We start from the raw sequence: 44062 nt of genomic DNA, 5'->3' as shown, positions 1-44062 counted from the left end.
TCGACCGCGGCGTCGAGCACGGTGCGCATGACCGGCGTGATGTCGACGCCGATGCCGTCACCCTCGATGAAGGGGATGATCGGTCGGTCCGGCACGTCGAGTACGTTGTCGGCGCGGGCGGTGATGCGGGTGCCGTCGGCGGTGGTGATGAAGTGGCTCATGGGAAACTCCTTGGGGCAAAAGTCGGTCCCGGACCGTCCGGGTTGATCCAGGGAGTAGACGGCCTTCTTCCAAAGAAGAATATGGATAAAATCATTCAGATTGTTCGACTTTGTCGAACAGGGGATCACAAGAATGAACGGCGGATAAATTGCCCATTCAGGCAAAGGCCACCAGCAGCGGGCCATGACCGCTCCAGACACATCAGGGAGTTTGGACATGGGGATGAAGACAGTCGCAATGGCAATGGCGTTCGCCGCGACCGTGTGCGGCGCGCTGCCGTCGGCGGCGATGGCGCATGGCGATTGGCGGCATGACAATGGCCGCCATCGCGGCTGGCACAAACATGGCCGCTATTATGATGACGGCCCCCGCTACCGGCGCGAGGCCCATTATGATCGCCGCGGCTATCGGGGCGGCTGCCGCACCAGCGGCACCACGGGCGCGATCATCGGTGCGGGCGCAGGCGCGCTGCTGGGTCGGTCGGTCGACCGTTATGGCGATCGCTTGCCGGGCACGATCATCGGCGCGGGCGCAGGCGCGCTGATCGGCAAGGAAATCGACAGCAAGCGCCGCTGCTGAAAAAAAGACCGACAGGGGCGCCCATGCACCCGCGAGGGGCGTCCCGCGGCCGATTTCATCTGTTTTCGCCCGCCATCCAGGTGAGCAGCAGACGGCCAAGCTGATCATATAGCGTGGGCGACAGTTCGATCAGCACCCGGCGGCCATCCGTCGAATCCTGCCGGCGCAGCAGCAGACCGCGATCGACCAGCATGCCGATCTGGCGCAGCGCCGTCGTGGTGGGCGCGCCCGAAGCGATGCAGAGGCTGGATATGCTCACCGGCCTGTCCTCGACCGCATTGGCAAACAGGTCCAGATACATGTCCCAGATCGGTTCGCCGAACAGGTCGGCGCCGAACATCTGGTCGCGGCGGCGGCGCTGCGCCAGCAGCCTGCGGGCGAATCGCCCCAATGCCGATAACGGGACGGGCTGGTCGGGTCCGAATCCCGCTGGAGGAAAGCTGCGGTTGAAAGCCATGCTCATGGCCGCCCTTCCCCCCTGACCTGCCGGTTTCCCGTGCCGAGTAACTGCACAATCCCTCTCCCCATCTTCTGGACGTAAAATATGTCCAGATTGGAGGGTTTATGCCTCCCCCCTTAGGGAGGGGATCATTCGATGACGTCGGGCAAAGCAATATGCCCGTCATGAACGGCGCGCATCACCAGCTGAATGCGCCGGGCAACGCCATAGCGAGCGCGGGCCGCATCCAGATATTCGGTAACCGTGTCTTCCTTCAGCCCAAGGATCCGCGCGATTTCCCAATCACTCTTGCCGCGTCCGACCAGTACTATGCAGTCGAGCTGGCGGGGCGTGAGCGTGACGCGGGGCGACGGCGTCGCGCCATTTTCCGCGAGCGCGAGCGACCGTCCGGCCTGGAAGGCGAAGGAACCCACCAGTTGCACCATGGCCCGGTGATGTTGCGGCAGAACAAGCCCCGTGCGCACGACGAAGGTGCAGGAACCGCTGGCTTGCCCCGGCATGTGCGCCGGGACGGTGAAGCCGTCGCCCAGCCCTTCACCGGCGGCGGCCTTCAGCACGTCACGCTGGCCGTTGGTCATCTGAATCAGACGGGGCACATCGGACCAGGCGAAGGCCGTGTTGGTCGTCTGACTGGCAAGGACGACCGGGTCCCAGCTGTAGAGTTCCTTTTCCAGAAAGGTGCCGACCCAGTTTTCGGGGTAATTTTCCAGCCGCACCATGTTGGGGTCGGCGATGCGGTGATCGACATGATGAACGAGCGCATGATAGGCAAAGCCCATTTCGCGGCTGATCTGCTCCAGCAACAGGTCGAGGTCATGGGACGAGCCTGCCCTGGATATGGCGTCGACAAAGGCCTGCGCCTCGCTCAGCGATGACAGCGTCCGGCGCGTCACCCCTCCGTCCATCGCTCTTCCCGTCCCCGCGGCTCGGTGAATTCTCCAACAATATCTTAACGATGATGCGGAGCGGCAGCAACAGGGAGCGCGGCAGATAATGCCGCGAAATCCAGCGGAGCCGCGCAGACCGGCTCCGCCAGGTTCCTTTTCAATCAATCATGCTCACGGCCGCCAGTGCCCATGTAGAGTTCGCCGCCGGTTTCGCGAAAGATTTCGCTCATTTCCTGCATGCCCTTTTCCGCGTCCTCCGCAGCGATAAAGGCGTCGGCGGGCTGATTCTGCTTGGCGGCAAAGTCCCTGACTTCCTGCGTGATCTTCATCGAACAGAATTTGGGGCCGCACATGGAGCAGAAATGCGCGGTCTTCGCCCCCTCGGCGGGGAGCGTCTGGTCGTGATATTTCTCCGCCGTGTCAGGGTCGAGCGACAGGTTGAACTGGTCACGCCAGCGGAATTCGAAACGGGCGCGGCTCAGCGCATCGTCGCGGACCTTGGCGGCGGGGTGGCCCTTGGCGAGATCGGCTGCGTGGGCGGCCAGCTTGTAGGTGACGACGCCGACCTTCACATCGTCCCGGTCGGGCAGGCCCAGATGCTCCTTGGGCGTGACATAGCAAAGCATCGCCGTGCCGTACCAGCCGATCATCGCCGCGCCGATGCCGCTGGTGATATGGTCGTAACCCGGCGCGATGTCGGTCGTGAGCGGCCCAAGCGTGTAGAAGGGCGCCTCGCCGCACGCTTCCAGCTGCTTGTCCATATTCTGCTTGATCTTGTGCATCGGTACATGGCCCGGCCCCTCGATCATCACCTGCACATCCTGTTCCCAGGCGCACTTGGTGAGTTCGCCCAGCGTGTAGAGTTCGGCGAACTGCGCTTCGTCATTGGCATCCGCGATCGATCCGGGGCGCAGGCCGTCGCCCAGCGAATAGGCGATGTCATAGGCCTTCATGATCTCGGTGATCTCGTCGAAATGCTCGTAGAGGAACGATTCCTTGTGATGCGCGAGGCACCATTTCGCCATGATCGACCCGCCGCGCGAGACGATGCCGGTGACGCGCTTCGCCGTCATCGGGATGTAGGGCAGGCGCACGCCCGCATGGATGGTGAAATAGTCGACGCCCTGCTCGGCCTGCTCGATCAGCGTGTCGCGGAAGATGTCCCAAGTCAGTTCCTCGGCAATGCCGCCGACCTTTTCCAGCGCCTGATAGATGGGCACGGTGCCGATCGGGACCGGCGAGTTGCGCATGATCCATTCGCGCGTGTCATGGATGTTGCGGCCGGTCGACAGATCCATCACCGTGTCGGCACCCCAGCGGATCGACCAGACCAGCTTGTCCACTTCGCTCGCCACGTCGGACGCGACGGCACTGTTGCCGATATTGGCGTTGATCTTCACGAGGAAGTTGCGGCCGATCGCCATCGGCTCCGATTCCGGGTGATTGATGTTCGACGGGATGATGGCGCGGCCGCGGGCGACCTCCTCGCGGACGAACTCCGGCGTCACATAATCGGGGATCGATGCGCCCCAGTCCTGACCGTCGCGGACATATTCCGCCAGCCGCGCGCGGCCCAGATTCTCGCGCTCGGCGACATATTCCATTTCCGGCGTGATGATGCCGCGCCGGGCATAGTGCATCTGGGAGACGTTGGCGCCGGCCCTGGCGCGCAGGGGACGCTTGACCGTGCTGGGGAAGGGCTGGACGCCGCCCGACCGATCCGGCCCCTTCAGGCCGTTATCCTCAGGCTGGATGGCGCGGGCATCATATTCCTCCACATCGCCCCGGCCGATGATCCAGTCGCGGCGCAACTGCGGCAGGCCCGCCATGATGTCGATGCGGGCATCCGGATCGGTATAGGGGCCGGAGGTGTCGTAGACGCGGACCGGCGGCTCGCCGCTGCCGGGTTCCAGGTCGATCTCGCGCATGGCGACCTTCAGGGGACCGACATGGATCTTGCGTGAGCCGCGAATGGGCCCGGTGGTGACGCGCATTTCGGTGCGGGCGGGGACATCTGCCATGATTATGCCTTTCAGACGGAAATAGTGGCGCGGCCGGTGAGGCCGGCGAGGAACAGGAGGGTGCCCAGTCCGATCGAGACGATCGCCCAGACGCGGGTGAAGTTGAGCGACCAGCGGCCGATTTTGAGCAAAGGAGCGGGAACGGCGAGAAGCAATGCACCTTCGATCAGGGCGACATAGCCGATGGCGGAAACGACGATGGACAGCGGATCGCGCCAGATGCTGTGGATCAGCACCAATGCCGCGCCAGTGGCGAAGACCGGCAAGCCCAGCGCCATGACCAGTCCGGGCGAGCGCTCCAGATCGTCCATCATCTGCCGCCAGCGCCGGGGCGCGCTGAGGCCGCCTATGCCGACGAAGATCATGTAGAGGCCGATGGCTTCAGCCAGCCGCAGGGTCAGGACGGAAAACGTGTCCATATGTGCCGTCCTTCTCTTCTCGCTCAAGGGCGGAGGACGGGCGCGGATTGCCTTCACACAAGCCGTTCCCTCCCTACGCCGGTCTTATCCGGATCAGGTTCAGCGGGTCGCGGCCACGTCAGCCGCCTCTCAACCGTCTGTGGACGGTCCCCCGGGGATGGCGCTGGGATAGCCGATTATGCGCCTCAGCGAAACCCGTTTCCGGTGCTGGACAGAGGCGGGGGTTTTCCGCTTCAGTATCAGCCATGAAGCATCACGATCTGACGACGAAGGAAGGCCGCAAGGCGCACCGGCATGAGATGCGCATGATCGCGGTGCGCCCTCGCCGCTGGGGACTATGGCTGCTGACGGCGGGATTCCTGCTGATCCTGACGCCCTCCGCGCTGAATGTGCATAGCCTGTTCGGGCTGTGGCCGCCGGTGCTGGGGGCGCTGTGCGCGATTCTGGGCGCGCCGCTGCTGGTCGCGAGCGTGGTGCTGAAGCGGCGCTATATCCGGCAGCGGATCGAGGGCCAGGCGATGCTGGGACGGATCAGGGGGTAAGAGAGGAAGTCGGGGTCTGGCTGCGCCATTTTACGCCGAAGTTCACACTGTACGCGCGCACATGCCCGCGCGCGCGTACATGGGAGGCGATTGAATGGACGTTTCAAAGAGGAATGCGGGATAAACCTGTCGGCGCGAAATAGGACAGGCGGAATCTGCCCCCGTAAAAGAAATAGGATGTTTTTTGAGAAGCCTGTCGCCATTTGGTCACGCCTGCAAAGAAGCGGACCGAAAAGGAACAAAACTGCCTTCCAAATCATGAGCCGATACGCGGGGAAGTTGCCGTTTCGCTACCCACCCACGCCGGCCCTTCAGGGTTGAATCGCCTCGAACATCAGCTTCATGCCCGTCCTTGGCCGGATGGTCAGGCGGCTGATCGGCTCCGGCTTGAATCCTTGCGGCACCGACAGGCGATAGCGGCGGACGACGCTGGCGATGACGGTCATCACCTCCTGCTGGGCGAAGCCTGCGCCCACGCAGACGCGGGGGCCGCGGCCGAAGGGGAACCAGGCCTGCTTCACCATGTCCGCGTTGGCGGGGTCATCGAAGCGGTCGGGATCGAAGCTGTGCGGGCAGGCCCAATTGTCCTTGTTGCGCTGGGTCAGCCAGGGGGCGACGACCAGCATCGCGCCTTCCTCCAGCTGCTTGTCGCGCATCGGCATCGGGCAGGTGACTTCGCGGGGAAAGAAGGCGACGGGCGGATAGAGGCGCAGCGTTTCGCGGAAGATGTTGCGGATCGCCCCCATGTCCTTGAGCATCGGTGCGGCGAGCGCGGCGTTCCCGGCGATCTGCGTCACCTCGGCACGGGCGGCGGTCTGGATATGGGCGCATTCGGCCAGCATGTAGAGCGCCCAGGTCATGGTGCTGGCCGACGTTTCATGGCCCGCGAGGAAGACCGTCGACACCTGATCCATCACCTGTTGCAGGGTGAAGGGCTCGCCGCTTTCGGGATGCTTCGCCTCGATCAGCGACTGGAGGATGTCGCGATGGGGGGCCTCGCCCCGCTGGTGGAAGCCCTCATGGCGAGCTTCTACAATGGGGCGGAAGACGTCGTGGATCGCCTTGGCGGGTTTGAGCGAACGCCTTTCGAACCAGCGGGCGGGGAAGCCGTAGAGGCGCAGCATGGAGGCGCTGTGGGCGAAACGCTGAAATTTGCCGAAAGCATTGTGGATGATGTTGGAGCGATGCTCGTCCAGCGCCTCGGAAAAAAGCGTGCGGAAGATGATGTCGGCCGCCACATGGGTCATCATCGGGTCGATGTCGACCGGCTTGCTGCGATCGGCGGCGTCGAGGCGGGCGAGCAGATCATCCGCCGCCGCCACCATCAGCGGCATGGAACGATGCAGCGCGGTATGGGCAAAAGCGGGATTCACCATGGCGCGCTGGCTTTCCCAGTCCTCGCCATTGGCTGAAAAGACGCTGTTGCCGATCAGCGGCGAGAGGTTGCGGACCAGCTCGCGATGCTTGGGATAGGCCGTGCCGCCACGCAATATCTGGTCCACCAGCGGCAGTTCATTGGCGATATACATGGTCTGGCCGGGCATGCGGATTTCGCCCAGCTTCATCGTATAGCTCTTTTCGAACAGCACATGGATCCAGCTGTGCCAGCCGCGCAGGAAGCGCTTCATCAGGCCGCGCTTGGTGCCTGGCGGTTCCGGATAGGGCGGGGTGAAGGGCTGCGTCACGCAATCATCCTGAATTCGGCCAAGGCTTCGTCGATCGTGCGGCGGCCTGCGGTGAGGCTGACATAGTCCACCGGCGAGACGCGGTCGCCCACGCGCAGATAGTCGAAATGCGCCTCATATTTGTTCGACCAGCCGCTATTGTAATTTTCCGGATCGTAAAAGAGGTGAAAGCGCGGCGAGAGCAGATCGACGCGGGCGGCGCATTGATCCGAAACAAGACGGATCGGGTGGACGTCATGATAGGCCGCCCCATCCGCAGGGGCGGAAAAGTCGACAAGACGAAAGGGCTTGTCGTCCAGCGCCTTGAGGTCGGCATGATACCAGCTCGCGTCTTTGCGGAGCGCGATGACGGGGACGACCTGCCCCAGCGTCAGGACGGTGAAATTGTCGGGCAGCGGCGCTCCCCCGCGCAACGCGAACAGGCGGCGCAGCACGCTCATCGCGTAGATGGTGCCGTTGCTGTGCGAGGCGAAGATCACCTCGTCATAAGGGCCGTCCATTTCTTCGGCAATGCGGGCGGCGAACTGGTCGAGCCGGGCGTCCATCTCCGCCCCCGGCCCCCGTGCCGCGACACTGTGATTATAATACATGAAGCGCAGCAGCCACGGCACGATCAGCTTGTTGAGCAGGCGGCCCGAGAAAAGCACGCTCGCCCCGATGCCGATCAGCGCGGCAATCCAGAAAGGGAACGTCAGCGACAGCAGCAGCGCCGGAACCAGCGCCAGCACCAGCGGGATCAGCACGGCCAGCAGCGGGGGATACAGGATGGTGATGACCGGCCCCGGCCGGAGCCTGCGCATCCGCAGGAACTGCATGTGCCGCGCATGGGCGGCGTAGGTGGCGATGGAGCGCCATGCCAGGGACAGCGGATTGCGGATCCACACCTTCCCGACCAGATCCTCCCAACGGAGGAATTCATAGTCGGCTTCGACGCCAGCGCTGTGGTTGATGACGGTCCAGCGTGCCGAGGAAGCCGGGCCGGATCGACGCGCGCTTACTTCCATCTGTTCACCCGCAAGGCGCGCATATTTTTCCACCTGCTCGCGGTAGAGCTGATGGTAGAAACGCACCCCGCGCGGATCGAAACCGCCAAGGTAGAAGACTTTACGCTTGAACTTTTCCATGGCCCCTGTCCACATCGGGCCATGACGACACCCGAACGCGATTACTGCTATTTCATAGACCACCGCAAATACAACCGAAACATCGGCTGTCGGCGCCATGACAATGCCTATGGCATCAATGGCGGCGGGAGCGAGCGGGACCGGTGGCGGGCGGACCTCGCCTTTTACCGGCATATGAAGGGGGAAGGGGATCCCATGGCCCTGCCTTCGCTGCTGGCCTGCCTCTTCTTCGGCTGGTTCTGCTGGAATTATCATGAGGGCAAAGGGTTATGGCGCGGGCAACTCTTGCGCCGCTTCATGAAAGCGCCGAAGTGAGCGGCATGAGCAAACATGTTTCCATAGGGCCGGTCGAGATCGGCAACGACCTGCCCTTCGTCCTGATTTCCGGCCCCTGCCAGATCGAAAGCCGCGACCATGCGATGATGATGGCGGAAAAGCTGTCCGGCACGGCCAGACAAGCGGGCGTGCCGTTCATATTCAAATCCTCCTTCGACAAGGCGAACCGGACTTCGGTGTCGGGCCGGCGGGGCGTGGGGATCGATGCGGGGCTGGCGATATTGGCGGAGGTGAAGGCCAGCTTCGGCTGTCCGGTGCTGACCGACGTGCATGAGGCTGGGCAGGTCGAGGCGGCGGCCGAGGCGGTGGATATCCTGCAGATCCCGGCCTTCCTCTGCCGCCAGACCGACCTGCTGCTCGCGGCGGGGAAGACCGGCGCCGTCATCAATGTGAAGAAGGGCCAGTTCCTGGCCCCCTGGGACATGGCGGCGGTGGCGCAGAAGGTCGCCTCGACCGGCAATGAACGCATCCTGCTGACCGAGCGCGGAGCGAGCTTTGGCTATAACACGCTGGTCAGCGACATGCGGTCGCTGCCGGTAATGGCGCAGACCGGCTATCCGGTGGTGTTCGATGCGACCCATTCGGTACAGCAGCCGGGCGGACTGGGTTCCGCCTCAGGCGGGCAGCGGGAGTTTGCGCCGGTGCTGGCGCGGAGTGCCGTAGCGGCGGGGGTCGCGGCGATCTTTGCCGAGGCGCATGACGATCCCGACAACGCGCCGTCAGACGGACCGGTGATGTTGCCTCTCGACTGGATCGGGCCGATGCTGGAGAAGCTGAAAGTGATCGACGGAGCGGTGAAGGGGTAAAGCCCCCCACACCTTCTTGCATCACGGCCGGGTCTGACCCGTCCCGCGCACCAGCCATTTATAGGTGGTGAGTCCTTCCAGCGCGACCGGGCCGCGAGCGTGAAGCCGTCCGGTCGAAATGCCGATTTCCGCACCGAGACCGAACTCGCCGCCGTCGGCGAACTGGGTCGAGGCGTTCCACATCACGATGGCGCTGTCGACGGCGTTCAGGAAGCGCTCCGCCCTGGCCGCATCCTCAGTGATGATCGCGTCGGTGTGGTGGCTGGCGTGGGCGGCGATATGGGCCAGAGCCTCATCCAGCCCGTCCACGACCCGCACCGAGACGATGGCGTCCAGATATTCGGTATCCCAATCCTCATCCGATGCGGCGGTCACGCGGCCGTCCATCGCCTGCACCGCTTCATCGCCGCGCACTTCGCATTTCGCGTCGAGCAAAGCCTTCACGATGGCGGGCGCCTGCCCGAACGCCTTGTCGACCAGCACCGTTTCGGTCGCGCCGCAAATGCCGGTGCGGCGCATCTTGGCATTCACCACCAGCTTTTGCGCCATGGCGGGATCAGCCGCGCCGTCGACATAGCTGTGGTTGATGCCGTCCAGATGGGCGAGGACCGGCACCCGCGCTTCTTCCTGCACGCGGGCGACCAGGCTCTTGCCGCCGCGGGGCACGATCAGGTCGATATATTCGGCGGCTTTCAGCAGAGCGCCTACGGCGGCGCGGTCCGTGGTGGGGACCAGCTGCACCGCATCGGCGGGCAGGCCGGCGGCAGCGATGCCCTCGGCCATGGCGGCGTGGATGGCGCGGTTGCTTTCCTTCGCCTCGCTGCCGCCGCGCAGGATGACGGCATTGCCCGCGCGCAGGCAGAGCGCCGCCGCGTCGGCGGTCACATTGGGACGGCTTTCATAGATGATGCCGATCACGCCCAGCGGCACGCGCACGCGGGAAAGCTCCATGCCATTGGGGCGGACCTGCCTGTCGATCACGCTGCCCAAGGGGTTATCGAGCGTCGCCACCTGATCGACGCCCGCCGCCGTCGCCAGCACACGGTCCTCGTCCAGCCGCAGCCGATCGAGCATCGCGGGCGACAGGCCGTTGGCGGCGGCATTTTCCATGTCGCGTGCGTTGGCGGCAATGATCTGCGGCGCCTGATCCCGGAGCGCCTGCGCGGCGCGGCGCAGCGCGTCGATCTTCTGCGCATCGCTGGCCGCCGCGAGCACGGCAGCCGCCGCGCGGGCGCGCGCGCCCATTGTGGCGATCAGCATTTCGGGGGTCTGGGTCAGGTCGTTCATCAGGGGTCTCGTCATATTCTTTGGCGCCGGGCCTTAGCATGAAAGGGCGGCGGAGCGAAACCGTCGGTTTGGAAAGGATAAGGGGGATGGAAGCCGGCAGCCAGGCCATGGGTCGCAAGATGGCCCAGCTACCAGCGGGCAGAAGAACTGCCTCCGTCTTCACGACTAGCAACCACGGCGGAAAGGCGCATACCCTCAATGGGGTATGCGCCGCGCAAAGCGAAAATTTCCTTCGAAATGGAGAAGATCAGGCAGCCTGCGCCAGAACCTCGTCCTTCAGGGCCGTGAACATTCGGCAGGGCGGAATATTGCGCCATTCAACCCGCTCGCGCACATCGCCGAACAGCGGCGCCAGCAGGCGGCGCATATAGGCGGAATATTGATAGACAAGGAACGCGCCGCCCGGCTTCAGCACCGATCGGGTTTCACCGCAGATCGCTTCGCCCACGCCCTCCGGCAAGGTCGAGAAGGGGATGCCGGACAATATATAGTCCGCCTGCGCATAGCCCGCTTCCCTGATGAAGCGGCGAACGTCGGCGGCCGATCCATGCACCACGCGCAGCCGGGGATCGTCAATCTCCGCCTCCAGATAGGCGACGAAATCGAGGTTGATGTCGATTGCCAGCAGGGTCGCGTCCGGATGCAACCGTTCGAGAATGGGACGCGTGAAGGTCCCGACGCCCGGCCCATATTCGACGAACAGGCGGGTGCGGTGCCAGTCGACCCCTTCCAGCATGCTCTCCACCAGCGCGGCCGACGACGGGATGACCGACCCGATCATGCCGGGATGCTTCACGAACTGCCGAAAGAACATGCCCCACTGGGTCAGAAAGGATGCGGACCGATGCCCGCCGCGAACCAATGTCTTCTTTTTCTTCAAGGGAATGGAGGCCATGTACTCTCGCCTGACTGCCTTAACCTTTTCGACTCGCAAAAATCGGGCCGCGTTGCAAGCGCCTTCGCGGCCCGAACAGAGTGACAAGAGCGGCGGGAAAGGAAGCCGCCCCTCCCCGCCAGCCCCTTATGTCGATCAATCCTTGTTCGTCCGGGCACGCAGCATACCGGGCGAAACGAAGCCGATCGGGTCGATCTGCATCACGCTTTGCTTGAGCGTCGCCTGTATCTTCTCATATTCGCTCTCCATCTCGGGCGTAACGGAGGCGCGGGTATCCTCCAGCGCCGCTTCGAAATGGGCCTGACTGACCTTCTCGACCGAGAGCGACTGGCGCAGCGCGATCAGGCCTGCGCGGCGCACCAGATCTTCCAGATCGGCGCCGGTGAAGCGCTCGGTCCGTTCGGCGAGCATATCCAGATCGACATCGTCCGCCAGCGGCATCTTTTCGGTGTGGATGGACAGGATGTGCCTGCGCCCGCCCCGATCGGGCACGGGCACATAGATCAGTTCGTCGAAGCGCCCCGGCCGCAGCAGCGCCGGGTCGATCAGCGTCGGGCGATTGGTGGCGCCGATGACGACCACCGATTGCAGCTCTTCCAGCCCGTCCATTTCGGCCAGAATGGTGTTCACCACCCGCTCCGTCACCTGCGGTTCGCCCAGCCCTCCGCCGCGGGCGGGGACGAGGCTGTCCAGTTCGTCGATGAAGATGACCGTCGGCGCCACCTGCCTCGCGCGGGCGAAGAGGCGGGCGATCTGCTGTTCGCTCTCCCCATACCATTTGCTCAGCAGATCGGAGGATTTGGTGGCGATGAAATTGGCCTGCGCCTCGCGCGCCACCGCCTTGGCCAACAGCGTCTTGCCGGTACCGGGCGGGCCGTACAGCAGGAAGCCCTTCGCCGGGCGGATGCCGATGCGGCGAAAGGCATCGGGGTCCTTGAGCGGCAATTCCACCCCTTCCTTCAGACGCATCTGCGCATCGTCCAGACCGCCAATGTCGGCCCAGCCGATATTGGGCGCCTGCACCATCACCTCGCGCATGGCCGACGGCTGGACGCGTTTGATCGCGGCCATGAAATCCTCCCGCGTGACGGAGAGTTCCTCCAGCACGTCGGGGGGAATCGTCCCTTCCTCCAGGTTCAGGCGCGGCATGAAGCGGCGCACCGCCTCGATCGCCGCTTCGCGTGTCAGCGCCGCCAGATCGGCGCCGACAAAACCGTAGGTCATGCGTGACAGCTCGGCGAGATCGACCTTGTCGCCCAGCGGCATGCCGCGGGTGTGGATGCCCAATATCTCGCGCCGTCCCCGCTCGTCGGGAACGCCGACGATGATTTCGCGGTCGAAACGACCGGGGCGGCGCAGCGCCTCGTCAATCGCCTCGGGCCGGTTGGTGGCGGCGATGACGACCAGATTGGTGCGCGGCTCCAGCCCGTCCATCAGCGTCAGCAACTGCGCGACGAGCCGCTTTTCGGTCTCGCCGGTTACCTGGCCCCGCTTGGGCGCGATGGAGTCGATCTCGTCGATGAACAGGATCGACGGGGCGGATTTCGCCGCCGCGTCGAAAATTTCGCGCAGCTGCTTTTCCGACTCGCCATAGGCCGAACCCATGATTTCAGGGCCGTTGATCAGGAAGAATTCGGCGTCCGATTCATTGGCGACGGCGCGGGCGAGGCGCGTCTTGCCGGTGCCCGGCGGGCCGTGCAGCAGAACGCCCTTGGGAGGATCGACCCCCAGCCGCTCGAACAGTTCGGGATAGCGCAGCGGCAACTCCACCATCTCGCGCAGCTGGTCGATCGCCTCGGCCATGCCGCCGACATCGTCATAAGTGACGTCGGCGCGGCGCGATTCGCGCGGCTCCTCATATTCGGCGCGCAGTTCCACTTCGGTCTCGTCGTCAATCAGGACAAAGCCCTTGGGCACGGTCGAGACCACGACGAGGCGGATTTCCTGAAGCGCATAGGCCGGGGCCGCCAGCATCTGGCGAAGCTGGGGCGGCATGTCGCTGGGGGGCACCTGCTGCTGCCCGGCCGTGGCGACGATGTCGCCCGACGTCAGCGGCCGCGCGAAGAATACCCGCTTGAGCGCTTCGGGATTGCCCTGAAGCCGCAAATTATTTTGTGCAGGCGCGAAGACGACGCGTTGCGCAGGCCGCGGATCAACCTTCTGGATCGCCACGAAGTCACCCGATCCGACCCCTGCATTGGCGCGCTGAAGCCCGTCGAGGCGCAGCACGTCCAGCCCCTCATCTTCCTTGTAGGGCCGCACCACCCGCGCCGGGGTGGGCCGCTTGCCCATGATTTCGATGACATCGCCTTCAGCCAGATGAAGTTCAGCCATCACGGCCAAGGGCAGCCGCGCAAGGCCGCGCCCGGCGTCTTCGGGCCGGGCATTGGCCACCTGTATCCTTCGTCCTGCGGTTTCTTCTTCGGCCACTGGGCTTCCCCGTTCTTGTCGCTGCGCAACGAGATAGGTAACGCCATTGCCAAGGGAAAGGGGGCGCAGCCCACCCCGGACCGAATAAAAAAAGGGGCCAGCCCGAAGGCCAGCCCTGAAAGTTTATAGGAGAGGATGCCTGAAAGGCCTATTCCATGTGCACTGCGGGAGGTATTTTCGCAAGTGCGAAAAGAATCGAGGAGTTGCATTTTTTGCATCTTGCCAAACGCCGCTTTTTCCTGCTGAGTAGTCGAGGATGCTTGAGAGCCGTGCCGCGCGCCGTTTGAAAAGAAGCAATGATGCGTCGCAGCGGATCGGCCGGATGAAATTGACTGTTTATGCGTAGACTGCCGCCTCTTACGGCCCTTGAGGCCTTTGTGCAGGTCGCCCGCCTTGGTTCGGTCAAGGCGGCGGCGGAGGAACTTGCCCTGTCCACCCCCGCACTCAGCCGCCGGGTGCAGGCGCTGGAGCGGTTCATCGGCCGCCCCCTGTTCGATCGCAAGCATCAGGCGCTGGAGATCAACGCAGATGGCCAGCGCCTGCTGGACGACATCGCGCCCGCGCTCGATTCGCTGAGCCAGGCGCTGGAGAATATTCAGAGCGGCGGCAACCAGCTGCGCCTGCGGCTGGCGGTGCTGCCGCTGTTCGCGACGCAGCGGATCTTTCCCCATCTGGGGGCGCTGCGCCAACGGCACCCGCAACTTCATATCGATATCGAAACAACGCCCTATGCCGTGGCGCGTCTGGGCGAAGGACTGGACGCGGCGATCGTGCTGGCCAAGGACATCGATCCGGCGCTCTATGCCCATGAGCTGGATCATGACGAGGTCTATCTGATCGGGCGCAAGGCTTTGCTGGAGCCGCCGCACGCACTGACCGCGCCGCAGGAGCTGGCCAATCATACGGTGCTGCTGCATCGCGACATGGCGCTGGCGTTCGACGCGTGGAAGGAAGCGGTCGGCCTGCCCGACCTGCAGCCGCTGGCGATCGACAATTATGATTCCGGTCAGTTGATGCTTGAGGCCGCCGCCCAGGGGCTGGGCATCGCGGTGATGCATGCCAGCCATTATAATGAAGCGCAGGATTCGCGTCTGGTCCGGCTGTTCCCGGAAACGCGGGTGGAAAGCCCCTATCGCTATTATTTCGTCTGCCGCCCGCGCGCGCTTCAGACCCGCGCCGTGCGGATTTTCCGCGACTGGCTCATCAGCGCCAACATATAATTTGCCTGAATCAAGGATTTGACGCTTTTCCCTCGATATGGCCTTAACCTTATTGGCCTGCATCCGTTCTGGAAGGCATGACTGGGGCATCATCATCATCCGCGGCAAGTCCGCAACATGGGCTGACCGACCGCCTGGCGCGCTGGGCGCGCGGCTTTTCCGGCAGGAGCGAGGAAGAAGAAGCGGAGGCCGAACCCCAGCGGGCGCGTGCGGGCAGTTCCGCCAACCGGGAAATCACCCGCCGCCGCAAGCTTTATGAAGATATCGGCGATTTCCTGTTCGCCCATGATCTGGACCTGACGCCGCTCAATTTCAGCGTCGCGCTCGATTATCTGACCGGGGCGCATATCGGAATGGAAAAGGCGATCAAGGCGGTGCTGGCGGAGCGCGGCAAGATCACCAATGGCTGGATCGAAACCACCGCCGCCGAACAGCGCGGCGATGAGGTCACGCCCGAGGCGCTCGCCTCCATGCTCGACAAGGTCGAGGAAAATCTGTCGCAGTTCACCGGCCTGATGACCGAATCACGCAATTCCGCGAAGGATTATGGCGCGGCGCTCCAGGAAGAGGTGAAGGGCCTGTCGGCGGGTTCCGACACCCAGCCGATCCTGGGACGGCTGGTGGCGCTCACCCGATCGATGGTGGAAAAGACGCGGCAGGTCGAAAGCCAGCTGCGCGACAATCAGAAGCAGACGCAGCTGCTGAAATCCAATCTGGAAAGCGCGCGCCGCGCCGCCGAGCATGACCATCTGACCGGCCTGCCCAATCGCCGCGCTTTCGAAAGCGTGCTGCGCGACGAGGTCAAGCTGGCGCAGGCGCAGAACGAGTCGCTGGCGGTGGCATTTTGCGACATCGACCATTTCAAGGTCATCAACGACACGCACGGCCATGATACCGGCGACCGGGTGCTGAAGTTCGTGGCGGGGTTGCTGGCCAAGATCAGCAACGACCAGTGCCACGTCGCCCGCCATGGCGGCGAGGAGTTCGTCATGCTGTTCCGGGGCAAGACGGCGGCCGAAGCCTGCGAGGCGGTTGACGGGGTGCGGCAGGATCTTTCGACCCGCAGCCTGGTCAACCGCGCCAATGGCGAACGGATGGAGCGGGTCAGCTTTTCCGCGGGCGTCGCCAACATGATGGCCTATGACGACCCGCGGGCGGCGCTCAAGGCCGCCGACCGGGCGCTGTATCTGGCCAAGGAACATGGCCGCAACCGGGTTTATCTGGCGGCCGAGACCGATTGAGAGGGCTGGCGGGACTGTGCGCCTAAAGGCTCATGCCCAGACCGATTCTCAAAAATCAGGCTTCTCATAATGGGGGGGCGGGGTGATGACCTCCATCCGCTCCGACAGCAGCGGCCGGAAGGACGGGCGCGACTTGAAGCCCGCATACCAGCGCTTCACCGTTTCATGGCCCGCCCAGTCGATGCCGCCCAGATAATCGGCGACAGACAGATGCGCGGCGGCGGCGATATCGGCAAGGCTCATCGTGCCGCCCGCCATCCAACTGCGGTGGTCGAGCAGATAATCCATATAATCCATATGGACATTGGCCCGCTTCATCGCCTCGCGAAGGACGCGAGCGTCCGGCGGCGCGCGTTCGATCAGACGCTTCTTCATCCGCTCGTGCAGCAGCGGGCCGACGACGTCGCCGTAGAAATTCTGGTCGAAGAAGGCGGTCAGTCGCCGCACTTCGGCGCGGCCCGCCGCCGTGCCTGAGATCAGCGGGAATTTTTCGACCGTTTCCTCGAAATATTCGCAGATCGCCTGGCTGTCGATCAGGGTTATGCCCTTTTCCTCGTCCACCATCACCGGAGTCGTGCCCGCCGGGTTCAGATCGAGAAACTCGTCGCGCGCCTCCCATGGCGATTCGCGGGTCAGATCATAGCCCACGCCCTTCTCGCCCAGCAGCAGACGGACCTTTCGGGAAAAAGGGCAGAGCGGAAATTGGAAAAGTTGCCACATATGCTGTCCTGTTAGGCCGGGCGGGGTCGTGCGAAAAGCGGCAAATGGCATCATCCCGCTCAAATCCCCGCAGATAAGGTGGAAACTGCGGGAGATGCGGAACGATCCGGGCTTCCGGTCATCGCAATCACGCACTAGAAGCGGCCCGAAGCGAGAATTTCGCGTTGGAAAGGATGCTGCATGTCTGACGATTTCTTCCCGGTTCCTGCTGAGTGGGCGGCCTCGGCGCTGCTCGACCGGGATGGGCGCGCCGCTGATTATGCGCGCTCGATCGAGGATGCGGACGCCTATTGGCTGGAGCGGGCCAAGCGGCTCGACTGGGTGAACTTCCCCACGAAGACCAATGAAAGCAGCTTTGCCGAGGCCGATTTCGGCGTGAAATGGTTTGCCGACGGCGCGCTCAACGTCAGCGCCAACTGCATCGACCGGCATCTGGCCACCCGCGGCGATCAGACCGCGATCATCTGGGAACCGGATTCGCCGGAGGAAGAGCCGCGCCGCTACACCTACCGTCAGGTGCATGAGCAGGTCTGCCGTTTCGCCAACGTGCTGAAGGAAGCGGGCGCCAAGAAGGGCGACCGCATCACCGTCTATCTGCCGATGATTCCGGAAGCGGCCTTTGCCCTGCTGGCCTGCGCGCGGATCGGGGCCATCCACTCGGTCGTGTTCGGCGGCTTTTCGCCCGAGGCGCTCGCCGGGCGCATCATCGACTGCGACTCGACGCTGGTAATCACCGCCGACGAGGGGCGCCGCGCCGGCAAGAAGGTGCCTCTGAAGGCCAATGTCGACGCCGCGCTGAAGGAATGCACCAGCGTCCGCAAGGTGATCGTGGTTCAGGCGACCGGCGGTGCCGTCGACATGGCGGAGGGCCGCGACCTGTGGCTGCACGAGGAGGCGGCGAAGGCGTCCGCCGACTGCCCGGCGGAACCGATGAATGCGGAAGACCCGCTGTTCATCCTCTACACCAGCGGCTCGACCGGCAAGCCCAAGGGCGTGCTGCACACGACCGGCGGCTATCTGCTGTGGGCCAGCCTGACCCATGAACTCTGCTTCGACTATCGCCCCGGCGACATCTATTGGTGCGCGGCCGACATCGGCTGGGTCACCGGGCATAGCTATATCGTCTATGGTCCGCTGGCGAACGGCGCGACCACGCTGATGTATGAGGGCGTGCCCAACTATCCGACGCCGTCGCGCATCTGGGAAGTGGTGGACCGGCATCAGGTGCAGACCATCTTTACCGCGCCGACGGCACTGCGCGCTCTCATGAAGGAGGGCGACGAATTCGTCCACGCGACCAGCCGCAAGTCGCTGCGCCTGCTGGGCACGGTGGGCGAACCGATCAACCCGGAAGCGTGGCGCTGGTATCATCATGTCGTGGGCGAGGACCGCTGCCCGATCGTCGATACCTGGTGGCAGACCGAGACCGGCGCGGCGATGATCGCCCCGATGCCGGGCGCGACGGACCTCAAGCCCGGTTCCGCGACTTTGCCGATGCCCGGCGTGGTGCCGCAGATCGTCGATGGCGAAGGCCAGGTGCTGGACGGCGCGACCGAGGGCAATCTGGTCATCGCGCAAAGCTGGCCGGGGCAGATGCGCACCGTCTGGGGCGATCATGAGCGTTTCTTCCAGACCTATTTCACCACCTTCCCCGGCAAATATACGACCGGCGACGGCGCGCGGCGCGATGCGGACGGCTATTACTGGATCACCGGGCGCGTCGACGACGTCATCAACGTGTCGGGCCATCGCATGGGCACGGCCGAGGTCGAAAGCGCGCTGGTGCTGCATGAGGCCGTGGCGGAAGCAGCGGTCGTCGGCTTCCCGCATGACATCAAGGGGCAGGGCATTTACGCCTATGTGACGCTCAACAGCGGCGAGGAACCGGCCGAGGCGCTGCGCAAGGCGCTCATCCAATGGGTGCGCAGCGAGATCGGCCCCATCGCGACGCCTGACGTCATCCAGTTCGCCCCGGGCCTGCCCAAGACCCGGTCGGGCAAGATCATGCGCCGCATCCTGCGCAAGATCGCGGAGGGCGAGGTTTCCGCTCAGGCGCTGGGGGACACAAGTACACTTGCAGACCCATCGGTGGTGGATAATCTGGTCGCCAATCGTCAGGCGTAGGAACCCGACAGGAGTTTGTGTGATGGATCGCTATCATCCCGTTGCCCGCGTTCTGCACTGGATCATAGCGACCCTCATTCTGTTCAACCTGTTCCTGGGCTTTGCGCATGACGCGCTGCCGCGGGACTGGAAGGTGATGCCGGTTCACAAGTCGATCGGCCTCACCGTGCTGGCACTGACCGTCGCGCGGCTGTTGTGGCGCCTGGCGCATAAGGCTCCTGCCCTGCCCGCCGAAATGCCGGCCTGGGAAAAGGGCGCGGCGCATGTCACCCATGTCCTGTTCTACGCCTTCATGGCGATCATGCCGTTGACCGGCTGGATCATGTCCTCGGCGGGCGATCGGCCGCTGAACTGGTTCTTCCTGTTCGACATGCCGAAATTCGCCGTGTCGAAAGGCGATGCGATCGTCGGGATTTCAGGCGAGACGCATGAGATTGGCGGCTTCGTCTGGGCCGCGCTGATCCTCGTGCATGTGCTGGCGGCGCTGCGCCATCATTTCATCCTGAAGGACGACGTGCTGCGGCGGATGATCTGACCGATTTCCGGAGCGGGCGATTTCCTGCCATCCGCCAATAGCTGTCACTCCAGCGAAAGCTGGGGTCTCAGGCAATTGTCATGCATGCTCTCCTGAGATTCCAGCTTTCGCTGGAATGACGGGGACTGGCCGAAATCAGCCTGGAACCTAAACCATTTCACCGCTGAGCAGGCGCGGCAAAGCGCCGGATTGCCCCCGCGCTTCGGCCATGAAGCGGTTCTTGAGCAGCGACGTCCTTTGCACCGCCGCCAGCCCGGCGCGACGCACGAGCGAGGGAATCCGCCCCGGCACGTCGAACAGCCGCACCAGCCCGTCCATCGCCACGCTGGTCATCATCGCGTCCAGCCCGCGCCAGCGCTGATAGCGGGCGAGCAGTTGCGCATCGCCCGGATCGAGACCAAGGCGCATGCCTTCGACCAGCACCTCGACCAGCGCCGCGACGTCGCGGAAGCCGAGATTGAGACCCTGCCCGGCAATGGGATGGATGGCGTGCGCGCTGTCGCCCACCAGCGCGAGCCGGGTATCGGTGATGCGCGCGGCATGGTGGAAGCCCAGCGGATAGCTGGAGCGCGGCCCGGCCAGCGCAATCTCGCCCAGGAAGCCGCCCATGCGCTTCTGCGCCTCCGCCAGCCAGGCGCGCTCGGACAATTTGAGCATGGCGGGGGCCTGCTCCGTCGGCACGGTCCAGACGATGGCCGATCGCGTGCCGGGCAGCATGGGCAGCAGCGCGAAAGGACCGCCGGGGTAGAAAATCTCATAGGCCGTGTTGGCGTGCGGCACCTCATGGTCGATGGCGGTGACCATCGCGACATGTCTGTAGTTCCACCGGGTCGTGCGGATGCCCGCACTCTCGCGGGTCGGACTGTTGCGGCCTTCGGCGGCGACCAGCAGCGCGCCGTGGATGGTTTGCCCGTTCGCCAGCGTCAGCGTCACGCCATCGGCATCGGCATCGCGGTCGACATGGGTGGCGCGGTCAGGCTGGAAACGGGTGAGATTTTCGGCCTGTTCCGCCGTCCGGGAAAGAGCCACGCGCAGGTCGCGATTGGGGAACATGATCCCCATGACGCCGTCATCCGCGTCCGGCGCAAAGTCGAGCGCGCCCGGCTCCAGTCCGTCGCTGACCCAGATGCAATCGATCGGGCACCCCTTGCCCTCCAGATGCGCGGCGACGCCGATGGCCGAGAGCATGGCGTAGCTGGTCGAGCTGATGGCCGATACCCGGCCGTCGAAACCGGCGGCGGTGGTTTCCACGGGGTTGGCCGGATCGATCACGGCGCATCGCACGCCATGGCCGGAAAGGGCGATGCCAAGGGTCAGGCCGACAAGGCCACCGCCCAATATGACGACGTCGAAGCGTTGCATGATGGCCGTTCTAGGCGTTCGAGAGCGGTTTGAAAAGCATCGCCCCCGCATTCAACGGGAATGCGGGGGCGACAAAATGTCTCAGGTAAGAGACGCGCTTAAAGCTTGCGTACCCAGTTTGCCGGGTCGGCCACCGTGCCGCGCTGGATACCGGTCAACTCGGCGCGCAGGCTTTCGGTGACAATGCCGCCATCGCCATTGCCGATGGTGAAATCGCCGCCGGCGCTCTTCACCGTGCCAATCGCCGTCACCACCGCCGCCGTGCCGCAGGCAAAGGCTTCGCGCAGCTTGCCGCTGGCGGCATCAGCACGCCACTGGGCAAAGCTGTAAAGCTCCTCGCGCACCTCATGCCCCTTGGCGCGGGCGAGCGAGATGATGCTGTTGCGGGTGATGCCGGGCAGGATGGTGCCGGAAAGCGGCGGGGTGACGATCGATCCGTCGTCCATGACGAAGAAGACGTTCATGCCGCCCAATTCCTCGACCCACTTGTTCTCGGCGGCGTCGAGGAAGACGACCTGATCGCAACCATGTTTGATCGCTTCCTTCTGCGCGACCAGCGACGCCGCATAGTTGCCGCCGCACTTGGCCGCGCCGGTGCCGCCCCGCGCGGCGCGGGTGAAATGTTCCGACACCCAGAGCGTAACCGCCTTCTTGCCGCCCTTGAAATAGGCGCCCGCGGGTGACGCGATGACGCAGAAAATATATTCGTTCGATGGACGCACGCCCAGGAAGGTTTCGCTCGCGAACATGAAGGGGCGCAGATAGAGACTGCCCTCGCCGCCGGGAATCCAGTCGGCGTCCATGTTCACCAGCGCCTCGCAGGCCTCCAGAAAGACATCTTCGGGCAGAACGGGCATAGCCATGCGCTCGGCCGATTCGGCAAAGCGGCGGGCATTTTCTTCCGGCCGGAACATGGCGATGCTGCCATCCTCCAGACGATAGGCCTTCATGCCTTCGAAAATTTCCTGCGCATAATGAAGCACGGCGCAGGCCGGATCGAGCTGGAACGGTTCGCGCGGGCCGATGGCGTGGCTGTGCCAGCCTTGCCCCTCCGTATAGCGAATGGTCACCATATGATCGGTGAAGAGCTTACCGAATCCGGGGTCCGCCAGCAATACGGCGCGCTGGTCAGCCGATACGGCCTTGCCGCTGCGGGTGACGGTGAAGCGCGATGACTGCTGGACGTCCATGACGTGAAGCTCCTTTGGGTTGGACGGGGCCGCCCCTATGTCACAGATGCCGGCGCGAAACAATGGGTCATGATTACTGACCAATTTGCGGAGCGGTAGGGCCGGTCGGCCAAGGGTGGCATCTTGGCGCTGGCGGACGGCGCGGCTATTCCCTGTCCCATGCATTTTTTCTCCGACAATGCGACGCCGGTTTGTCCCGAAGTGATGGCCGCCATGGCCAGCGCTGACCGGCCGGACCATGGCTATGACGGCGACCAGTGGAGCGCCCGGCTGAACGGCGCCTTTTCCGATCTGTTCGGAACGGAAACGCAGGCATTATGGATCGCCACGGGCACGGCGGCCAACAGCATCGCGCTCGCCTGCCTCTGCCCGCCTTATGGTGGCGTAATCTGCCATGAAGAGGCGCATATCGTCGTCGATGAATGTGGCGCGCCCGGCTTCTACACCCATGGCGCGAGCCTGATGGCGCTGCCCGGGGAGGGCGCGAAGCTGGCGCCGGAAGCGGTGCGGGAACGGTTGGAGGCGATCCGCCCGGATGTGCATCAGGTCCCTGCGCGGGCGATCAGCATCACGCAGGCCAGCGAATATGGGTTGGCCTACACCCCCGGCGAGGTGGCGGCGCTGGGAGCGGTAGCGCGAGACCATGGGCTGGGATTTCATATGGACGGCGCGCGCTTTGCCAATGCCGTGGCATATCTGGGCTGCCATCCCGGCGACGTGACCTGGCGGGCCGGGGTCGATATTCTCTCCTTCGGCTGCGTTAAGAATGGCGGGATGATCGGCGAAGCGCTGGTCTTTTTCGGCGATCAGGCAAGGGCCCGGGCGGCCGAAGCGGCGCGCTGGCGCAAGCGGGGCGGGCATCTCTTTTCCAAGGGGCGTTATCTGGCCGCGCAGATTCTGGCGATGGTGGAGGACGGGCTGTGGTTGCGCAATGCGCGAGCGGCCAACGCAGCGGCGCAGGCTCTGGCAGCGGCGGCCGAAGCGTGCCTGCTGCATCCGGTGGAGGCCAATGAGCTGTTTATCCGGCTGACGGGCGGAGAAGCGGCGGCGCTGCGTGGACAGGGTTTCGACTTTTACGATTGGGGCGAGGGCGCGGCGCGGCTGGTCACCAACTGGTCGCAGGATGCCGCCAGCGTCCAGCCTCTGGCCGAGGCGCTTCGGGCTTTGCGCGCATGACGGAAAGCAAGGGGGGCGTCGTCATCCCTTTCATCCTTGTGACGCTGATCTGGAGCTCGACCTGGATCGTCATTCGCGACCAGCTGGCCGCCGTGCCGCCAAGCTGGTCGGTCTGTTACCGATTCCTGCTGGGCGGCATCGGCATGGGGCTGTTCGCGCTGGCGCGGCGCGTGCCGCTGCGTCTGCCGCCGGAAGGACTGGTCTTTGCCGCCCTGCTGGGGCTGGCGCAGTTCGTTCTCAATTTCAACTTCGTCTATCGCGCCGAACATTATCTGACGTCCGGCGTGGTGGCGACGGTCTATGCGATGCTGCTGATCCCCAACAGCCTTCTGGCCTGGATCGCCTTTCGCCAGCCGGTAAGCCGGGGGTTCGCCGTCGGGTCGATGATCGCCATAAGCGGCATCGCCCTCCTGCTGCTGAAGGAATATCGCGCCGCGCCGGTGTCGCCGCAGGCTGTTCTGCTGGGTGTGGCGCTGAGCGTCGCGGGGCTGCTGAGCGCTTCGGCCGCCAATGTGATGCAGGGGATGGAGATTGCGCGCCGCCTGCCGATGGCCTCCGTGCTGACATGGGCCATGCTGATCGGGAGCGCCATCGACGCCGTTTATGCCTGCGTGACCGTGGGACCGCCCGTAGTGGAATGGCGGGCGGGCTATCTGCTGGGCATCGCCTGGCTCGGCATCGCCGGATCGGTCGTGACCTTCCCGCTCTATTTCGGGCTGATCCAGCGCATGGGAGCGGGGCGCGCAGCCTATAGCAGCGTGCTCATCCCGGTAATCGCCATGCTGATCTCGACGCTGGTGGAGAGCTATCGCTGGACGACGCTGGCAAGTCTGGGCGCGCTGCTGGCCGTCATGGGGATGGTCGTCGCGCTGCGGACCAAATCGGCTTAACGGCGAACGCCCGGCCGATAGAGCCGCTTGGCCGCGTTAACCCTGTCGATGAGGCTGGAGAGCGGTACCGGCGCGGAAACGACCCGTTCGGGCATGGACAGGGTATTGATGCGCTGGCCCAGAGCGGTGAAGGCGTGGTCGAAGCGGTCCATCTCTTGCATCCCGGAAAAGCTGACAGGGCCGTCATGAGCCAGGGATGGTTAAGAAGGCGTTAGCGATACTCCCCCCTGCGGCGAGCCCGATCTTTGCTCACTGCATTCTGCGAGCCGTCGGCCTTTGGCCGACTTCAGGTTGCTTCATGGCAGGCGCGCAGGCCTTCGCGATAGGTGGGATAGAGCGGCGACCAGCCCAGCAGGCGCTTGGCGCGGCCATTCGCGACCCGGCGGTTTTCGGCATAGAAGGACCGCGCCATTGCGGAGAGTTGCGCTTCCTCCAGAGTCAGCAACGGCGGGACGGGCTGGCCGAGAAGGAGGCAGGCTTCCTCCACCAACCGGTTTTGCGCACAGGGCAGATCGTCCGAGAGATTGAAGATGCCGGGCGGGCCTTGACGGAGTGAGGCGATGACGCCCGCGACAATGTCGTCAACATGGGCGCGGCTGAACACCTGATCGGGCAGATCGATCCGGTGCGCCCGCCCTTCCCGCACCCGATCAAGCGCCGAGCGGCCGGGACCGTAGATGCCCGGCAGGCGGAAACGGCGCATGTCGGGACGCAGCGCGCCCCAGTCCGCATCGGCCTGTGTCCGCGCGGCGCGGCGGCCGAAACCGATCGGGCTGCCTTCATCGACCCATGCGCCGGCCGCATCGCCATAGACGCCGGTGGAGGAGAAATAGCCGGTCCAGATCGCGGGCGCGGCTTCCAGAGCGGCGCCGTAGCGCGTCAGGACGGGATCGGCGTCACCCAGAGGCGGAACGGAGGAGAGGATGTGCGTGGCCTGCGCGACGGCGGCGCGCACGGTGCCTTCGTCATCGAAGGCAAGTGCTTCGGCATCGGCTGCGCGACGTACACCGGTGATGTGCCAGCCTTCGGCGCGCAGGCGGGAGGCGAGCCGCGAGGCGGTATAGCCCATGCCCAAAATCAGCATATGGGGCATGGGCGCCTGTTCCTCAGACCGTGAAGCTCTCGCCGCAGCCGCAGCTGCCCTTGGCATTGGGATTGTTGAAGACGAAGCCGGCGGTGAAGTCGTCCTCCACCCAATCCATCGTCGATCCGACCAGATAGAGCACCGACGCGCCGTCGATGTAAAAAGTGCCGCCGGGCGTCTCGATCTTCTCGTCGAACTTGGCTTCCTCAGCCACATAGTCGACCGAATAGGCAAGGCCCGAACAGCCGCGCCGCGGGGTCGAAAGCTTGACGCCGATCGTGCCTTCGGGGGCGTTTGCCATCAGATCCGCGATGCGCTGTTCTGCGGCGGGCGTCAGCATGACGGCGGCGGGGCGGGCGCGAATTTTGGTTTCGCCATTGTGAGGAGGGGTCATCAGAGCATTCCCAGTTCGAGCTTGGCCTCGTCCGACATTTTCTGCGGGTCCCATGGCGGGTCCCAGACAAGGTTCACCTGCGCATCGCCGACGCCCGGCACCGCACCGACGCGCAGTTCGACTTCCCCAGGCATGGATTCTGCCACCGGGCAATGCGGGGTAGTCAGCGTCATGGTCACGACGACATGGCCGTCTTCGGTCACGTCGACGCCGTAGATCAGGCCGAGATCATAGATATTGACCGGAATCTCCGGATCATAAATTTCTTTCAGCGCATCGATCACGCCATCATAAATGCTGCCGCCCGGCTCACCCGCCGGGGCATCGAGCGGCTTCTGCGCAAGGAAACCGTCGAGATAGTCCCGCTGGCGCGGCTCCTCTTCGACGCGCGCCTTTGGAGGCGTATCCACCGCCTCGACCTCTTCCACCAATATCTTCCGCTCTTCGCTCATCCGAAGATCTTCCTTACCCGTTCTATGCCTTTGACCAGCGCATCCACATCGCTTTCATCGCTGTAGATACCGAAGCTGGCCCGGGCGGTCGCCTCGACGCCAAGATGGCGCATCAGCGGCTGCGCGCAGTGATGTCCGGCGCGGATCGCCACGCCAGTTTCATCCAATATGGTGCCGACGTCATGCGGATGCACCCCCTCCACCTCGAAGGAGAGGATGCCCGCCGAATCCTCCGGGCCGAAGACGCGCACGCTGTTGAGGCTCTCCAGCGCCGTCCGCGCCTTGGCCATCAGCGCGCATTCATGGGCGTGGATCGCGTCCAGGCCGATGGCCTGCACATAGTCGATCGCTGCCGACAGACCGACGACGCCGGTGATATGCGGCGTCCCCGCCTCGAACCGGGTAGGCGCGGGGGCATAGGTGGTCTTTTCGAACGTCACCTTGTCGATCATCGAGCCGCCCCCCTGATAGGGCGGCATGGCGTCGAGCAGTTCCTTGCGGCCCCAGAGCGCGCCGATGCCGGTCGGACCGTAGAGTTTGTGCGCGGAAAAGACGTAGAAATCGCAGTCCAGCGCCTGCACATCGACGGCGAGACGCGGTACGGCCTGGCAGCCGTCGACCAATATCCTTGCGCCGACATTATGGGCGATATCCGCGGCGCGGCGGACGTCGAGGACACTGCCCAACACGTTCGACACATGAGCCAGCGCGACCATCCTGTGCGCAGGGGTAATCATGGCCTGCATGGCATCGAGGTCGATCCTGCCATCCGCCGTCAGGGGCACGACGTCGATCTGCGCGCCGACCTTCTCCGCGACGATCTGCCACGGCACGATATTGCTGTGATGCTCAAGGCAGGACAGCAGGATGCGGTCGCCGGCCTTCAACTGCGTGCCTGCCCAGCTTTGGGCTACGAGGTTGATACCCTCGGTCGCACCGCGGACATAGACGATCTCGCTGTCGGACGCCGCACCGATGAAGTTCGCAACCTTGCGGCGGGCCGCTTCATAGGCGAGCGTCATATTGGCCGAGCGCTCATAGACACCGCGATGGACGGTCGCATAGTCCGGGCCATAGGCGCGGGCGATGGCGTCGATGACGGCGTTGGGCTTCTGGGCGGTGGCGGCACTGTCGAGATAGTGCCAGTTGCCCCCCTCACCATTCAAAAGGCCGGGGAAATCATCCCGCAAACGCAAAGTCTGGGCCAGATCGCTCATACCAGCGACTCCAGCTTGGCGAGCGCGGCGGCTTCGAGACTGTCCTTGACCGCTTCGTCGGCGACGTCATCGAACACGCCCGCGACAAAGGCTTTCAGCAGCAGCGTCTTGGCCGTTGCGGGGTCCATGCCGCGGCTGGCCATGTAGAACAGCGCCTGCCTGTCCAGCTCTCCTACGGTCGCGCCATGGGCGCATTTCACGTCGTCGGCGTAGATTTCCAGTTCCGGCTTGGCATTGGCCGTGGCGGTGCGGTCGAGCAGCATCGCCTTCACCGACTGGAAGGCGTCGGTACGCTGCGCATCGCGGGCGACGTTGATCGAGCCCAGATAGCTGCCGGTGGCGCGCTGGCCCAGGATCGACCGGATCGTCTGGCCGCTGGTCGCATCCGGCTGCGCATGGGTGACGGCGGTGATGATCTCCAGCGTCTGGTCACCTCCGCCGATGATCGCGCCGTTCAGTTCGAAATGCGCGCCCCTCCCCAGCGTGACGGTAAAGGTCACGCGACCGAATTTCCCGCCAATGTTGAGTAGGTGAAAGTCGCAACGCGCGCCGTCCGCGACGCTGATCGCATAATCATGCACCGCCGCCGTGCCATCGGCCGCATCCTGCAACAGATGATGGCGCGCATTTTCCCCGGCGGCGACGTCGATGCAGGTCGGTGCAGGCGTCGGCCAGACGCTCGCCAGCGCGTCGAGATCGCTGTAGCGCCATTCTTCAGCCTTGCGCGTGGGAAGGGTGAGCGTGGTCACGCCGCGACCACCTCCGCATAACCTTCACGCTCCAGTTCGAGCGCCAGTTCGGGACCACCCGACTTCACGATCCGTCCTGCCGCAAGAACATGGACGAAGTCGGGCTTCACATAGTCCAGCAGGCGCTGATAGTGGGTGATCAGCAGCACCGCCTTGTCGGGCTTGCGCATGATGGCGTTGATGCCCGACCCCACGATCTTGAGCGCGTCGATGTCGAGGCCCGAATCGGTTTCGTCCAATATCGCCAGCCTGGGGTCGAGAATGCCCATCTGCACCATTTCGGCGCGCTTCTTCTCTCCGCCCGAAAAGCCGACATTCACCGGCCGCTTCAGCATCTCCATGTCGAGACCGAGCAGGCCCGCCTTTTCCTTGGCGAGCTTGATGAACTCGCCGCCCGAAAGCGGCTCTTCCCCGCGCGCCTTGCGCTGCGAGTTGAGGCTCTCGCGCAGGAACTGGAGGTTGGAGACGCCGGGGATCTCGACGGGATACTGGAAGCCCAGGAACAGGCCCGCCGCAGCGCGCTCGTGCGGCTCCAGGCTGAACAAGTTCACACCGTCAAAGGAGGCGCTGCCGCCGGTCACTTCATAGTTCGGACGGCCGCCCAGCGTATAGGCCAGCGTCGATTTGCCCGCACCGTTTGGCCCCATGATCGCGTGGATTTCGCCCGCATTGATCTGGAGCGAAAGCCCTTTCAGGATCGCCTTGCCGTCGATTTCGTTGGTCAGATTCTCGATGGTCAGCATCATTCAACCCTTATGCGCGCGCTGGAGCGTCCGCGCGGTCCAGAAGGCCATGTCGCGCACGTCGCCGGGCGCGGGGAACAGCGTGTCGATATGGCGCTTGATCGGCATATAGGGCCACCAGTCGGCACCCGGTTCAGGCGCCCCCTTTTCCAGCACGCCCGTCACGAACTCGGTCACGGGACCCATGCGGGCAAGATTGGGGGCCTTGGCCTTGTGGAAGGCCTTGTCGGTCTTGAGCCGCTCGGTGAAGGCAAGGTCGCCCTTTTCCAGCGCGGCGCGACATTCGGCCTGATAGGCGTCGAGATCGCCGAAATCCTTGGCGGCACGAGCCTGAAGTTCGCCCTCTTCCAGCTCATAATCCTCGGTCAGGATGCGGATCGCGGCGGTCCATGCCTGACCGTTGCCGACATCCTCCGCGAAATCGGCGAGGGCATCCTGAATATCGTCTTCGTCGCTCAATTTTCAGTCCTTGATGTGTCTTTAGCGAGCCTCAGCCCACCGATCCTTCGAGAGAAATGCCCAGCAGCTTCTGTGCCTCCACCGCAAACTCCATGGGGAGCTGTTGCAGCACTTCCCTGGCAAAGCCGTTCACGATCAGCGAGACCGCGCTTTCCTGATCCAGCCCGCGCTGCATCGCATAGAAAAGCTGGTCGTCGCTGATCTTGCTGGTCGTCGCCTCATGCTCGATCTGCGCCGAGGGATTGCGCACCTCGATATAGGGCACGGTATGCGCGCCGCACTGGTCGCCCAGCAGCAGGCTGTCGCACTGGGTGAAGTTGCGCACGCCCTCCGCACCCGGCGCCACGCGCACGAGGCCGCGATAGGTGTTGTTGCTGCGGCCCGCGCTGATCCCCTTGGACACGATGGTCGACCGCGATCCCTTGCCATTGTGGATCATCTTGGTGCCGGTGTCGGCCTGCTGCATGTTGTTGGTCAGCGCGACGGAGTAGAATTCGCCCACGCTGTTCTCGCCGTTCAGCACGCAGCTGGGATATTTCCACGTGATCGCGGAGCCGGTTTCCACCTGCGTCCAGCTGACCTTGCTGTTGCGCCCCTGGCACAGCGCGCGCTTGGTCACGAAATTATAGATGCCGCCTTTGCCGTTCTCGTCACCGGGATACCAGTTCTGGACGGTCGAATATTTGATCTCCGCATCGTCCAGCGCGACCAGCTCGACCACGGCGGCGTGCAGCTGATTCTCGTCGCGCATCGGCGCGGTGCAGCCTTCCAGATAGCTGACATAGCTCCCTTCGTCCGCGACGATCAGCGTGCGCTCGAACTGTCCGGTATTCTCCGCATTGATGCGGAAATAGGTGGAAAGCTCCATCGGGCAGCGCACGCCCTTGGGAATGTAGACGAACGTCCCGTCGGAAAAGACCGCGCAGTTCAATGTGGCGAAATAATTGTCGTGCATCGGCACGACCTTGCCCAGCCACTTGCGGATCAGGTCAGGATATTCCCGCACCGCCTCGCTTATCGAGCGGAAGATGACGCCTGCTTCCTCCAGTTCCTTGCGGAAGGTGGTGGCGACCGAGACACTGTCGAACACCGCGTCGACCGCGACCTTGCGGCTGTTCTTCACCCCGGCCAGCACTTCCTGCTCGGCGATGGGGATGCCCAGCTTTTCATAGGTGGCGCGGATTTCCGGATCGAGTTCGTCCAGCGATTCCAGCTCCGCCTTCTTCTTCGGCTCGGCGTAATAATAGGCATCCTGATAGTCGATGGGCGGGATGTTGAGCCTGGCCCAGTCCGGCGCCTCCATCTTCTGCCACATGGCGAAGGCCTTCAGCCGCCAATCAAGCAGCCATTCCGGCTCTTTCTTCTTGGCGGAGATGAAGCGGACCGTATCTTCGTTCAGTCCCTTGGGCGCGAAATCCTGCTCGATGGCGGAAGACCAGCCATGCTCGTAAGTGGAGGCGCGTTCGGCGGCCTCATGCGCTTCGAGATTGCGGATGGTGGTCGTTTCTTCGGTCATGCCATTTCTCGTGTAAGACTCGCGATGGTGACGCCCGCAAGCGCCTCCCGAATCGCATTGTTCGCCACATTCATATGAGGGCGGACGCGGCATTCCTGCTCCAGCGAGCAGTCATGGGCGCCATGATCGGCACAGGCGGTCATGGCGATGGGGCCTTCCACCGCCTCCACCACGTCGGCGAGCGTGATCGCCGCCGGAGGCCGTGAAAGACGCACGCCTCCGCCCGTGCCGCGGCTCGATTCTAGCAGACCCGCCGCCGAAAGCCGGCTTACCAGCTTCTGCGCGGTGGGAAGCGGAATGCCGGTTTCGGCCGAAAGCGTGGTCGCGTTCATCTTCGCCGCGCCGCAATGGCGCGCGGCGGCCGACATCAGCACCACGGCATAATCTGCGAAACTCGAGAGCCTCATAGCCTAATTCTTGCGAACCATTCTCAAATCGGATCGAATCAATCCGATTGGCATGTGGTCCCGCCGGCTCATGGAATCAAGGCATTTTTGCTTCGCGCGGTGCGGCTCAGCTGAAACGGTTGATGACCGCCACATCGCCGCCCAGCGACCGGCGCAGCAGGGTCAGCTGAGCCACGGCGGTAGGCTCGGTCTGCAATTGATGGGGGGTCAGACCGATGAAATGCTTGATCTCACGGATGAAATGCGACTGATCGTAGAAGCGCCCATCCTCGCAAAGTTCCTGCCAGCTGTCATGATCCAGCGCGATCCGCGCGCTGCACCGCAGCGCCCGATATTTGCGCGCCAGCAGCTTGGGCGGGCAGCCATAATGTTTGTTGGTGAGCCGCGCGAGCTGACGCGGCGACAGGCCAGTGACGTCGGCTAGAGTCTCGATGCGAGGGGAGCCCTCCCCCATCAGCCAGCCGTCGACCGCTTCCAGCAAACGCCAGGTCGATTCCGGCAGGGCCACCAGCCGTTCTGCCAGAAAGGCCCAGCAAAGCGTCGCGATCTCCTCCGCGCTGTCGGTGGCGCGCAACTGTTCGAGCAGATCGCGATAACCGGGCAGGCCACCCATATCCTGCACCCGGTCGGTCAGGCTGCTGGCATCGCCTCCGTGCAATGCGATCCATCCGGCGGGCAGCAACGAAATGCCCACCACCCGGCCCGGCCCGTTCAGTTCGAAGCGGGTGGCGCCCAGAGTCGGGCCAAGCAGGCATATTTCCGGGGTCGGGACGACCGTTCCATCATGGAAATGATAATCGCCATTGCTTTCGAGCATGAAGCGAAGTTGCGGCACATCGGCGCGGGTCACGTCCGAATAATGATCGGCCGTTTCGGTAAAGATATAGAGGGAGCCGAAATAGGCGTTCAATTGTTCCGGCAGGGCAAAGTAACGCAGCCGTACCGGTCCCTGTGCCGCATCGACCGTATAGCACAATGGCGCCGGATCATCTCTTGCCGTGATGTTTTGCGCCCCCCCGGACGCTTCGCTTCGATGCGACCCCATATTTCACCCCACCAAGTAATAAGCGCCATCGGCGTGAAGGTGCAAGGGCCATGCATGGCAATATATCAGTTTGCGCAGGTTTTGAGAGACGGTTTGTAATCGCGCCCTTCGGAGCATGGCGGCACCAGCCCGAAACGCACTCTTCCGCGCATTTCCAAACAGTTTCCAAGGCGACGAAACAAAAACGACCCGGCGGTTTTCACCGCCGGGTCAGGAAAAGGTCTCGTCGGCCATGTGGCCTAGAGCCTTCGGGTCGCAGGACTCTCTTACGTCCGAATCGGGGAAATTATATTGGATGGATCGGACATTAGCCGGACCAAAACGGGACGAATCCCAAGGAATCTTGTTAAGAAATGTCGATCATCGACGACTGTGGCCGCGCTGCAACAGCGACTCGACGACGGCCCTTCGCGCTGGCATAGCGCCGCCATGTCCTACAGCCTCATCCGTCCCCTGTTCTTCGCGCTCGATGCCGAACGCGCCCATCATCTGTCGATCAGACTGCTCCGGCTGATGCCCACCCCGGCGCCGCTGGAACCCGACTCGGGCCTGGCGCAAACGGTGGCAGGTATCGCCTTTCCCAATCCTGTGGGTCTGGCCGCAGGCTATGACAAGGAGGGGCTGGTCGCGCACAAGGTGCACGGCCTGGGCTTCGGCTTTGCCGAACTGGGCACGCTGACCCCGCTGCCGCAGCCGGGCAACCCCCTGCCGCGCCTGTTTCGTCTGGCAGAGGACCGGGCGGTGATCAACCGCATGGGCTTCAACAATGGTGGCCAGGCGGCGGCCGCGGAGCGGATCGCCAAACGCAAGCGGCCCGGCGGTCCCGTCATCGGCATCAATATCGGCGCCAACAAGGATGCAACCGCTGCCGGGCGCGGAATCGCCGACTATGCGACGGGCGTGACCTGCATGGCGCCGCTGGCCGACTATCTGACGGTCAACATCTCCTCCCCCAATACGCCGGGACTGCGGGCGTTGCAGGACCGGGCTGCGCTCGACGAGCTGCTGGGCGCGGTGACGGCGGCGCGGGGCAGTCACAAGACGCCGATCTTCCTCAAGGTCGCGCCCGATCTGGAACCGGCCGATGTCGAGGATATCGCGGCCGCCTGCCTCGATCACCGGATCGACGCGCTGATCGTGTCCAACACCACCATATCACGGCCCCCGCTGCGGTCGGCACAGGCGGGCGAGGCGGGCGGGCTGTCGGGCGCGCCGCTGCATGACATGGCGCTGGAAAGGCTGCGCGACTTCCGCCGGACATTGGGCACGCGACTGCCGCTGATCGGCGTGGGCGGCATATCCGATGCAAGCCAGGCCTATGCCCGCATCCGCGCCGGGGCTAGCCTGATCCAGCTCTACAGCGCGCTCGTCTATGAAGGGCCGTATCTCGCCCGGCGGATCAATGCGGGCCTCAAGGCGCTGATGGCGCGGGACGGGGTGAAGAATATCAGCGAGATAGTGGGTGTCGACGCCTGATTCGTCTTATGAGAAATGCAAGATCGAACATGGGTTGCGGAATGCAACGTTGAAGCTAGGGTGCCGGCCATGACGTCCCGCTTTGCTGGCCTGCTGGCTCCCATCGCCCTTCTTGCCCTTGCTCCCGCCCCGGTCGCTGCGCGCGAGCCGGTCGCGCTCAACGCCACCGTCTCCGCCGCTGATCCCCGCGCGGCCGAAGCGGGGTGGTCGATATTGCGCGGGGGCGGCAGCGCCACCGACGCCGCCATCGCCATGATGCTCGCGCTCAACGTGGTGGAGCCGCACAATAGCGGCATCGGCGGCGGCGGCTTCCTGATGCACCATGATGGGCGCACCGGAGCGCTGGAGTCGATCGACGGCCGCGAAACCGCCCCCGCGGCGGCACGGCCGGACCGCTTCATGGGTTCCGATGGCCAGCCTTTGCCCTTCCGTCAGGCATGGCCGGGCGGCTATTCGGTAGGCGTGCCGGGGAATTTGCGCCTCGCGTGGGACGCGCACCGCAAATGGGGCAGGCTGCCCTGGGCCGATCTGTTCCAGCCAGCCATCCGGCTCGCCGAACAGGGGTTCGAGGTGCGCCAGCGGCTCGACACCGCGATGAAGGCGGTCGCCCCGGTCTGGGCCGACTTTCCAGAGATCCAGAAATATTTCTGGATCGACGGCAAGCCCGCGCCGCTGGGCACGATCCTCAAAAATCCGCCGCTGGCCGCACTGTTCAGACGGATCGCGGCGGAGGGACCGGATGCCTTCTATCGGGGCGACAATGCACAGGCGATCGCCGCCACCGTCACCAACGCGCCGAAAAATCCGGTGCCGATGACGGAGGCCGATCTTGCCGCCTATCGGGCCAAGCCGCGCAAGCCGGTCTGCGGTCCCTATCGCGTCTATACCATCTGCGGCATGGGGCCGGCCTCGGCGGGCGGGATCACCGTCCTGCAGGTGCTCGGCATGGTCGAGCGCTTCCCGCTGGCCGCATGGGGCAAGGATGATCCGCGTTCATGGCATGTGATCGGGGAAGCGATGCAGCTCGCCTACGCCGACCGCAACACTTATCTCGGCGATCCGGAATATGTGTCGGTGCCGATCGCCGGGCTGATCGATCCTGCCTATCTCAAGCAGCGCTCCGCCCTCATCAGCATGGGCAAGGCGCTCAATGACTATCGCCCCGGCACGCCGCCCGGCGCGGAGAAGCGCACCGCCGCCCTGCCCCAGCCGGAATCGGGCACCAGCCATTTCGTCGCCGTGGACCGCAACGGCGACATCGCCGCATGGACATCCACCATAGAAAGCTTTTTCGGCAGCCAGCTCGTCGCCAACGGCGTGATCCTGAACAATGAGCTGACCGATTTCAGCTTTACCCCTGAAAGAGACGGGGCGCCGGTCGCAAACCGGGTGGAACCGGGCAAGCGGCCGCTCTCCTCCATGTCGCCGACCATCGTCTATGATGCGGCGGGCACGCCGATCTTCACCGTCGGCGCGGCAGGCGGCAAGACCATCATCATGCAGGTCGCCAAGGCGCTGATCGCCCATTTCGACTGGGGCCTGTCGGCGCAGGACTCGATTGCGCTGGGGTTCGAATTTTTCGACAAGGACGGGCTGGTGCTGGAGCAGGGAAGCGCATTGGAGGCCATGCAGGCGCCGCTGGAGAAAATGGGCCATAAGGTGTCGGTCAGCCGTTTCGGCCTCAAGGCGAATGCCGCCGAGCGGAAGCCCGACGGCCATTGGGTGGGCGCCGCCGATCCGCGCAGCCCGGGCGTGTCCCTGCAGGAATAGCGCTATTTCAGGTCCAGCCCGGCCACGTTGAACTGGAAGGGAAAGCTTTTGTCCTTCGGCCCCACGACCAGATCCACCCTGATCTTTTCGTTGCTCTTGATCGTTTCATAGGCTTTGGACGCGGGCAGCACCTCGATGCCGTCCTTGTTCTCGGTCATCCGGCCCTTCCATTCATGCGTCTTGCCATCCTCGCCCGTGGCCGTGACGCGGCAGTCGGACAGGTCGCAGGTGAAGGGCGCGCCCACCAGCTTGACCGTCACGTCCGCCCCGCCCTGCGGCAGCGGCTGGACCAACAGGACGGAGAAGGTGTCCTCCGCCGTCATGGTCTGCACGCTGTTTGCGCTGCCGATATAGGCGACCTTCGCTTTGGCGCCCTCACCGCCCTCATATTTCCAGACCTGTCCGATCTGATCACGCTGGGTCGGCGCCTTGTCCCCCTGCGGGGAACAGGCTGCGATCAGCCCCAAAATGGCCAAACCTGCCACGATCCGCATCTCTTTTCTCCTTTTCCGTTTCGGAAAGAGAACGCTCGGGCGGGGCGTGGTTTCCTTCGGTTCAGCTGTAGCGGGAGGCGGTTTCCCGGATCAGCGCGATCATGTTGGGGATGCCCTGCGTCCGGTTGGAGCTGAGCTGGTTGCGCAGGTCGAAGGGTTCCAGCGCCGCGGCAATGTCGGTTGCGGCGATGGTGGCGGGCGCCTGATCCTGCACGGTCAACAGGACGAGCGCGATGATCCCCTTGGTGATCGCGGCGTTGCTGTCGGCCAGAAAATGGAGGCGGCGACCATTGTTCAAATCGTCATCGAGCACCGTGGGATAGACCCACACTGCCGCCGAACAGCCCCGCACCATCGTCGCATCGGTCTTGAGCGCATCGGGCATGGGTTCCAGCGCCCGGCCCAGGTCGATCAGCAGGCGGTAACGGTCGTCGGCATCGAGAAATTCATATTCTTCGACCAGATCGGCAAGGGCGGGCATGTCAGTCATAGCCGCCATATAGGGGGAAATCCGACGCAAGAAAGCCGCTTTCCCCCGACAGACTACAGATCCACGCCCGCGGCGATGGCTTCGAGCTTGCGGATGCGTTCCTTGAGATCGGCGACCTCGATCCGCGCCGCCGCGGAAGGCGGCGTGGTTTCGTCCGTCCGCCGCGCCAGTTCCGCGCGCTTCAGCTCCAGCCAGCCATTCCAGCCCCTCAGCGCCGTCAGGGCGACGATGGCGAGCCCCGACAGGCCCGCAACCGCCAGAGTGAGAGTGATAAGGGGGTCCTGCATATCGTCCTCCCTAAAATTCCTAGACCCGTAAACAGGGGGAACCGCGTCAGTCGCGATCCCGGAGCCTGTCGAATTCGCGCTCAAGCGCGGTTGAACTGTCGGTTGCCAGCCGTTCCAGCACGGCCACGCGATCCTTCAGCGCCTTGACCTCGGCGCGCAGCCGCTCCGCTTCCGGATCGGGGCCGCGCTGCATGAAGTCCTCGCCCTTGTGGCGGCGGACGACCCCATATCTGGCCCGCACGACGCTGGCGATGGCGGTGATCGCGACAATGGCGACAACCATTTCGAACGGATTCATCTTGTCTGTCTCCCTTGCTCCGCCTCAGCGCAGCCCAGGCTCACGGCCTCAACCGGCGACCGGTGCGGAATTGCAGCTTTTCGTTTTCGTAAGGCCGCGCAGTCCGTTTTTCGACCGGCGTCGGCATCGGTTCGACCAACGGTGTCGGCCCTGATGGGCACGACCCCTTTCAGCGCAGCCTGTCGATCTCGTCGGCCAGCCGGGTGTTGCGGCTGGTATAATAGGTTTCGATGTCGGCGAGGCGGCGATCGATGTCGCGGAATTTCGACCGGACATCGCGGGTGGAGCGCGCCGGGTTGGTGCGCACGCCCTGCCAGAATTTCTGGTCGTCGCGGTCGGCATAAAGACCCACCGGCTTGTTCTCGGCAAAATAGGCGGCGGCGAAATAGGCGATCAGCGACCAGGGGAAGGCCCCCATCAGCGTCACCAGCACGGCGCCGACCCGAACCCAGGTCACATCGATTCCGGTATAATCGGCAATGCCGGCGCAGACGCCCATCCACTTGCCATTCTGCTTGTCGAGATAAAATTTCGTGCGACGGGCAGCCATCTCAGTTCCTCCTGTCGAATTCATAGCCGTCATCCTGCGACGGGCGGGCAGGGCGGAAATCGGGGTTGTCGGCGGCAACGATCCGTTCGACCGTCTGAAGCCGCTCCTCCAGCCGCCGGGCGAGCAGATGCAGTTCGTCCAGCAGCTTCTCATCCTCATCGGTGATCTTGGGCGCCTGCTTCCACTTGGTGACATAGTGGAAGATCAGCCAGGGCATGCCGATGAACAGCATGCCGCAGATCATGATGGGCAGGAACACATCCTCCATGGAATCAGCCTTCCTTGTTCATGCTGGCTTTCAGGGCGGCGAGTTCGGCATCGACCTTGTCGGATGTCCTCAGCTCCGCAATCTCCTCCTCCAGCGTCTTGGGCTGGGCGCCAAGACCCATGGCGTCGGCGCGGCCCTCGGCCATGTCGACGCGGCGTTCCAGCATGTCGAAGCGGGCGAAGGCGTCGTTCACCTTCTCCCCGGCATAGGCTTCGCGGACGCGCAGGCGATTCTGGGCGCTTTCCATGCGGGTCACAAGGCTGTTCTGGCGGGCACGGGCCTCGCGCAGCTTGGCCTGGAGCTTGGCGATATCCTCTTCCGAGGCGCGCAGCGCTTCGTCCAGCACCTCTATCTCGTGAGAGAGCTGTTCCGCCATGTCGGCCGCCTTCTGCTTTTCGACCAGCGCGGCCTTGGCCAGATCCTCGCGGTCCTTGTTGAGCGCCAGCTGGGCCTTTTCCGTCCAGCTGTCCTGCAGGCCCTGAAGCTTGGCAATGTGACGCCGCATTTCCTTCTGGTCGGCGATGGTGCGGGCGGCAGAGGCGCGCACCTCCACCAGCGTCTCCTCCATTTCGAGGATGATCATGCGGATCATCTTCGCCGGGTCTTCCGCCCGGTCGAGCAGGTCGGTGACGTTGGCGGCGATGATATCGCGGGTGCGGGAGAAAATACCCATTTGAACTTCACTCCTGATACGAACTTTCTGGGCCGGCCTTACGCCAGATAGTGCAAGGCCGTGGGGCAATCATGGTCCGCAAGCATCGGCCCTTCGCTGGCCCGCGCCGGGCCGACCGCCGAAAGGATCAGGGTCGATCCGAACAGGACGGAGACAAGAATGACGGACAGGAACTGGCCGAATTCGCGAACGCTGCTGCTTTGCTTTTCCATGTTACACTCCTGAACCTTGGCCTTCATTGCGCGCCGCTTGATGGTTCAGCGGCTTCGCTGCTCCTCATTGCAGAAGCCGTGCCAATTTTGAGAAATGGCCAAATTGCGCTGTTTTTTACGACCGTCAAAGAATAGCGCTTGCCGAAAGATGGGAAATTTCACCATAAGTTGGGTAATGGAGAAAAATACCCAGTTTGTCGGCCAGTCGCTGGCCTTTCTGGACGCGGTCGAACAGGCCGGGCGGGCGGCCGAGCTGAACCGCCCGGTGCTGGTGATCGGCGAGCGCGGGACCGGCAAGGAACTGATCGCCGAGCGGCTTCACCGCCTTTCCCCCCGCTGGGACGAGCCGCTGATCATCATGAACTGCGCGGCGCTGCCCGAAACGCTGATCGAGGCGGAGCTGTTCGGCCATGAGCAGGGCGCCTTCACGGGCGCGGCGCGCACGCGGGCCGGGCGCTTCGAGGAGGCGCATCGCGGCACGCTGTTTCTCGACGAACTGGGCACGCTGTCCATGGCGGCGCAGGAACGGCTGCTGCGCGTGATCGAATATGGCGAGGTGACGCGGATCGGCGCGTCCCGGCCGATACAGGTCGACGTGCGGATCGTCGCGGCGACGAACGAGGACCTGCCCGCCGCCGCCGATGCCGGGCGCTTCCGGCCCGACCTGCTGGATCGCCTGAGTTTCGAGGTCATCACCCTGCCCCCGCTGCGGGCGCGGGAGGGCGACGTCACCGTGCTGGCGAATCATTTCGGGCGGCGCATGGCGGCCGAAATCGGCTGGCCGCAATGGCCGGGCTTTTCGGCAGCCTGCATGGCCGAGCTGGAGGCGCATGAATGGCCCGGCAACATCCGCGAACTGCGCAACGTGGTGGAACGGGCGGTCTATCGCTGGACCGATCCGGCGCGGCCGATCGCGGCAATCGTCTTCGATCCCTTCGCCTCGCCGTGGAAGCCCAGGCCGCTGATACCGGCTGCGGTGGGAACGGCCCCGGTTTCAGGGGAGGCGTCGATCGCCGTCCCCCCCGCCATCAGCTTCGAGGTCATCAGCGACCTCAAATCCGCCGTGGACGCCCATGAAGCCGCGATCGTGCGGGCGGCGCTGGAGCGCTATCGCTACAACCAGCGCGCGACCGCCAAGGGGCTGGGCCTTACCTATGACCAGCTTCGCCATTGCATGAAGAAGCATGGGCTGAGCGCGGGCTGATCCCTAGCGGGTCGGAACGGGTTCCGGACCGGAATAATCGTAAAAGCCCCTGCCGGTCTTGCGGCCGAGCCAGCCTGCTTCGACATATTTGACCAGCAGCGGCGCGGGGCGATATTTGGGATCGCCGGTCGTGCCCTGCAGCACCTTGCAGATCTCCAGACAGGTATCCAGACCCACGAAATCCGCCAGCGTCAGCGGACCCATCGGATGGTTGAGGCCCAGCATCACGCCCTTGTCGATATCGGTCACGCTGCCCACGCCCTCGCCCAGCGCGAAGACCGCTTCATTGAGCATCGGCAGCAGGATGCGGTTCACCACGAACCCCGGCGCGTCGAAGGCGTGGACGACCTGCTTGCCCAGCCGTTCGGCGAAGGCTTCGACCGCGCTCACCGTTTCAGAACTGGTGGCAAGGCCGCGGATCACTTCCACCAGCGCCATGACCGGCACGGGGTTGAAGAAATGCACGCCTACGAAGCGGCTTGCGTCCGGGGCCGCCTGCGCCAGCCGGGTGATCGGGATGGAGGAGGTATTGGAGGCGAGGATCGCGTCCTCCGCCAGCAGCGCGCCGACATTGCCGAAAATGGTGCGCTTGATATCCTCGCGCTCCGTCGCCGCCTCGATCACCAGCTGGCAGGCGCCCAGCGGCGCGATCTCGCCCACCGGCTGGATGCGGGCGATGGCGGCGTCGGCGTCGGCCTGCGCCAGCTTGCCCTTCTCCACCGCCTTGGCGAGCAGGCGGATGATGCCGTCGCGGCCCTTCTGCGCGCGGGGCAGATCGATATCGGACAGGATGACGTCATAGCCCGCCTGCGCCGCCACCTGCGCGATGCCCGCCCCCATCTGCCCGGCGCCGATCACGCCAACGGTCCGAATTTCCGTCATGCTTCACCCTCCACTGAATCACTTGTCGCTGCCCCCGTAGCGCCATGGCAGCCGGGCCGCCAGAGTGGTTCGTTTCGCCCCGCGAAAAGCGGACGGAAAGCCCCACGCGGTCGGCGGGATGCTTTTCTTTCCGTGATTTCCTCCTTTGCGCCGCGCCTGCTTGATGGTTAAAAGCCCCGGCATGTCCGTTTCAGAGCTGCCCGCGCCGGCGACCGGAAGGTTCATCGCCGCCGTGCATCATTTCCCATTGCGCGTTTACTTCGAGGATACGGATCTTTCGGGGCTGGTCTATCATGCCAATTATCTGCGCTATATGGAACGGGCGCGGTCGGACATGCTGCGGATCGCCGGGATCGACCAGCGCGGCAATCTGGAGGAGGGAGAGGGCGTCTATGCCGTCACCGACCTTCAGATCGGCTATCGCCGTCCGGCGAGGCTGGACGATGACCTGATGGTGGTCAGCCGCGTGACGAAAGTCGGTGCCGCTTCATGTTCCATTCATCAGGCGGTCATGCGCGATGATGAATTACTCACGACCGGCGACGTCACCGTCGCCTTTCTGACACCCCAGGGCCGCCCGCGCCGGCAACCCAGGCCCTGGGTCGATATTTTCAGCCGTTTGATGAGAGGGGAAGACATCAACCCATGAGCCTTTCGATGCCCGACGTTGGCGCCGCTGTCGGCACCGCCGCGCAAGCCGCCACCATTTCGCCGCTGGCCCTGTTCCTTCAGGCCGACATCGTCGTGAAGGTGGTGATGCTGGGCCTGCTGCTCGCCAGCATCTGGACCTGGGCGATGATCATCGGCTTCAGCTTCACGCTGCGCAGGGCCAGCAGGCAGAGCGCCGCTTTCGAACGCGACTTCTGGAAGGCGGAGGATATCGACCGCTTCTATGAAGCCCGCGGCAAGGCCGAATTTCCCGCCGCCAGGGTCATGGCCGCGGGCGTCACCGAATGGCGCCGCTCGACCGCGCAAAAGGTGATCGACCGCGAAGGCACGCGCGACCGCCTGTCCACCACCATGACCAGCACCATCGGGGCCGAGGTCGACCGTCTGTCGGACCGGCTCAACATCCTTGCCACCATCGGATCGGTCGCCCCCTTCGTCGGGCTGTTCGGCACGGTGTGGGGCATCATGCGCGCCTTCACCAGCATCGCGGCGGAGCAGAACAGCTCGCTCGCAGTCGTCGCGCCGGGCATTGCCGAAGCCTTGTTCGCCACCGCCATCGGCCTGTTCGCGGCGATCCCGGCCGTGATCGCCTACAACCGCTTCAGCCATGGCATCAACCGCATGGAATCGGGCCTGACGCGCTTTGCCGACGGTTTCTATTCGACGCTGAGCCGTGAGCTGGAGGCGCAGCGGTGATCCTGAGCATCGCTCCGAACAAAGGTCCGGTGAGCCTCGCTGCAAGAGAAGGGGTGCGCTGATGGCCATGTCCGGCCCTCCCTCCAGCCGTCGCGGGCGTCATCGCGCGCCAATGGCCGACATCAACGTCACGCCGCTGGTCGACGTCATGCTGGTGCTGCTGATCATCTTCATGGTGACCGCCCCGCTGCTGGTGACGGGCGTTCCGGTGAACCTGCCCGAAACCCGCGCCAAGGGGCTGGATCAGGATCAGAAGCCGACGGTGGTGTCGATCGACCGCGACGGCGGCGTCTTCATCGACGATGCGCAGATCAGCGATGCCGAACTGCCCGGCCGGCTGGCTGAGATCATGTCGGCCAATGCGGGCAAGGCCGAGCCGCCGCAAATCTTCCTGCGCGCCGACAAGGGTCTGGATTATGGCCGGGTGATGCTGGTCATGGGCGAACTGAACCGGGCGGGTCTCAACAAGGTCGCGCTGGTCAGCACCGGGACCGAGGAAAGTTCCGCTGTCAGCAGCGGTTCAGAATAGGGGCCATAGGTCTTGGCTATGGATCGCGCGGAGAAAATCGGGCTTGGCGTGGCGACGGCCGGACATGTCCTGCTGTTCGGCCTGCTCTCGTCCGGCTTTCTGGCTACCCCCAACCCGCTGAAGCTCAATTCGCCGCCGATGGACGTCAGCCTGGTGGATGAGGTCGCGCTGAAATCGATGGCGCCGCAGGTGTCGACCGCGCCGCCACCGCCCAGCGTCGCGCCCGAGCGAGGCCCGACCGAGGACGCCGCCCCCGCGCCGGAACCGGCGCCCGAGCCGGAATCGACACCGGCCCCGCCACCGCCAAGGCCCGCACCGCCCAAGCCGGTCGCGAAACTCGCGCCGCCCAAACCTGCGCCTGCGCCTCCGAAAAAGGATATGCCCAAGGCGACGCCCAAGCCCAAACCCGCCGCGGAAAAGCCCGCACCGGCCAAACCCCGCCCCGCGTCCGAAAAACCCAAACCGGCCGCCGCCGCGCCTGCGAGGTCTTCGTCGAAGCCCGCCGCCAAACCGAAGCCCGATGCGCCTGCCCGCGCTTCGGGACAGGGCAAGGCGGAAAAGCCCAAGGGCTCGTTGCTGGGCAAGGATTTCCTCAAAGGCATCGACACCGATGCCGACGCGCCGCGCAAGCCCGCGCCGCCGCCTGCCGCCGCCATGGGACCGGCGCAGAAGGCCGCGCTGGACGCGGAGATCCGCCGCCAGCTCAAGCCGCATTGGCGCCCGCCTTCGGGCGCGGACGCCGACCAGCTCGTGACCCTGCTGGAGGTGCGCCTCGACAGGAATGGCAATGTGATCGGATCGCCGCAGGTGATCGATCAGCAGGGCGTCACGGCAAGCAACCGTCCGCAGGCGCAGCTCCATGCCGAACGCGCCATTCAGGCGGTGAAGCTGGCATCCCCCTTTCGCAACCTGCCGCCCGAATTTTACGAACAGTGGAAATGGCTGAAGCCACTCCGCTTTGACGCGAGGCTGAACCGATGATGACGACCTTGATGCGCCGCCTGAGCGTGGCCACCGCCGCCTTCATGGCAATCGCCGCAGCGCCCGCGCTGGCCCAGCTGTCGGTCGATGTGACCGGCGAGATCGACAGCAACCTCAAGATCGTCGTGCCCGCGCTCCCGGCGCAGGCCGAAGTGTCCACGCCGGCCGGCGGATCGACCGAACTGGGCCGCAAGATCGCCGAGGTGATCGCATCGGACCTGAAAGGTTCGGGCCTGTTCGCGCCGTCCGGTCCCAGCGGCATCCCGACCATCGCCTTTTCCGAAGTCACCAACCCCGCTTACGACAAATGGGGCGCCTATCAGGCGCTGGTGCAGGGTTTCGAGCGCCGCCACATCGGCACTGCTGGCCTTTTGCGTGGCCTCGTGGGCGGCGCGCCCTTCCAGCAAGGCGATCACGGGGAAGATT

At 64.4% G+C, this 44062-nt stretch carries 49 protein-coding genes, 2 pseudogenes and 1 riboswitch; of the genes and pseudogenes, 18 read left to right on the top strand and 33 right to left on the bottom strand.

Annotated features, from left to right (window positions below; genetic code table 11):
- Positions 1-161 (bottom strand): annotated as a pseudogene (locus ACFC3J_RS10295) (NADP-dependent isocitrate dehydrogenase); the annotation flags it as partial.
- Positions 162-378: 217 nt separating this feature from the next.
- Between ACFC3J_RS10295 and ACFC3J_RS10290 the strand changes: the two are divergent.
- Positions 379-741 (top strand): glycine zipper 2TM domain-containing protein, encoded by a 363-nt coding sequence (locus ACFC3J_RS10290; protein WP_375196074.1) that lies wholly within the window; start codon positions 379-381, stop codon positions 739-741.
- Between the two features lie 55 nt (positions 742-796).
- Here ACFC3J_RS10290 and ACFC3J_RS10285 read toward each other — a convergent pair whose 3' ends face one another.
- From ACFC3J_RS10285 to ACFC3J_RS10270, 4 genes are all read right to left on the bottom strand, one after another.
- Positions 797-1204, bottom strand: coding sequence for a MarR family transcriptional regulator (locus ACFC3J_RS10285; RefSeq protein WP_375196073.1), 408 nt, complete (start codon positions 1202-1204; stop codon positions 797-799).
- A gap of 125 nt (positions 1205-1329) precedes the next feature.
- Complete coding sequence (locus ACFC3J_RS10280; protein WP_375196072.1) at positions 1330-2106, bottom strand: autoinducer binding domain-containing protein; 777 nt, start codon at positions 2104-2106, stop codon at positions 1330-1332.
- Positions 2107-2249: 143 nt separating this feature from the next.
- Complete coding sequence (gene thiC / locus ACFC3J_RS10275) at positions 2250-4109, bottom strand: phosphomethylpyrimidine synthase ThiC (RefSeq protein WP_375196071.1); 1860 nt, start codon at positions 4107-4109, stop codon at positions 2250-2252.
- Between the two features lie 11 nt (positions 4110-4120).
- Positions 4121-4528 (bottom strand): DUF2065 domain-containing protein, encoded by a 408-nt coding sequence (locus tag ACFC3J_RS10270; protein ID WP_375196070.1) that lies wholly within the window; start codon positions 4526-4528, stop codon positions 4121-4123.
- A gap of 53 nt (positions 4529-4581) precedes the next feature.
- Positions 4582-4692, bottom strand: a riboswitch (TPP riboswitch).
- Between the two features lie 81 nt (positions 4693-4773).
- Between ACFC3J_RS10270 and ACFC3J_RS10265 the strand changes: the two genes are divergently transcribed.
- A complete protein-coding gene (locus ACFC3J_RS10265; RefSeq protein WP_375196069.1) occupies positions 4774-5070 on the top strand; it encodes a hypothetical protein in 297 nt (98 codons plus the stop codon).
- Positions 5071-5381: 311 nt separating this feature from the next.
- Here ACFC3J_RS10265 and ACFC3J_RS10260 read toward each other — a convergent pair whose 3' ends face one another.
- Together ACFC3J_RS10260 and ACFC3J_RS10255 are read right to left on the bottom strand one after the other, a co-directional pair.
- Entirely contained in the window at positions 5382-6755 is a 1374-nt protein-coding gene (locus ACFC3J_RS10260; protein ID WP_375196068.1) for a cytochrome P450, read from the bottom strand.
- A complete protein-coding gene (locus tag ACFC3J_RS10255) occupies positions 6752-7879 on the bottom strand; it encodes a hypothetical protein (RefSeq protein ID WP_375196067.1) in 1128 nt (375 codons plus the stop codon). Before ACFC3J_RS10255 ends, ACFC3J_RS10260 begins: the two co-directional genes overlap by 4 nt.
- A 21-nt stretch (positions 7880-7900) precedes the next feature.
- Between ACFC3J_RS10255 and ACFC3J_RS10250 the strand changes: the two genes are divergently transcribed.
- Entirely contained in the window at positions 7901-8194 is a 294-nt protein-coding gene (locus ACFC3J_RS10250; protein ID WP_375196066.1) for a hypothetical protein, read from the top strand.
- A gap of 5 nt (positions 8195-8199) precedes the next feature.
- Entirely contained in the window at positions 8200-9021 is an 822-nt protein-coding gene (gene kdsA / locus ACFC3J_RS10245; protein WP_375196065.1) for a 3-deoxy-8-phosphooctulonate synthase, read from the top strand.
- 21 nt (positions 9022-9042) lie between these two features.
- Here kdsA and ACFC3J_RS10240 read toward each other — a convergent pair whose 3' ends face one another.
- The 3 genes from ACFC3J_RS10240 to ACFC3J_RS10230 form a co-directional block, all read right to left on the bottom strand.
- Entirely contained in the window at positions 9043-10308 is a 1266-nt protein-coding gene (locus ACFC3J_RS10240) for a glutamate-5-semialdehyde dehydrogenase (protein ID WP_375196079.1), read from the bottom strand.
- A 247-nt stretch (positions 10309-10555) separates the two neighbouring features.
- A complete protein-coding gene (locus ACFC3J_RS10235; RefSeq protein WP_375196064.1) occupies positions 10556-11203 on the bottom strand; it encodes a class I SAM-dependent methyltransferase in 648 nt (215 codons plus the stop codon).
- Positions 11204-11338: 135 nt separating this feature from the next.
- On the bottom strand, positions 11339-13597 hold the full coding sequence (locus tag ACFC3J_RS10230) for a CDC48 family AAA ATPase (protein WP_375196078.1): 2259 nt from the start codon (positions 13595-13597) through the stop codon (positions 11339-11341).
- Between the two features lie 374 nt (positions 13598-13971).
- Here ACFC3J_RS10230 and ACFC3J_RS10225 point away from each other — a divergent pair, with 374 nt between their 5' ends.
- Positions 13972-14853: a LysR substrate-binding domain-containing protein gene (locus tag ACFC3J_RS10225; protein WP_375196063.1), complete on the top strand. Its 882-nt coding sequence runs from the start codon at positions 13972-13974 to the stop codon at positions 14851-14853.
- A gap of 77 nt (positions 14854-14930) precedes the next feature.
- Positions 14931-16094, top strand: a complete 1164-nt coding sequence (locus ACFC3J_RS10220; RefSeq protein ID WP_375196062.1) for a diguanylate cyclase — start codon at positions 14931-14933, stop codon at positions 16092-16094.
- 48 nt (positions 16095-16142) lie between these two features.
- Here the strand turns inward: ACFC3J_RS10220 and ACFC3J_RS10215 are convergent, their stop codons facing one another.
- Complete coding sequence (locus tag ACFC3J_RS10215) at positions 16143-16814, bottom strand: glutathione S-transferase family protein (protein WP_375196061.1); 672 nt, start codon at positions 16812-16814, stop codon at positions 16143-16145.
- Positions 16815-16994: 180 nt separating this feature from the next.
- On the opposite strand from ACFC3J_RS10215, the gene acs reads away from it, so the two are divergent.
- Both acs and ACFC3J_RS10205 read left to right on the top strand, forming a co-directional pair.
- Positions 16995-18938, top strand: coding sequence for an acetate--CoA ligase (gene acs, locus ACFC3J_RS10210; protein WP_375196060.1), 1944 nt, complete (start codon positions 16995-16997; stop codon positions 18936-18938).
- Between the two features lie 22 nt (positions 18939-18960).
- Positions 18961-19473 (top strand): cytochrome b, encoded by a 513-nt coding sequence (locus ACFC3J_RS10205; RefSeq protein ID WP_375196059.1) that lies wholly within the window; start codon positions 18961-18963, stop codon positions 19471-19473.
- Between the two features lie 147 nt (positions 19474-19620).
- Here the strand turns inward: ACFC3J_RS10205 and ACFC3J_RS10200 are convergent, their stop codons facing one another.
- Positions 19621-20835 (bottom strand): FAD-dependent monooxygenase, encoded by a 1215-nt coding sequence (locus tag ACFC3J_RS10200; protein ID WP_375196058.1) that lies wholly within the window; start codon positions 20833-20835, stop codon positions 19621-19623.
- 98 nt (positions 20836-20933) lie between these two features.
- Complete coding sequence (locus ACFC3J_RS10195) at positions 20934-22025, bottom strand: branched-chain amino acid aminotransferase (protein WP_375196057.1); 1092 nt, start codon at positions 22023-22025, stop codon at positions 20934-20936.
- Positions 22026-22184: 159 nt separating this feature from the next.
- Between ACFC3J_RS10195 and ACFC3J_RS10190 the strand changes: the two genes are divergently transcribed.
- Together ACFC3J_RS10190 and ACFC3J_RS10185 are read left to right on the top strand one after the other, a co-directional pair.
- Positions 22185-23201 (top strand): threonine aldolase family protein, encoded by a 1017-nt coding sequence (locus ACFC3J_RS10190; protein ID WP_375196056.1) that lies wholly within the window; start codon positions 22185-22187, stop codon positions 23199-23201.
- Entirely contained in the window at positions 23198-24091 is an 894-nt protein-coding gene (locus ACFC3J_RS10185; RefSeq protein ID WP_375196055.1) for a DMT family transporter, read from the top strand. Before ACFC3J_RS10190 ends, ACFC3J_RS10185 begins: the two co-directional genes overlap by 4 nt.
- On the opposite strand, the gene ACFC3J_RS10180 is transcribed toward ACFC3J_RS10185, so the two are convergent.
- The 11 genes from ACFC3J_RS10180 to ACFC3J_RS10130 form a co-directional block, all read right to left on the bottom strand.
- Complete coding sequence (locus tag ACFC3J_RS10180; protein ID WP_375196054.1) at positions 24088-24243, bottom strand: hypothetical protein; 156 nt, start codon at positions 24241-24243, stop codon at positions 24088-24090. The two genes, ACFC3J_RS10185 and ACFC3J_RS10180, sit on opposite strands and share 4 nt — an antisense overlap.
- Before the next feature lie 134 nt (positions 24244-24377).
- Positions 24378-25184: an SDR family NAD(P)-dependent oxidoreductase gene (locus ACFC3J_RS10175; protein ID WP_375196053.1), complete on the bottom strand. Its 807-nt coding sequence runs from the start codon at positions 25182-25184 to the stop codon at positions 24378-24380.
- A 13-nt stretch (positions 25185-25197) separates the two neighbouring features.
- Positions 25198-25569 (bottom strand): HesB/IscA family protein, encoded by a 372-nt coding sequence (locus ACFC3J_RS10170; RefSeq protein ID WP_375196052.1) that lies wholly within the window; start codon positions 25567-25569, stop codon positions 25198-25200.
- Positions 25569-26021, bottom strand: coding sequence for an SUF system Fe-S cluster assembly protein (locus tag ACFC3J_RS10165; RefSeq protein ID WP_375196051.1), 453 nt, complete (start codon positions 26019-26021; stop codon positions 25569-25571). The genes ACFC3J_RS10170 and ACFC3J_RS10165 overlap by 1 nt, the downstream gene beginning before the upstream one ends.
- Positions 26018-27238, bottom strand: a complete 1221-nt coding sequence (locus ACFC3J_RS10160; protein ID WP_375196050.1) for an aminotransferase class V-fold PLP-dependent enzyme — start codon at positions 27236-27238, stop codon at positions 26018-26020. The genes ACFC3J_RS10165 and ACFC3J_RS10160 overlap by 4 nt, the downstream gene beginning before the upstream one ends.
- Entirely contained in the window at positions 27235-27987 is a 753-nt protein-coding gene (locus tag ACFC3J_RS10155) for a SufD family Fe-S cluster assembly protein (protein ID WP_375196049.1), read from the bottom strand. The genes ACFC3J_RS10160 and ACFC3J_RS10155 overlap by 4 nt, the downstream gene beginning before the upstream one ends.
- Positions 27984-28730: a Fe-S cluster assembly ATPase SufC gene (gene sufC, locus ACFC3J_RS10150; protein ID WP_375196077.1), complete on the bottom strand. Its 747-nt coding sequence runs from the start codon at positions 28728-28730 to the stop codon at positions 27984-27986. Before sufC ends, ACFC3J_RS10155 begins: the two co-directional genes overlap by 4 nt.
- A gap of 3 nt (positions 28731-28733) precedes the next feature.
- Complete coding sequence (locus ACFC3J_RS10145) at positions 28734-29189, bottom strand: hypothetical protein (protein WP_375196048.1); 456 nt, start codon at positions 29187-29189, stop codon at positions 28734-28736.
- Between the two features lie 31 nt (positions 29190-29220).
- Positions 29221-30705: a Fe-S cluster assembly protein SufB gene (gene sufB / locus ACFC3J_RS10140; protein ID WP_375196047.1), complete on the bottom strand. Its 1485-nt coding sequence runs from the start codon at positions 30703-30705 to the stop codon at positions 29221-29223.
- A complete protein-coding gene (locus ACFC3J_RS10135) occupies positions 30702-31112 on the bottom strand; it encodes an RrF2 family transcriptional regulator (RefSeq protein ID WP_375196046.1) in 411 nt (136 codons plus the stop codon). Before ACFC3J_RS10135 ends, sufB begins: the two co-directional genes overlap by 4 nt.
- A 106-nt stretch (positions 31113-31218) precedes the next feature.
- On the bottom strand, positions 31219-32049 hold the full coding sequence (locus ACFC3J_RS10130; RefSeq protein ID WP_375196076.1) for a helix-turn-helix domain-containing protein: 831 nt from the start codon (positions 32047-32049) through the stop codon (positions 31219-31221).
- Positions 32050-32586: 537 nt separating this feature from the next.
- Here ACFC3J_RS10130 and ACFC3J_RS10125 point away from each other — a divergent pair.
- Both ACFC3J_RS10125 and ggt read left to right on the top strand, forming a co-directional pair.
- Positions 32587-33633 (top strand): quinone-dependent dihydroorotate dehydrogenase, encoded by a 1047-nt coding sequence (locus tag ACFC3J_RS10125; protein ID WP_375196045.1) that lies wholly within the window; start codon positions 32587-32589, stop codon positions 33631-33633.
- A gap of 69 nt (positions 33634-33702) precedes the next feature.
- Complete coding sequence (gene ggt, locus ACFC3J_RS10120; RefSeq protein WP_375196044.1) at positions 33703-35403, top strand: gamma-glutamyltransferase; 1701 nt, start codon at positions 33703-33705, stop codon at positions 35401-35403.
- Between the two features lie 2 nt (positions 35404-35405).
- Here the strand turns inward: ggt and ACFC3J_RS10115 are convergent, their stop codons facing one another.
- The 8 genes from ACFC3J_RS10115 to ACFC3J_RS10080 all read right to left on the bottom strand — a co-directional run bounded on the left by ACFC3J_RS10115 (position 35406) and on the right by ACFC3J_RS10080 (position 38675).
- Positions 35406-35897 carry a hypothetical protein gene (locus ACFC3J_RS10115; RefSeq protein ID WP_375196043.1) on the bottom strand — a complete coding sequence of 164 codons (492 nt, stop codon included), beginning with the start codon at positions 35895-35897 and terminating at the stop codon, positions 35406-35408.
- 61 nt (positions 35898-35958) lie between these two features.
- Positions 35959-36396, bottom strand: coding sequence for a SufE family protein (locus tag ACFC3J_RS10110; protein WP_375196042.1), 438 nt, complete (start codon positions 36394-36396; stop codon positions 35959-35961).
- A gap of 44 nt (positions 36397-36440) precedes the next feature.
- Positions 36441-36674: a hypothetical protein gene (locus tag ACFC3J_RS10105; protein ID WP_375196041.1), complete on the bottom strand. Its 234-nt coding sequence runs from the start codon at positions 36672-36674 to the stop codon at positions 36441-36443.
- Positions 36675-36720: 46 nt separating this feature from the next.
- Positions 36721-36972 (bottom strand): hypothetical protein, encoded by a 252-nt coding sequence (locus tag ACFC3J_RS10100; protein ID WP_375196040.1) that lies wholly within the window; start codon positions 36970-36972, stop codon positions 36721-36723.
- Between the two features lie 169 nt (positions 36973-37141).
- Positions 37142-37522 carry an envelope stress response membrane protein PspC gene (gene pspC, locus ACFC3J_RS10095; RefSeq protein ID WP_375196039.1) on the bottom strand — a complete coding sequence of 127 codons (381 nt, stop codon included), beginning with the start codon at positions 37520-37522 and terminating at the stop codon, positions 37142-37144.
- Position 37523: 1 nt separating this feature from the next.
- The gene (pspB, locus tag ACFC3J_RS10090; protein ID WP_192667445.1) at positions 37524-37790 is read right to left on the bottom strand and encodes an envelope stress response membrane protein PspB; all 267 of its coding nucleotides are present in this window, start codon (positions 37788-37790) and stop codon (positions 37524-37526) included.
- 4 nt (positions 37791-37794) lie between these two features.
- Complete coding sequence (gene pspA / locus ACFC3J_RS10085) at positions 37795-38463, bottom strand: phage shock protein PspA (RefSeq protein ID WP_375196038.1); 669 nt, start codon at positions 38461-38463, stop codon at positions 37795-37797.
- Positions 38464-38501: 38 nt separating this feature from the next.
- Positions 38502-38675, bottom strand: a complete 174-nt coding sequence (locus ACFC3J_RS10080) for a hypothetical protein (RefSeq protein WP_375196037.1) — start codon at positions 38673-38675, stop codon at positions 38502-38504.
- Between the two features lie 175 nt (positions 38676-38850).
- Between ACFC3J_RS10080 and pspF the strand changes: the two genes are divergently transcribed.
- On the top strand, positions 38851-39879 hold the full coding sequence (gene pspF, locus ACFC3J_RS10075) for a phage shock protein operon transcriptional activator (protein ID WP_375196036.1): 1029 nt from the start codon (positions 38851-38853) through the stop codon (positions 39877-39879).
- A 3-nt stretch (positions 39880-39882) separates the two neighbouring features.
- Here pspF and ACFC3J_RS10070 read toward each other — a convergent pair whose 3' ends face one another.
- Complete coding sequence (locus ACFC3J_RS10070) at positions 39883-40761, bottom strand: 3-hydroxybutyryl-CoA dehydrogenase (protein ID WP_375196035.1); 879 nt, start codon at positions 40759-40761, stop codon at positions 39883-39885.
- 181 nt (positions 40762-40942) lie between these two features.
- On the opposite strand from ACFC3J_RS10070, the gene ACFC3J_RS10065 reads away from it, so the two are divergent.
- The 5 genes and pseudogenes from ACFC3J_RS10065 to ACFC3J_RS10045 all read left to right on the top strand — a co-directional run.
- Entirely contained in the window at positions 40943-41410 is a 468-nt protein-coding gene (locus tag ACFC3J_RS10065) for a YbgC/FadM family acyl-CoA thioesterase (RefSeq protein WP_375196034.1), read from the top strand.
- On the top strand, positions 41407-42126 hold the full coding sequence (gene tolQ, locus ACFC3J_RS10060; protein WP_375196033.1) for a protein TolQ: 720 nt from the start codon (positions 41407-41409) through the stop codon (positions 42124-42126). The genes ACFC3J_RS10065 and tolQ overlap by 4 nt, the downstream gene beginning before the upstream one ends.
- Positions 42127-42187: 61 nt before the next feature.
- On the top strand, positions 42188-42655 hold the full coding sequence (tolR, locus tag ACFC3J_RS10055; RefSeq protein WP_375196032.1) for a protein TolR: 468 nt from the start codon (positions 42188-42190) through the stop codon (positions 42653-42655).
- An 18-nt stretch (positions 42656-42673) separates the two neighbouring features.
- Complete coding sequence (locus tag ACFC3J_RS10050) at positions 42674-43636, top strand: cell envelope biogenesis protein TolA (RefSeq protein ID WP_375196075.1); 963 nt, start codon at positions 42674-42676, stop codon at positions 43634-43636.
- Positions 43633-44062: pseudogene (locus tag ACFC3J_RS10045) on the top strand (hypothetical protein); the annotation flags it as partial. The gene ACFC3J_RS10050 and the pseudogene ACFC3J_RS10045, both read left to right, overlap by 4 nt.

The sequence above is a fragment of the Sphingobium sp. genome (assembly GCF_041987595.1).
Taxonomy (GTDB): Bacteria; Pseudomonadota; Alphaproteobacteria; order Sphingomonadales; family Sphingomonadaceae; genus Sphingobium.
The sequence above is the reverse complement of the archived record's forward strand: the minus strand, read 5'-3'. Positions and strand labels throughout refer to the sequence as shown.

Bases quoted from the DNA above. Each gene is read 5' to 3' on its own strand.
- tolQ (WP_375196033.1), top strand. From the start codon at position 41,407: ATGAGCCTTTCGATGCCCGACGTTGGCGCCGCTGTCGGCACCGCCGCG.
- pspB (WP_192667445.1), bottom strand. From the start codon at position 37,790: ATGGAGGATGTGTTCCTGCCCATCATGATCTGCGGCATGCTGTTCATC.
- ACFC3J_RS10195 (WP_375196057.1), bottom strand. From the start codon at position 22,025: ATGGACGTCCAGCAGTCATCGCGCTTCACCGTCACCCGCAGCGGCAAG.
- thiC (WP_375196071.1), bottom strand. From the start codon at position 4,109: ATGGCAGATGTCCCCGCCCGCACCGAAATGCGCGTCACCACCGGGCCC.
- ACFC3J_RS10065 (WP_375196034.1), top strand. From the start codon at position 40,943: ATGTCCGTTTCAGAGCTGCCCGCGCCGGCGACCGGAAGGTTCATCGCC.
- tolR (WP_375196032.1), top strand. From the start codon at position 42,188: ATGGCCATGTCCGGCCCTCCCTCCAGCCGTCGCGGGCGTCATCGCGCG.
- ACFC3J_RS10270 (WP_375196070.1), bottom strand. From the start codon at position 4,528: ATGGACACGTTTTCCGTCCTGACCCTGCGGCTGGCTGAAGCCATCGGC.
- ACFC3J_RS10240 (WP_375196079.1), bottom strand. From the start codon at position 10,308: ATGAACGACCTGACCCAGACCCCCGAAATGCTGATCGCCACAATGGGC.
- ACFC3J_RS10285 (WP_375196073.1), bottom strand. From the start codon at position 1,204: ATGAGCATGGCTTTCAACCGCAGCTTTCCTCCAGCGGGATTCGGACCC.
- ACFC3J_RS10180 (WP_375196054.1), bottom strand. From the start codon at position 24,243: ATGGACCGCTTCGACCACGCCTTCACCGCTCTGGGCCAGCGCATCAAT.
- ACFC3J_RS10280 (WP_375196072.1), bottom strand. From the start codon at position 2,106: ATGGACGGAGGGGTGACGCGCCGGACGCTGTCATCGCTGAGCGAGGCG.
- ACFC3J_RS10135 (WP_375196046.1), bottom strand. From the start codon at position 31,112: ATGAGGCTCTCGAGTTTCGCAGATTATGCCGTGGTGCTGATGTCGGCC.
- acs (WP_375196060.1), top strand. From the start codon at position 16,995: ATGTCTGACGATTTCTTCCCGGTTCCTGCTGAGTGGGCGGCCTCGGCG.
- ACFC3J_RS10205 (WP_375196059.1), top strand. From the start codon at position 18,961: ATGGATCGCTATCATCCCGTTGCCCGCGTTCTGCACTGGATCATAGCG.
- ACFC3J_RS10125 (WP_375196045.1), top strand. From the start codon at position 32,587: ATGTCCTACAGCCTCATCCGTCCCCTGTTCTTCGCGCTCGATGCCGAA.
- ACFC3J_RS10250 (WP_375196066.1), top strand. From the start codon at position 7,901: ATGACGACACCCGAACGCGATTACTGCTATTTCATAGACCACCGCAAA.
- pspC (WP_375196039.1), bottom strand. From the start codon at position 37,522: ATGGCTGCCCGTCGCACGAAATTTTATCTCGACAAGCAGAATGGCAAG.
- pspF (WP_375196036.1), top strand. From the start codon at position 38,851: ATGGAGAAAAATACCCAGTTTGTCGGCCAGTCGCTGGCCTTTCTGGAC.
- ACFC3J_RS10185 (WP_375196055.1), top strand. From the start codon at position 23,198: ATGACGGAAAGCAAGGGGGGCGTCGTCATCCCTTTCATCCTTGTGACG.
- ACFC3J_RS10110 (WP_375196042.1), bottom strand. From the start codon at position 36,396: ATGGCGGCTATGACTGACATGCCCGCCCTTGCCGATCTGGTCGAAGAA.
- ACFC3J_RS10160 (WP_375196050.1), bottom strand. From the start codon at position 27,238: ATGAGCGATCTGGCCCAGACTTTGCGTTTGCGGGATGATTTCCCCGGC.
- ACFC3J_RS10175 (WP_375196053.1), bottom strand. From the start codon at position 25,184: ATGCCCCATATGCTGATTTTGGGCATGGGCTATACCGCCTCGCGGCTC.
- ACFC3J_RS10165 (WP_375196051.1), bottom strand. From the start codon at position 26,021: ATGAGCGAAGAGCGGAAGATATTGGTGGAAGAGGTCGAGGCGGTGGAT.
- ACFC3J_RS10190 (WP_375196056.1), top strand. From the start codon at position 22,185: ATGCATTTTTTCTCCGACAATGCGACGCCGGTTTGTCCCGAAGTGATG.
- ACFC3J_RS10105 (WP_375196041.1), bottom strand. From the start codon at position 36,674: ATGCAGGACCCCCTTATCACTCTCACTCTGGCGGTTGCGGGCCTGTCG.
- ggt (WP_375196044.1), top strand. From the start codon at position 33,703: ATGACGTCCCGCTTTGCTGGCCTGCTGGCTCCCATCGCCCTTCTTGCC.
- ACFC3J_RS10050 (WP_375196075.1), top strand. From the start codon at position 42,674: ATGGATCGCGCGGAGAAAATCGGGCTTGGCGTGGCGACGGCCGGACAT.
- ACFC3J_RS10220 (WP_375196062.1), top strand. From the start codon at position 14,931: ATGACTGGGGCATCATCATCATCCGCGGCAAGTCCGCAACATGGGCTG.
- ACFC3J_RS10255 (WP_375196067.1), bottom strand. From the start codon at position 7,879: ATGGAAAAGTTCAAGCGTAAAGTCTTCTACCTTGGCGGTTTCGATCCG.
- ACFC3J_RS10100 (WP_375196040.1), bottom strand. From the start codon at position 36,972: ATGAATCCGTTCGAAATGGTTGTCGCCATTGTCGCGATCACCGCCATC.
- ACFC3J_RS10200 (WP_375196058.1), bottom strand. From the start codon at position 20,835: ATGCAACGCTTCGACGTCGTCATATTGGGCGGTGGCCTTGTCGGCCTG.
- sufC (WP_375196077.1), bottom strand. From the start codon at position 28,730: ATGCTGACCATCGAGAATCTGACCAACGAAATCGACGGCAAGGCGATC.
- ACFC3J_RS10215 (WP_375196061.1), bottom strand. From the start codon at position 16,814: ATGTGGCAACTTTTCCAATTTCCGCTCTGCCCTTTTTCCCGAAAGGTC.
- ACFC3J_RS10170 (WP_375196052.1), bottom strand. From the start codon at position 25,569: ATGACCCCTCCTCACAATGGCGAAACCAAAATTCGCGCCCGCCCCGCC.
- ACFC3J_RS10115 (WP_375196043.1), bottom strand. From the start codon at position 35,897: ATGCGGATCGTGGCAGGTTTGGCCATTTTGGGGCTGATCGCAGCCTGT.
- ACFC3J_RS10265 (WP_375196069.1), top strand. From the start codon at position 4,774: ATGAAGCATCACGATCTGACGACGAAGGAAGGCCGCAAGGCGCACCGG.
- ACFC3J_RS10080 (WP_375196037.1), bottom strand. From the start codon at position 38,675: ATGGAAAAGCAAAGCAGCAGCGTTCGCGAATTCGGCCAGTTCCTGTCC.
- ACFC3J_RS10070 (WP_375196035.1), bottom strand. From the start codon at position 40,761: ATGACGGAAATTCGGACCGTTGGCGTGATCGGCGCCGGGCAGATGGGG.
- ACFC3J_RS10235 (WP_375196064.1), bottom strand. From the start codon at position 11,203: ATGGCCTCCATTCCCTTGAAGAAAAAGAAGACATTGGTTCGCGGCGGG.
- kdsA (WP_375196065.1), top strand. From the start codon at position 8,200: ATGAGCAAACATGTTTCCATAGGGCCGGTCGAGATCGGCAACGACCTG.
- ACFC3J_RS10225 (WP_375196063.1), top strand. From the start codon at position 13,972: ATGCGTAGACTGCCGCCTCTTACGGCCCTTGAGGCCTTTGTGCAGGTC.
- pspA (WP_375196038.1), bottom strand. From the start codon at position 38,463: ATGGGTATTTTCTCCCGCACCCGCGATATCATCGCCGCCAACGTCACC.
- sufB (WP_375196047.1), bottom strand. From the start codon at position 30,705: ATGACCGAAGAAACGACCACCATCCGCAATCTCGAAGCGCATGAGGCC.
- ACFC3J_RS10290 (WP_375196074.1), top strand. From the start codon at position 379: ATGGGGATGAAGACAGTCGCAATGGCAATGGCGTTCGCCGCGACCGTG.